This is a genomic window from Pseudomonas sp. 910_21 (assembly GCF_052850735.1).
Genome location: NZ_VXCY01000003.1, coordinates 503,360 through 561,030, shown reverse-complemented (window position 1 = coordinate 561,030; position 57,671 = coordinate 503,360). Strand labels below are relative to the sequence as shown.

The following is a 57,671-nucleotide window of genomic DNA, read 5'->3' as shown; positions in this document are numbered from 1 at the left end:
TTCTATCACGGCCTGCTGGACAACCCGCAGTGGCTGTTCCCGCTGTATGCCCTGACCGGCCTGTTCGTCGGCACCATCGGCGCGGTGCCTTATGTGATGGTCAAGGCGTTCCCGGCAGCGGTGCGCTTCAGCGGCCTGTCGTTTTCCTACAACCTGGCCTACGCGATCTTCGGTGGCCTGACGCCGATGGTGGTGACCTGGCTGCTCAAGGAGAGCCCGATGGGCCCGGCCTACTATGTGGCAATCATTTGCGGCATCGGCCTGCTGGTGGGGCTGTACCTGTGGAAGAAGGGCCGCTGACAGGCTTGATGCCCATTTAGATGGGTTCGCCGGCCAGCCGGCTCCTACCGACACAATAAGCAAAGGCCAGCTTCCGTTGAGGAATGCTGGCCTTTCATCTAATTGTCATATTCCGGACATAGAGTGTTCACACGGCCTACAGATACTTGGCCCCGACTTAACACACCCTATCTGCTAGGAGTAAGGCATGAAACTGAAGCGTTTGATGGCGGCAATGACCTTTGTCGCCGCTGGCGTTGCGACTGCCCACGCGGTTGCCGCTGTTGACCCTGCTATCCCGAGCTACACCAAGACCACTGGTGTGTCGGGCAACCTGTCCAGCGTCGGTTCCGATACCTTGGCGAACCTGATGACCCTGTGGGCCGAGAACTACAAAAAAGAATACCCGAACGTCAACATTCAGATTCAGGCCGCCGGCTCCGCCACCGCGCCACCCGCGCTGACCGAAGGCACCTCCAACCTGGGCCCTATGAGCCGCAAGATGAAGGACACGGAACTCGCGGCCTTCGAGCAGAAGTACGGCTACAAGCCAACCGCTATCCCGGTGGCCGTGGACGCCCTGGCGGTGTTCGTGCACAAGGACAACCCGATCCAGCACCTGACCATGGAACAGGTCGACGCGATCTTCTCCTCGACTCGTCTGTGCGGCGCTAAAGAAGAAGTGAAGACCTGGGGCGACCTGGGCGTGAAGGGCGACCTGGCCAACAAGCCGGTTCAGCTGTTCGGTCGCAACTCGGTATCCGGCACCTACGGCTACTTCAAGGAAGAAGCCCTGTGCAAAGGCGACTACAAGCCTAACGTCAACGAGCAACCCGGTTCGGCGTCGGTGGTGCAGTCCATCAGCTCCTCGCTGAACGGCATCGGCTACTCGGGCATCGGCTACAAGACCGCCAGCGTGAAGACCGTGGCCCTGGCCAAGAAAGGCAGCAGCGACTTCATCGAAGACACCGAAGAAAACGCCCTGAACGGCAAGTACCCGCTGTCGCGCTTCCTCTACGTCTACGTCAACAAGGCCCCGAACAAGCCTCTGGCCCCGCTGGAAGCCGAGTTCGTGAAACTGGTCCTGTCCAAACAGGGTCAGGAAGTGGTCGTGAAAGACGGCTACATCCCACTGCCAGCCAAGGTGGCCGCCAAGGCCCTGGCTGACCTGGGTCTGAAAGAAGGCGCATAAGCCGCCGCAGAAGGTCCGGGCTCCCCGGACCTTCTGGTTTTCGTAGGAGCTGGCCGGGCGGCGTTCCGCTTGCCAGCGAAAGCGCCCTTCAGGGCGACTAGCGCTCAAGGCTCTGTTCGCCGGTGAGTCGGCTCCTGCAACCTCATTTTTCTGTCCGCTGCAGGCTCTGCCACGCGGCGGATTTGTTGCGTCACTGCATTGTCATCTTTCTGTCATACAGGATCGCTAGGGTGTGCGCATGAATGATCTGGCCAACTCCCCCATGACTACGACTTCTCCCCCCAAGCGCATTGACTTCAATACGCCTGAACTGCAACGCAAGCGCCGCATCCGCGCGCTCAAAGATCGTCTGACTCGCTGGTACGTCCTTGTCGGCGGCCTGGCGGTGCTGGGTGCGATCACCCTGATCTTCTTCTTCCTCGCCTACGTTGTCGCGCCGCTGTTCCAAGGGGCCGAGCTGACCGCCAAGGACCCTCTGACGCCTGCCTGGATGCAGGACGCCGGCAAGCCGCTGATGTTCTCTCTGGAAGAGCAGAATCAGGTCGGCATGCGCGTTTCCGACAAGGGCCAGGCGCTGTTTTTCGACATCGACAGCGGTGCCGAGCTACGCAAGGTCGACCTGCCGATCCCGGCGGGCGCCAGCGTCACCTCCATCGGCAAGGACCAGCCCGGCAATCCGCTGGTGGTGGTCGGCCTGTCCAACGGCCAGGCCCTGGTGTTCCGTCACACCTACAAGGTCAGCTACCCGGACGGCAAGAAGACCATCTCGCCGGCCATCGAGTACCCCTACGGCGACACCCCGATCACCCTGAACGAGCAGGGCGGCGCGCTGGAACACGTCAACCTCAACGCCACCGACTCGTCGCTGATCATCGCCGGTTCCACCGGTTCGCAACTGCATGTGCTGAAGCTGACCCGCGAAGAAAACATGATGACCGGCGAAGTCACCAGCGAGCAGAGCCGCATCGAGCTGCCGCAGATGACCGAGGCGGTGAAGGCGATGTACATCGATCCGCGCCAGCAATGGCTGTATGTGATCAATGGACGGGCCCAGGCCGACGTGTTCAGCCTGCGCGACAAGAGTCTCAACGGTCGCTACAAGCTGCTGGAAGATGCCAACACCGAAGTCACGGCCAGCACCCAGCTGGTGGGCGGCATCTCGCTGATCATCGGCACCTCCAAGGGCGGCCTGGCTCAGTGGTTCATGGCCCGCGACCCGGATGGCGAACTGCGCCTGAAACAGATCCGCACCTTCCAGATGGGCACCGCGCCTATCCTTGAAATCACCGCCGAAGAGCGTCGCAAGGGCTTCGTTGCCCTGGACGCCGCCGGCAAGCTCGGGGTGTTCCACAGCACTGCCCACCGCACCCTGCTGGTGGATCAGGTGGTGGACGGCCAGGGCCTGTTCGGCCTGTCGCCACGGGCCAACCGGGTGATCGTCGAGGCCGGCGGCAAGCTGCAACCGCTGCTGCTGGACAACCCGCACCCGGAAGTGTCCTGGAGCGCGCTGTGGAGCAAGGTCTGGTACGAGAACTACGACGAGCCTAAATACGTCTGGCAATCCACCGCGGCCAACACCGATTTCGAACCCAAGCTGAGCCTCTCGCCCCTGACCTTCGGCACCCTGAAGGCGGCGTTCTACGCCATGTTGCTGGCGGCTCCGCTGGCGGTGGCTGCGGCGATCTACACCGCCTACTTCATGGCCCCGGGCATGCGCCGCAAGGTCAAGCCGGTGATCGAACTGATGGAAGCGATGCCGACGGTGATCCTCGGCTTCTTCGCCGGGCTGTTCCTCGCGCCTTATGTCGAGGGCCACTTGCCGGGCATCTTCAGCCTGCTGCTCCTGCTGCCGATCGGCATCCTGGTGGCGGGTTTCGCCTGGAGCCGTTTGCCCGAATCCCTGCGCCTGAAAGTGCCGGAAGGCTGGGAAAGCGCGATTCTGATCCCGGTGATCATCTTCGTCGGCTTCCTCTCGCTGTACATGAGCCCGTTCATGGAGAACTGGTTCTTCGGCGGCGACATGCGCATGTGGATCTCCCATGACTTAGGCATTACCTACGACCAGCGCAACGCCCTGGTCGTCGGTCTGGCCATGGGTTTCGCGGTGATTCCGAACATCTACTCCATCGCCGAAGACGCCGTGTTCAGCGTACCCCGCGGCCTGACCCTGGGCTCCCTGGCCCTGGGTGCCACGCCGTGGCAGACCATGACTCGCGTGGTGATCCTCACCGCCAGCCCGGGGATTTTCTCGGCGCTGATGATCGGCATGGGCCGCGCCGTGGGCGAGACCATGATCGTGCTGATGGCCACCGGCAACACCCCGGTCATGGAAATGAACCTGTTCGAAGGCCTGCGCACCCTGGCCGCCAACGTCGCGGTGGAAATGCCCGAATCGGAAGTCGGCGGCAGCCACTACCGCGTGCTGTTCCTCTCGGCGCTGGTGCTGCTGTTGTTCACCTTCGTCATGAACACCCTCGCAGAACTGATTCGTCAGCGTCTGCGCAAGAAATACTCGTCGCTTTAAGAAAGGTAGAAGTCTGTGAAACAGAACTCCCTAAAAGACTGGTTCAAGAGCGGCGCCCCGGGCGTCTGGATCAGCGGTGGCGCGGTGTCCATCGCGGTCATCATGACCATCGGTTTGCTGGCGGTGATCGCCGTGCGCGGCCTCGGCCACTTCTGGCCGGCGGACCTGGTGCACGCTCACTACGACGTGCCGGGCCAGGCCAACCATCTGGTCATCGGTGAAGTGGTACAGAAGGAAGAAGTGCCCCGGGCGCGCCTCAAGAGTGCCGGCCTGCCGGTGCCCGACCAGGGCCCGGAGTTCATGACCCGCGAGCTGATCAAGGTCGGCAACCGTGACCTGAACGGCAACGACTTCACCTGGATCGTCGGCGAGTGGCTGACCAACCAGAGCTATCCGAAAGAGCTGATGGCCATCGAGCGCCGTGAGTGGGGCAACTTCTACGGCTATCTGGTCAACGTCAAGGAAAGCGGCAAGGTGATTGCCGAAGGCGAAGCCGCCTGGCCCGAGCTGCAAGCGCGGATCGACCGGGTGAACAAGCTGGCGGCCCAGCTCAAGAGTCTGGAGAAATCCGATATCGGCGCGATCAACGCCGGTCTGGAGCGCATCCGCCTGCACGGTCGCAAGCTGGAGCTGGATGGCCAGATGAGCGCCGCGGCCCAGGCCGACATGGACGCCGAGCGTGCCGAACTCAATGCCCGTTACCAGGACATCGAGGCGCGCCTGAGTGACCTGCACGCCCAGTTCAACCGCGACAGCCTGACCGCTCGTGATGCCAACGGTAAGGAAGTCGAGATCGGCCTGGGCAAGGTGGTACACGCCTACCAGCCGAACGCCATGGGCACTTTCACCAAGATCGGCTTCTACTTCAGCAAGGTCTGGGAATTCCTCAGCGACGACCCGCGTGAAGCCAACACTGAAGGCGGCATCTTCCCGGCGATTTTCGGCACGGTGATGATGACCCTGATCATGGCCATGATCGTCACCCCGTTCGGCGTGCTGGCGGCGGTGTACCTGCGCGAATACGCCAAGCAGAACGCCCTGACCCGGGTGATCCGCATCGCGGTGAACAACCTGGCGGGGGTTCCGGCCATCGTCTACGGCGTGTTCGGCCTGGGGTTCTTCGTCTACGTGCTGGGCGGTTCGGTTGACCGTCTGTTCTTCCCGGAAGCCCTGCCGGCGCCGACCTTCGGCACCCCGGGCCTGCTCTGGGCCTCCCTGACCCTGGCGCTGCTGGCGGTGCCGGTGGTGATCGTGGCCACCGAGGAAGGCCTGGCGCGGATTCCCCGTACCGTGCGTGAAGGTTCTCTGGCCCTGGGCGCGACCAAGGCCGAGACCTTGTGGAAGATCGTGCTGCCCATGGCCAGCCCGGCGATGATGACCGGCATGATCCTCGCGGTGGCCCGCGCCGCCGGTGAAGTGGCGCCGCTGATGCTGGTGGGCGTGGTGAAACTGGCGCCGTCGCTGCCGCTGGACGGCAACTACCCGTACCTGCACCTGGACCAGAAGATCATGCACCTGGGCTTCCACATCTATGACGTCGGCTTCCAGAGCCCCAACGTCGAGGCGGCGCGGCCGCTGGTGTACGCCACCGCGCTGCTGCTGGTGCTGGTGATCGCCACGCTCAACCTGTCGGCCGTATGGATTCGTAACCACCTGCGGGAAAAATACAAGGCACTGGACAGCTGATCGGCTGGCTTGCGTAGGAGCTGGCTTGCCAGCGAAGGCGTCCGCAAGGACGACACAAGGCCTGCAGGCCTCTTCGCCGGCAAGCCGGCGCCTACAAACAGAATGATGTCACCGCAGGCCTGATGCCTGCGGTTCACGACAAACGAATTGGTAGCACAGGGAGCATCCCATGCAACACGAAGCACACACTCATGGCATCAACATGTCCGCCCTGGGCCGCGACAAGCAGAGCCTGAGCCTGGAACAGGAAACCGTGGCCATCGAAGTGCCCGGCCTGAGCCTGTTCTACGGCGAGAAACAAGCGCTGTTCGACGTCAGCATGAACATTCCCAAGCAGCGCGTGACCGCGTTCATCGGCCCGTCCGGTTGCGGCAAGTCGACCCTGCTGCGGACCTTCAACCGTATGAACGACCTGGTGGACGGCTGCCGTGTAGAGGGTGCGATCAACCTTTACGGCAACAACATCTATCGCAAGGGCGAGGACGTGGCCGAGCTGCGTCGTCGGGTCGGGATGGTGTTCCAGAAGCCCAACCCGTTCCCCAAGACCATCTACGAAAACGTGGTTTACGGCCTGCGCATCCAGGGCATCAACAAGAAGCGCGTGCTCGACGAAGCCGTGGAGTGGGCGCTCAAGGGCGCGGCGCTGTGGGATGAGGTCAAGGACCGCCTGCACGACTCGGCCCTGGGCCTGTCCGGCGGTCAGCAACAGCGTCTGGTGATTGCCCGGACCATTGCCGTGGAACCGGAAGTGCTGCTGCTGGACGAACCCTGCTCGGCCCTGGACCCGATCTCGACCCTGAAAGTCGAAGAGCTGATCTACGAGCTGAAATCCAAGTTCACCATCGTCATCGTGACCCACAACATGCAGCAGGCGGCGCGGGTTTCCGATTACACCGCGTTCATGTACATGGGCAAACTGGTGGAATTCGGCGATACCGATACCCTGTTCACCAACCCGGCGAAGAAGCAGACCGAAGACTACATCACCGGGCGTTACGGCTAGCCGTCAAGCCGCATGCTTCAAGCGGCAGGTAACAGCAGTTCAACGCGACGAAACCTATCAACTGGCAGCTTGTAGCTTGTAGCTTGCGGCTTACAGCTTTTGTGGAGCAGAACCATGATTTCGAAGGAAGGCCTCACCCACCACATCTCCGCGCAGTTCAATGCCGAGCTGGAAGAGGTGCGCAGCCACCTGCTGGCCATGGGCGGGCTGGTGGAGAAGCAAGTCAATGACGCGGTCACCGCGCTGATCGAAGCCGACTCCGGGTTGGCCCAGCAGGTGCGCGAGATTGACGATCAGATCAATCAGATGGAGCGCAATATCGACGAGGAATGCCTGCGCATCCTCGCCCGTCGCCAGCCGGCGGCTTCCGACTTGCGGTTGATCATCAGCATCTCCAAGTCGGTGATCGACCTGGAACGCATCGGCGACGAAGCCACCAAGATCGCCCGTCGGGCCATCCAGCTGTGCGAAGAGGGCGAAGCCCCGCGTGGCTACGTGGAAGTACGGCATATCGGCGATCAGGTGCGCAACATGGTCCGCGACGCCTTGGACGCTTTTGCCCGCTTCGATGCCGATCTGGCACTTTCCGTGGCTCAGTACGACAAGATCATCGACCGCGAATACAAGACCGCGCTGCGCGAGCTGGCCACCTACATGATGGAAGACCCGCGCTCTATCTCGCGGGTTCTGAGCATTATCTGGGTGCTGCGTTCGCTGGAGCGGATCGGCGATCACGCGCGCAACATTTCCGAGCTGGTGATTTATCTGGTGCGTGGCACCGACGTGCGCCATCTGGGGCTCAAGCGTATGAAGGAAGAAGTTGAAGGCACAAGTGGCGAATCCGCTAATGTTCCGGATCAAGCTGACGATAAGTAAGAGTGCCCGAGAAGAGCGCCCGGCCCTTTGGCCGGGCGTTTTTGTTTGTGCTCCTCGAATTTGAAAAGCAGCACCCGCGAACGAAAAGTCCCGGCGTGACTGAAGAGTTTTGGCAAAGTGCCATCAGCCAGCGTTATGCTTGCCGGGATTTTTAAAGGGGTGGTCGATGAGTAAGGTAAGTGTGTTGGTGGTGGATGACGCTTCGTTCATTCGTGACCTGGTGAAGAAGTGCCTGCGCAACTACTTCCCTGGCATCAAGATCGAAGACGCGATCAATGGCAAGAAGGCCCAGGCGATGCTCGCCCGCGAAGCCTTCGACCTGGTCCTGTGCGATTGGGAAATGCCGGAAATGTCCGGCCTTGAGCTGCTGACCTGGTGCCGTGAGCAAGAGGCACTGAAAACCATGCCGTTCGTCATGGTCACCAGCCGTGGCGACAAGGAAAACGTGGTGCAGGCGATCCAGGCCGGGGTATCCGGCTATGTGAGCAAGCCTTTCACCAACGAACAGCTGCTGACCAAGGTCAAGCAGGCGCTGAACAAGGTCGGCAAGCTCGACACCTTGATGAACAGCGCGCCGACCAAGATGAACTCGGCCTTCGGCAATGATTCCCTGAGCGCCCTGACTGGCGGCAAGCCGGCGGTGGTGGGGGCAGCTTCGGCCCCGGTCAATCCGTTTGCCAAACCGGCAGCGGCTCCTGCACCGGCCCCTGGCGCAGCGGCTCCGGCTCGTGGCCTGCTCAACAGCCCACCGGTCAAGGCGCCGACTCCTGCTGCCGCGGCCAGTGCCGGGCGTGGCCAGGGCCAACTGCGCTTGTCCAGCGGCAACCAGCAGTGCGTGATCAAGGCCTTGAGCATCAAGGAAGCGTTGCTGGTGGTGAAGCGCGGCGAGAACCTGCCCCAGGTGCTGGAAAGCGCGGTGCTGGACCTGGAGCAAGGTGACAACGCCGAAGTGGCGCGGCTCAATGGCTACCTGCATGCGGTCGTGGCCTTTGAACCCAAGCCGGACAGCGAGTGGCTGCAACTGACCTTCCGGTTCGTGGACCAGGATGCCCAGAAGCTCGACTACATCTCCCGTCTGATCGCCCGCGGCACCGCGCAGAAGCATTTCGTTCCCGGCGCCTGATCCGCGCAGTCCGCTTTGTAGGAGCTGGCTTGCCAGCGAAAGCGTCCACAAGGGCAACACAAGGCTTGCGGGCCTCTTCGCCGGCAAGCCGGCTCCTACGGTGGAAGGTGCTGAGTCCCCGACAATCCGTCTTGCTGTGTAGGAGCTGGCTTGCCAGCGAAGGCGTCTGCAAGGACGACGCAAGGCTTGCGGGCCTCTTCGCCGGCAAGCCGGCTCCTACGGTGATGGGGGCCGCGGAAATCTGCTGAAAACACTTTTGCGCTGCAGTTTTTTGCCTGCCACCGAGGCGGGCTGCAATGTGCCCCCTCGATCCTGGCAATAACCCGTCACACAGGCCGTAACCCCCAAGCCACAAGGCCTTCGCCGTACCCCTCGGTATTTTCTGCCGTACGTCCGATTGATTTTTTTGCTCTTGATTTATATCTGTTTGGATATAGATTGCAGGAAGCGCTCCACGTCATTCGATGCTTGTGGCCATGCCTTGCAACAACCCGGCACGGCCGGCCTCGGCAGTCTTGATTAGCCTTGCTCCTGGTCAGTAACAGGAGAAGTTCGATGCCCAGGCACAAGGATGTGGTGTTTGTCGGGAGTGCGCTCAGGGAGCTCAGGGCTTTCCCTGAAGATGCCCGTCGGGCCGCCGGTTACCAGCTGGATCTGCTGCAGCAGGGGGAACAGCCCTACGATTGCAGGTCAGTGAAAACCATCGGTCCGGGCGTTTTCGAAATCAGGATCCATGAGGATTCAGGGGCGTTTCGGGTGTTCTATGTGGTCAGGCGGCCCGCAGCCATCTATGTGCTGCATGCGGTGCGCAAGACCACCCGCAAGACCCAAACGCGGGATATCGAGCTGGCTCGTGCCAGATATCAAGAAGCAGGTTCACGCCATGACTGACCAACCAATCAACCAGCGCTTTGCCAGCGTCTGGGATGCCCTGGAAGCCACGCCCCAGGAGGCCGCCAACATGCGCCTACGGGCCAAGCTGATGCTTGAACTGGGCAAGACCGTGCAAGCCTGGGGGGTATCGCAGAAGGAGGCGGCCAAGCGCCTCAACATCTCCCAGCCACGCCTCAATGACGTGCTCAGCGGCAAGATCAACAAGTTCTCCCTCGATGCCCTGGTCAACCTGTCCGAGGCCGCGCAACTGGGTGTGGATATCCATTTCGACGCGTCGGGCACGCACCCTTTGGCCCCGGCCTGATTCACACAAGCTCCATATCCGGCTGTTAGCGTGGCTGCATAACCTGCCAAGAAGCTGCCCAATGTTTGTGCGCCTGCTGTTGTTGTGCGGATTGTCCATGCTTGCCACGTCGCTGGCAGCGATGACGGTCTACAAGTCCATCGATGCCGATGGCGTGGTGTCCTACAGCGACCGGCCTTCGCCGGGAGCCCAGGCGTTCGTGTTTCGCGACCGCATGGAAGAACACCTGGAGCGCCAGGTGCGCCTGGATATCCAGAAGCACAAGGGCGGGGATGCGGTGTATGTGCGCAACGACCTCTACGCGCCGGTGGAGATCGAGTTGGGCTTTGCCGGCTTGCACAACGTCAGCGGAGCGCCCGGGCGGCCGATCCGCCAGGTGCTGCCGGCCCGCAGCAGGCAGCGCCTGGCGCTGCTCACGGCGACTCGCGCCGACCAGCCCCTGAGCTATGTCCCCAGGTTCCGTTATTCCCTGGGGGACCCGGCAGGGGCCGCCCAGGCCTATCGTTACCCGCTGCCCTGGCGTGGCGGGCCGTTTCGCCTGACTCAGGGGGCCAATGGTCAATACAGCCATTTCGGTCCCAGGAGCCGTTATGCCATGGACATCGCCATGCCCGTGGGCACACCGATCATCGCCGCCAGGGGCGGGGTGGTGGTGAAGACCGAGAATGCCCAGAACGGCCGGGGCAACAACCCGGCGGGCAACTTTGTCCGGGTGCTGCACGACGACGGCACCATGGGCGTGTACCTGCACCTCAAGCAAGGTTCGGTGAGTGTGCGGGAAGGGCAGCGGGTGGCGGTTGGCAGCCCGTTGGGGTTGTCGGGCAATACCGGCAACAGCAGCGGGCCACACCTGCATTTCGTGGTGCAGCGCAATACCGGGCTGGGGCTGGTGTCGATTCCCTATCAGTTCAACCAGCCCCTGGGGGATCTGCCGAACTTTGCCCTGGGCAACCCCTAAAGGAGGCCAGGGCCGAGGGTGCTTGTCGTGGCGAGGGCGCTTGCTCCCGCTGGGCCGCGAAGCGGCCCTACCCCAGAACCCGGCTTCCCGATTGCCCGGTAGTGCCTCAAGGCCGGACGGACACGGGCCAGGCCCTATCGGTCCGCTCAGTCGAGCATCAGCACCTTGGCCAGGATGATCTTCGGTCCCTTCATCTTCTTGATGATGATGCGCAGGCCTTCGACTTCCAGCACTTCTTCCTCTTCCGGCACCCGTTTCAGGGTTTCGTACACCAGGCCGGCGAGGGTTTCGGCTTCGATATGGTCCAGGTCGATGCCCAGCAGGCGCTCGACCTTGAACAGCGGCGTGTCACCACGCACCAGCAGCTTGCCTGGCTGATAGGCGAGGATGCCGCGCTCGGTCTTGCGGTGTTCGTCCTGGATGTCGCCCACCAGCACTTCCAGTACGTCTTCCATGGTCAAGTAGCCAATGACCTTGCCATCGGCTTCTTCCACCAGGGCGAAGTGCGAACCGCCCTTGCGGAACTGCTCCAGCAGCTGCGACAGCGGCATGTGCCGCGACACGCGCTCCAGCGGGCGGGTCAGCTCGGCCAGGTTGAACGACTCGGGGATATGGTCCAGGGCCGCCAGTTCCAGCAGCAGGTCCTTGATGTGCAGCAGACCGACGAATTCGTTGCGCTCGCTGTCGTAGACCGGGTAGCGGCTGAACTTGTGACGGCGGAACAGGGCGAGGATTTCCTTGAGCGGCGCATTGAATTCGACGCTGACCAGATCTTCCCGGGAGTTGGCCCAGTCCACCACTTCCAGTTCGCCCATTTCCACGGCCGAGGCCAGTACGCGCATGCCCTGGTCGCTAGGGTCCTGGCCGCGGCTGGAGTGCAGGATCAGCTTGAGCTCTTCACGGCTGTAGTGGTGCTCGTGGTGCGGGCCGGGCTCACCCTGGCCGGCGATGCGCAGGATGGTGTTGGCGCTGGCGTTGAGCAGGTAGATGGCCGGGTACATCAGCCAGTAGAACAGGTACAGCGGCACGGCGGTCCACAGCGACAGCAGCTCGGGCTTGCGGATCGCCCAGGATTTGGGTGCCAGCTCGCCAACCACGATGTGCAGGTAGGAAATGATGAAGAACGCGGTGAAGAACGACACGCCGCGGATCACTTCCGGGGAGTTCACGCCTACGGCGCCCAACAGCGGCTCCAGCAGGTGGGCGAACGCCGGCTCGCCGACCCAGCCCAGGCCCAGGGAGGCCAGGGTGATGCCCAGCTGGCAGGCCGAGAGGTAGGCGTCCAGCTGGCTGTGCACGGTGCGCAGGATCTGCCCGCGCCAGCCGTTCTTATGGGCGATGGCTTCGACTCGGGTCGAGCGCAGTTTGACCATGGCGAACTCTGCGGCAACGAAAAAACCGTTGAGCAGGACCAGGATCAGAGCAAAAAGAATCATGCCGAAGTCGGCGAACAGAGACGCGAGGGTAAAACCAGGGGAAGGGTCCATGATGGAGTTTTGCGGGTTCCGTGTATTCGAAAAAGAAGGAAAGGCGGTGCCTGAAAGGCAGGCATAAGCTACGCAATGTAGCGGCTGACAGGGCGATTGCCTAGGGGCAAGCCACGGTCAGCGCTGTTCGGTAAGGCTGCCTGCTGCGGTTTTTTTAACCTGGGCCGGGGCGAAATGGCAGGTAAAGGTACTGCCGTGGCCCAGTACGCTGCTGATTTCCAGGCGTGCGCGGTGGCGCAGCAGCACGTGCTTGACGATGGCCAGGCCCAGGCCAGTGCCGCCGGTATTGGAGTTGCGGCTCGAATCCACGCGGTAGAAGCGTTCGGTGAGGCGCGGCAGGTGCTTGTTGTCGATGCCGATCCCGGAGTCTTGCACGCTCAGGTGCGCGCCCTGTTCGTCGCCCCACCAGCGGATGCGGATATTGCCTTCGGCCGGGGTGTATTTCACCGCATTGAACACCAGGTTGGAGAAGGCGCTGCGCAGTTCCGCCTCGCTGCCCTTGAGCTGTATCGAGGCGTCGGCTTCCAGGGTGATGCGCTGGTTGCGCTCCCCGGACAGGGCCTGGGCATCGCTCTTGATCGACTGCAGCAGCCCATCGATGGGCACCGGCTGATTGTCCGAGGGGTAGTCGGTGGCTTCCAGCTTGGCCAGCAAGAGCAGGTCGTTGAGCAGGGTCTGCATGCGTCCGCCTTGCTGCTGCATCTGCTGCAGGGCACGGCTCCAGCGCGGATTCACTTCCTCGACGTTGTCCAGCAGGGTCTCCAGGTAGCCGCAGATCACGGTCAGCGGGGTGCGCAGCTCGTGGGACACGTTGGCGATGAAGTCCTTGCGCATCTGTTCCAGCTGGTGGATGCGGGTTACGTCGCGCACCAGCATCAGGTGCTCATTGTTGCCGTAGCGGGTGATGTACAGCTGGATGCGTACCCGGTCGTTGGCCGGGGAGGGGATCTCCAGCGGTTCGGCGTAGCTGTCTTGCTCGAAGTATTCCTTGAAGCGCGGATGGCGCACCAGGTTGGTCACCGGCTGGCCGCTGTCCTGGGGCGTCTTGAGGCCCAGCAGGGTCTCGGCGGCGCGGTTCCACCATTCCAGGTTGCCGTCGCTGTCGAGCATGATCACCGCGTCTTTCAGGGCCGCGGTGGACTCCTGGACCCGGTCGATCACCGCTTGCAGGCGGCCGCGCACCCGTTGGTCGCGGCGTTGCAGGTGATAGATGCTGTCGAACACCTCGCCCCACAGGCCGTAGCCATCGGGCGGTGCTTCGTCGGGTTGATGCAGGCGCAGCCATTCGTGCAGACGCAGCAGCTGCTTGAGGGTCCAGGCCAGGTAGAGCCCTAAGCCGGCGGCCAGGCTCCAGCCGTAGTAACCACTGATCAGGCCCACCAGCAGGCAGCCGGTGATCAACAGCAGCAGGTGGCGAATCAGGGTGCCATGCCAGTTTTGATTCACTTGAAACACGTCCGTGGGGGTGAAGCAGCTCCGAGCTGCAAGTGTTGAAGCGGTCGCCTGTCAGCTGGCCGCTTGTCGCTTGCCTTCGGCATCAGGCCTTGGTGGAAAAACGATAGCCGGTGCCGCGCACGGTTTGTACCAGATTCTCGTAGGCGTCACCCAGGGCTTTGCGCAACCGGCGGATGTGCACGTCCACGGTGCGTTCCTCGACGTACACATTGCCGCCCCAAACCTGATCCAGCAGCTGGCCGCGGGTGTAGGCACGCTCCTGGTGGGTCATGAAGAACTGCAGCAGGCGGTATTCGGTGGGGCCCATTTCCGCCGGCTTGCCGTCGATGGTCACTCGGTGGCTGATGGGGTCCAGCAGCAGGCCGCCGACTTCGATCGGTGCTTCGCCGTCGGTAGGGCCGGCGCGGCGCAGCACGGCCTTGAGGCGGGCGACCAGCTCACGGGGCGAAAACGGCTTGGTGATGTAGTCGTCGGCGCCGACTTCCAGGCCCTGGATCTTGTTGTCCTCTTCACCCTTGGCGGTGAGCATGATGATCGGGATGTCCCCGGTCAGCTCGTCGCGCTTGAGGCGTCGGGCCAGCTCGATGCCGGAGGTGCCGGGGAGCATCCAGTCCAGCAGGATCAGGTCCGGCTTGCGGTCGACGATGATGGCATGGGCCTGCTGAGAGTTCTCTGCCTCCATGCAGTCATAGCCGGCCATTTCCAACGCAACGGCGATCATTTCGCGAATAGGCGCTTCGTCGTCAACGATCAGAATGCTTCTGCCAACCATGCTTGAACCTCTTGTCATTTAACTGTCTTGCGCCGCATTAGATAACGGAATTATTGCAGTCGTGTGACAGTATTTCAGGTCGCGGGGCGTGGTGCAGCTTCGTCGACTAAGCTTTGGGTCCGATTCCTGACAACCACAAAAGAAGGTTTCCATGACTCTGTTCAAGCAATCGTTGAAAGTCCTGTTGGTAGGCGCTGTCCTGGCCCTGCCGACATTCGCCATGGCCGCCGACCCGGCGACGAGCAAGGATGGCGTGCTGGTCAATCTCCAGGGCATGACCCTCTACACCTTTGCCAAGGATGCAGGCGGAAAATCCATGTGCAACGACAAATGCGCCGCCAACTGGCCGCCTCTGATGGCCGAGGGCAGCGACAAGGACATGGGCAAGTGGACGGTGGTCAAGCGTGATGACGGCAAGGCGCAGTGGGCCTATGACGGCAAGCCGTTGTACAGCTTCGTGATGGACAAGAAGCCCGGCGACATGACCGGTGAAGGCAAGATGGACGGCGCCTGGAAGGTCGCCAAGTCCGATTAGCCAGCAGCGCGTAGCCGCTACATGGGTAGCGGCTACGGCTTTATAGATAGGGATTTCAGCGCAACGCGTAATCCAGGACCACGCCGATAAAGATCGCCATGCCCGCCCAGTGGTTGTGCAGGAAGGCCTTGAAGCATTTCATCCGGTCGCGATCCCGGGTGTACCAGAACTCCCAGGCAAAACACGCCGCCGCCGCCACCAGCCCCAGGTGGAACCAGCCCCCCAGATGGAAGCGCGCGCCAGCCAGCAGCAGGCAGCCCAATGACAAGCCCTGCAGGGTGAGAATGATCACCCGGTCGGCATCGCCGAACAGGATCGCCGTGGACTTGACCCCGATCTTCAGGTCATCGTCGCGGTCGGTCATGGCGTAGTAGGTGTCGTAGCCCACGGTCCACAGCAGATTGGCGATGTACAGCAGCCACGCGCTGGCCGGCAGTTCGCCGTTCTGCGCGGTGAAGGTCATCAGAATGCCCCAGGAATAGGCCGCTCCCAGTACCACTTGCGGGTAATAGGTGTAGCGCTTCATGAAGGGGTAGCAGGCCGCCAGGGCCAGGGCGCCGAACGACAGCCAGACCGTGGTGGCGTTGGTGCACAGCACCAGCAGGAAGGCTGCGCCCATGAGGATCGCGAACAGTGCCAGGGCTTCCTTGGCGCTGACCTTGCCGGTGGCCAGGGGCCGCTGGTCGGTGCGCTTGACCTGACCGTCGACCTTGCGGTCGGCGAAGTCGTTGATGGCGCAGCCGCCGGCCCGGGTCAGGACCACGCCGAAGGTGAAAATCAGCACATGGCTGAGGGACGGCGTGCCCTCGGCGGCGATCCACAGGGCAACCAGGGTCGGCCACAGCAGCAGGTAGATGCCGATAGGCTTGTCCATGCGGGTCAGTTGCAGGAAGTCCCAGGCCCGTGGATGCAGGCGGTTGAGGGATTTGAGCAGGCTCAGGTACATCAGCAGGCCTCCGGTCGGGCTTCGATGGCGCGCCACAGACTGGGCAGGAAGACCTCGGCGACCAGCAGGCTCAGGGGCCCGCGATCGAAGCGCGAACGGCGGCCCCAGAGCTCCTCGGTGGCCACCGCAGTGGGCAGCCAGGCCTGAGGATAGCGGCAGACTTCAATGGGCCGGCGGGCAAAGGCTTCGTCGCAGAACAGCAGTTCTCCGAGGGAGCGGCTGCCCAGTTCGTCGATGTTCAACCCGCCCTCCTGCAAGGCGCTGCGGGCGGCCACACTGCGGGCGAACACCCAGGCTTCGCCGTGGCCCCGCAGGTACACCTCGCGAACCCAGCCCTGGCTGTGTTCGGGCAGGTCCAGGGCGGCGCATTCGTCGTTGCGCAGGGTTTGCCATTCTTCCACCAGCGGCGTGACGCTGAAGCCGTTGTGGGAGAGTCGGGTCAGGCGTCGGGTCAGCGACCCTTCATCGAACAGCCAGTTGGCAACGGCTGCGCCGGGGAAGGGGGACAGACGGCTTTGCACCACCCAGGTCGGGGTCGGTGCGGGGGACATTGAGTGCGGCACAGTGGGTCAGTGTTGGCAGCAAATGAGGCGGCGAGCTTAGCATGGCAACCGCCGGTTTTGATTGATCCAGGACGCCTGGCAGCACGAACGTGCTTGCATCTGCCGGTAGTGATCAGTAAAAAACCCCAGTGCCGGACGCTGATCAGCGTGGCCTTTAGAGTCGATCCATCGACCGAGCCTGAACTCCCGAGGAAATGCATCAATGAAAAAGTGGCAATGTGTGGTCTGCGGCCTGATTTATAACGAAGCGGAAGGCTGGCCGGACGACGGTATTTTGCCGGGTACCCGTTGGGAAGATGTGCCCGAAGACTGGCTCTGCCCAGACTGCGGCGTGGGCAAGATGGATTTCGAAATGATCGAGATCGCTTGATCGAATTCTGTGGATTGAACGACCAATAACAAGGAGCAGGGAATGAGCGCACCGGTGGTGATCGTGGGAACAGGTCTGGCGGGTTATAACCTGGCCCGGGAATTTCGCAAGCTCGATGGCCAAACGCCGTTGTTGCTGATCACTGCCGATGACGGCCGTTCCTACTCCAAGCCGATGCTGTCCACCGGCTTTGGCAAGAACAAGGACGCCGACGGCCTGAGCATGGCCGAGCCTGGCGCCATGGCCGAGCAGCTCAAGGCCGAGGTTCGCACCCACACCCGTATCAGCGGTATCGATCCTGGCCACAAGCGCCTGTGGATCGGTGAAGAGGCGGTGGCCTATCGCGACCTGATCCTGGCCTGGGGCGCGGAAACCGTGCGGGTGCCGGTGCAGGGCGATGCATCCGAACTGATTTTCCCCATCAACGACCTGGAAGACTACGCACGCTTTCGTAGCGCCGCGGCAGGCAAGCGTCGGGTGCTGTTGCTGGGGGCCGGGCTGATTGGCTGCGAGTTTGCCAACGACCTGATCCTCGGCGGCTACAGCGTGGACCTGGTGGCCCCGTGCGAACAGGTGATGCCGACCCTGCTGCACCCGGCTGCTGCGGCGGCGGTCCAGGCCGGACTGGAAAGCCTGGGCGCGCGTTTCCACCTGGGGCCGGTGCTCAACCGCCTGCAACGCAGCGCCGACGGCCTGGAAGCCCATCTGTCCGATGGCCAGGTGATCGCCTGCGATCTGGTGGTCTCGGCCATTGGCCTGCGTCCGCGTATCGACCTGGCCGCCGCCGCCGGGCTGGTGGTCAATCGCGGCGTGGTGGTGGACCGTGAACTGAAAACCTCCCACGCCAATATCTACGCCCTGGGCGATTGCGCCGAGGTCGATGGCCTCAACCTGCTGTACGTGATGCCGTTGATGAGCTGCGCCCGGGCCCTGGCGCAAACCCTGGCCGGCAAGCCCACCGCGGTCAGCTATGGGCCGATGCCGATCACGGTGAAGACGCCGGTCTGCCCCCTGGTGGTGTCGCCACCGCCACGGGGTGCCGAAGGTGTCTGGACCGCCGAAGGGCAGGGCGCCGACATCAAGGTGCTGTGCCGTGACGCCAGCGGCCAGTTGCTGGGTTACGCCCTGACCGGGGCGGCGGTGATGGAAAAACTGGCCCTGAACAAGGAACTCCCGGCCCTGCTGGCTTAAATACCGGTCGTTCTGTCGGAATAACCGGGTTTATGCCCTCACAAAGGTCGTGGCAAGACTGGCGCCACTCTCAAGCGCGTGCCATCCTCACACCCGTCTGCCGCAGCGTAGAGCCTGCGGCGCCTTGGGCGCTGTTCCCGTGAACAGCACGGACATAACAACAAAAAACCGTCAAAGAGGCTTCACACTATGCGTAAACCAGAACTCGCCGCAGCCATTGCTGAAAAAGCGGACCTGACCAAAGAGCAGGCCAATCGCGTGCTCAACGCCATTCTTGAAGAAATCACCGGGGCTCTGCACCGCAAAGACAGCGTCACCCTGGTCGGTTTTGGTACTTTCCTGCAACGTCACCGTGGCGCCCGCACCGGCAAGAACCCGCAAACCGGCGAGCCGGTGAAGATCAAGGCCAGCAACACCGTGGCATTCAAACCGGGCAAGTCGCTGAAAGACAGCGTCAACCCATAAGCATTGAGCGAGCTCCCGGCAGCGGGAGCTTGCAGGGGAAAATAGGCACGCCGAACGCATCGGGTGCCTATTTTTTTTGCCCGCAGATTGCTCGCCGATCAGCTTGCGAAGCCGCAGTGGCGTGGCTAGGATGCGCGATTGTCCGATTCGTGATCTAAGGCCAAGGATGACCCGCACCACTGACAACCGCCCGGCATGGGTGGCCACGTTGCGCTACCTGGGGCGCCCCGATGTTGCCGCCATGCTACTGGGCTGCATCCTCTCCCTTGGCCTGTCATCGGCCTCGGCCGGCAGCGATTCGCGACTGGGCCAGATCGGCTATCGCGAGGCCCTCAGCTGGTTCCACAGTCAGAAATACGACAGCACCGGCTCCTGGCTCTGCGGCTACTCCCTGGCCCGCGAGGACTACAGCGTGGCACCCAAGGCGCCGCGCTTGCTGGTGGAAGTGGATGAGCGCTTTCTCTACCTCAAGACTGGCGGGCAACTGGTGGAACTCACCGGCGCCGCTCAGGGCCCCGAGCGCAGCGAGTACCAGAATGCCGGCGCCCATATCCGCGTCACCCTGAACATCCTCAAGCGCAACAACTTCAGCGAGTACCAGGAATCCCACGACCGCCAGGTGCTGGCGCAGATCGAGATGAACGATCAGGTCGAAACCCTGACCCTCAAGGGGCAATCATGCGGTACTTGATCCGGGCGGGCCTGAGCCTGCTGATCACTGCCTTCACCCTGCCGGCCCTGGCCGATGAGGCCAACCCGGGTCAAGGCTGCTACGGCTACCTCACCGAAATGGTCAGGAGCAGTGACTTTCCCTACCGCGACTTCACCACCCCGCAGCGGCTCAAGCTGCTGATCGACCGCGATGATGGCGATGAACTGAGCCTGCAGCTGTTCTACGAAACCTCCGGCAGCGGGATCATCGGCTGGGTTCGCTATGACGTGCCGCAACAAGCGCTGTGGAATGTCAGCATCGATCCCGAAGAGCCCCAGGCCCTCAAGTTCGACCGACGTTTTGCCCAGGCTTACGCCGCCTGTCTGGAAGCACGCTGAGCCTGATCCAGGTGCTTTTGCCGGGCAGGATTGGTTTGTTCAAAGTTGCCGACGGGTTCCTTGATTGTTGCCGTTCATTGCTTGAAAATCCGCCGCTGTCCGACCCCCTCAGCATGGAACGCGAACCTCTTGTCCTCTTACCGCATTCAAGAAGCCGACCTCGACATCCCCGATGCCTGGCAGGACCAGAGCATCAATATCTTCAAGCTGCCGGCAGTGGGCGGCGCCCAGGAAGCCAGCTTCGTCATCAGCCGCGACCCGAGCCAGGGCGACGCTTCATTCGCCGATTACGTGGCCCGGCAACTGAGCGGCGCCGAGCAGCAACTGCCGGGCTTCACCCTGATCAAGCGCTGGGACTTCGACATGCACGGCCACGCCTCGGTCCTGCTGGACTACAGCTGGAAACGCGAAGGTCGCGAGCTGATGCTGCGCCAGGTGTTCATCGAGCGTAAGCCGGCGGTGCTGATCACCACCCTGACCACCACGGTCAATGATCTGGTGCACCACGAACCCGCCTGGAAACAGGCCATGCAAAGCCTCAAGCCCCAGCCAGCGGTGGTCTGATCCTCCAGGCCGAGTAACGAACCATGGATATGTTGGCAGCAGCGCGCCTGGGGGATGAGATCGCCCACGGTTTTGGCGTGGCGGCGATGGTCGCAGGGGCCGTTGTCGGTGCCCTGATTGGCGCCGCAGTAGTGGCGGCGACGGTGGCCACCGGTGGGGTGGCGATCGCCATCATCGCGGGCTCGGTCGCGGCGGGCGGCTTGTCGATGTTCCAGATCGCCAAGGGCTTGAGCACCATTTTCAACCTGCCTGAACCCAGCACGGGGGTGCTGGTGGAGGGCAGCTTCAATGTCCGCATCAACCTGCGCAACGCCATGCGCGCGGGCCAGGATCACTCGTCCTCGTGCAGCGGCTTGCCGCTGAACCACCCGATCTGGCCGTTCCCGGTACTGATCGCCGAGGGCAGCGCCAAGGTCACCATCAACGGCAAGCCGGCGGCGCGCCTGCAAAGCAAGATGGTCTGCGGCGCCCATATCAAGACCGGCAGTGAAAACACCTTCATCGGCGGGCCCACGGTGCAGGTGGCGTTCGTCCTGGATATCGAAGGCTGGATGCACACCGGGCTGGAAGCACTGGGGCTGGCGGCGCTCGGCGCCGGGCTGGTGGTGGCGGCCATGGCGGGAGTGGCGGCATTGGCCGGCGCCCTGGCAGTGGGCGCCGCGGTGTATGGCGGCATGGCCCTGCTGGGGGACCTGGGCGACCGCCTGGGGCCGGGCTATCGCGATCTGCTGCAAGGGGTGGCCGGCATGGCCCTGCTGGGCTTGGGGCCGAAACTGGCGGCGCGCAAACCGGCGACCGCGGTACCCGAGTTGACCTCGCGGCGTGCCTACCTGAATCAGAAGTTCGGCCGCTCCGGTGACCTGCATGGCGACATCAATTACCGTGGCAACCGTGAAGTGGCGGCGAACTTCTTCCAGTCCCAGGGCTATTCCAAGGTCGACGCACAGTCCTACATGAACGGCCTGGATTTCAATCATCCGGTGCGCGTCGAGACCTTGGCCCCCGGCAAGAACCTGTGGCAATACCAGTCCCCCGGGGCGCCCCAAGGCAACTGGTATACTCTCAGCCCGCGAGTGCAGCCGACCGAGCTGGGGATCAACCCCATGGGCACCAACCGCGCCGCCAACACCATTGAACCCAAGGTTCTCAATTCCTATGGAACAACCCGCAAGGTGCAAGTCCTGCGCAGCACGGCTGCGCCGACCAACGACTTCTGGTCGGTCAAGGGGCAGTCCTATCCCGCCAAGGGCGGGGCGCAGCAGTTGTTCTCCAATGACAAAGGCGCCTTCGGCGCGCTCTCTCCTGGTGGACCATGAAACCAATCGACTACATTGATCGCGCACTGGCGCTGGTGGCCAAGCGAGCCCTGGTCCTGCCGGGTTACGAGGTCTTCGACGTCCTGCAAAAACAGCTGCAGTACGTTCGCGCGGTTCTGCTGGACCGCAGCCTGGACCGCTCCGCGCTGCACCAGATCAGCATTGGCGCCATTGCCGTGAAGGAGTTCGACGAAACCGACCCTGAGCTGGCCCGAGCGCTGAAAGACGCGCACTACGTGGCGGTGCAGACCGGGCGTGGCTTGAAGGTCGATCTGCCCTGAGGCGCGCCATGCTGTTCAAGGATCTGTTGGTCAACCGCGAGGAAATGTTCTCGATGGGCATCGAGGAGTCCACCGCACAGTACTACGTCTCCTTTCCGGTCAGCCTCGGCGTGGTGGACTACGAGGAGTACTACGCCATCGATCGCGCGACCTTTGAGCGGTTCGAACAGGACCTGCAAGCCGCGCTGGCGTTCGTCACCCGCGCCAGGCGGCGCGAGCTGGATTGGTTGCTGATCATCAAGCCGGGCAGCAATCGCGGCTCGGCGATCTGACCCGGGCTCTTTCAGGCCTCAGGCATTGTTGCGATAAGGCACGAAACGCCGTTCGGCGCTGTACAGCCCCAGCCCCTTGTCACCCTTGAAGCCGGCGTCGATCAAGCGATCGGCCAGCGTCGCGGTGATCAACAGATCCCCGGATTCCGGCTCCCGGGCGATCTGGCCCATGCCCGGGGCGCTCTCAAGAAACCAGGTCTTGTTGAAGTAGAGCAGGGTGCCGTCATCGTCGCGCTCCGCTTCGGAACGCGCGTGGTCGATGGCCTTGACGGCCTGGATGGCGTTGACGATGTAGTACGGCTGGCTGACGTCCTGGTGGTCGGCCACCAGGCGCAAGGGCTGGATCAGCTCGACGTCGGCCGGCGCCTGCTGGCGGAGAAAGTCCGCCAGGCGCGCCGAGACCAGGGGAATGCCCCCCAGCAGCCACAGGCAATCGTGCTCCAGCAGCTTCTTCGCCTTGCACGGGAAGAACACCGGCGGCGTGTCCATCGCCTTTGGATACGGCTGCCCGGCGAGCAGGGCCAGGTAGTCGAAACTGGAGCCCGGGGTTTCATAGGCACCGCTCTCGACGTCGTAGGAACCGATCAGCTTCGGGTTGTATTGGATCGGGGGTTTCCAGCTCAAGATCATCATCTGTTCCTAATCGTAATAGGCTCCCGGCCGAGCATTCTTGTTCAGTTGCCGCTGGCCTGAGCGCAGCAACTGGCGCTCATCGGAGACAATTTTGTCCAGGGCCTTGCGGTATTGGGCCTGGTTCCAGTTATTGCGTTTGCCGACCTGCTCCACCTGGGTCATCTTCGCCGCCAGGTTGTCGCTGACCCGGCCGGCGTGGCGGCCTTCGTGGATCGAACGGCGCGGGTCCTTCATCGCGGTCTTCTTGTTGGGCAGGAAGATTTTATTCCTTCGGCTTTGCAGATCGTAGCCGGCCAGCTTGAGCAACGGATGATTCTTGGTCGCCGGGTGCTTGTCGCTGAGGATGTGGTGGTCCTGATAGCCCTGTTTCTTCAGGCTCTTGATCCGGCGGTTGATCGACGAGGCACAGCTCCAGCCCAGGGGGTCGATCCAGCCAAACGGATTGGGGGCGTAGAGGTAGAGGTTCAGGCCCCCGGCCAGGCTGATCGGGTCCGGCGTGGTGAAGCGTCCCACATCCGGGTCATAGAAGCGGAAGGTGTTGTAGTGCAGGCCGGTTTCCCGATCCAGGTACTGGCCCTGGAACCGCAGGTTCTGCTCTTCGATGTAATAGGGTTCACGCACCTCTTCCAGGGTGTTGCCCCAGACCCGATAGCGCGCCTGCCAGACGCAGTGGCCGTCGGCCTCGGTCAATTGCTCCGGCAGCCCGCTCAAGTCGTTGTGGTAGTAGCGCACCTTCTGCCGGGCCCCCAGGCCATCGACCCGCGCCAGGGGCTCATCGCTGTCCGGGGCATAGAGGTACAGGCTGTCCTGGTGGCGGTTGTGCTCCTGCAGCAGTTGCATGCCATCCCAGGTGAAGCGGGTCTCATCCAGGGGCTGGCCCTGGCTGTCGCAGAGGCTCTTGGCGATCCGCCGGCCGAACGGGTCGTAGCGCATGCGCACCAGGGTGTCACCCGCGGCGCTCAGGTTGCGCACCTCGATCAGGCGATGCTCGGCGTCATAGCTGAAATGCTGTACGCCGCGGCTAGCGCTGCGTTTCTCGATCAGCCGGCCGAAGCCATCGTAGCGGTAGCGTTTGTCCTGGAGGCTCAGCAGCTGGTTGTGCCGGACCTGCCCGCCTGCCACCTGGGCCCCGTCCAGCAGGTTGGCTGCGGCATCGTAGCTGAAGGTTTCGTTGTGCCCCGCCAGGCGCCCCTGGCTGGCGATGATGCGACCGCTGGCGTCGTAGTGCAGCAGTTGCTGGTCCTGCCCCTGAGGCTGTCGGGTCATGCGCCCGATCAGGTTATCGCCGGGATCGAATTCGAAGTGCTTCTGCCGCTCCAGCGTCGGGTTGCCCGGCATCGCTGTCGAGCACCGCAGACGGGCACGCAGGCGGCCACCGCGGTCGTATTCGCTGTGGCAGCTGATCTGGCCCTGGGTGCGCAGCACTTCGCGGTGCAGCCGGTCGCGCTCGAAGTCGCTGATGAGCTGGCCGTCGAGGTTGATCTGGTGCAGGTGGCCACTGCCGTAATACAGGCGGTTGAGCCAGCGGCCATCCGGCAGGCGGGTGCGGGTCGGATTGCCCAGCTCGTCGTACTCGTACTGCAGGCTGGCGTCGGGGGTCTGCTCCGAGAGCAACTGGCCGAGGGCATCGTAGGTGAAGCTCAGGTCCTGCTGCTGGCCGGCGTGGTCGGTAAAGTGCACCGCCGTCAGTTGATCCAGCGGGTCGTAGTCGTACCGGGTGTGCCCGTCGTCGGTGGTCTTACCGATCAGGCGGCCCACGGCGTCGCGCTGCAACTGGTGGACGATGGGCGCTACGGCCGGCGCTCCCGGGGCCGCGGGCGCGGGGACGTACTCCAGGCGGGTGACCTGGTCCAGACCGTCGTAGGCAAAGCGCCGGGCGCTGCCGTCGAGGTCCTGCTGCTGCACCAGGCGATCGCCCACGTCCCAGGTGAAACGGTAGCTTTCGCCGTTTTCATTGGTCAGCGTCTGCAGACGGCCAAAGGCGTCGTAGCCGAACTGCACTTGCCGGCCATGGGGATCGGTGCGCAGGCGCACCTGGCCCCGGCGATCGTATTGATAGCCGGTGCTGTGGCCCGCCGGGTCGATGTAGCCGGTCAGCAGGCCGCTGGCGTCGCGCTGGTAGTGTTCGCTGCGGCCATCGGGCAAGTGGCTCTGCAGCAAGCGCCCCTGGGCGTTGTAGTGAAAGGTCTGACGCTCGCCCAGGGCGTTGGTAATGGTCTGCAGGTAGCCCTGGCGGTCATAGCTGAAACGGGTGGGGTAGCCCGAGCAGTCGACCTGCTGCACCAACTGCCCCTGGTCGTTCCATTCCAGGGTCTGGCGCTTGCCGCTGGCGTCGATGACTTCCCGCACCAGGCCGCGGGCGTCATAGCGGTAGCGGGTGCTGTGGCCCAGCGGATCGGTTTCGCGGATGCAGTTGCCCCGGGCGTCGTACTGGTAGGTCCAGCTATTGCCGGCGGCGTCGATTTGCGTCAGTGGCAGCGACCAGTGTTCCAGCCACAGGGTCGACTCGCAGCGTCCCAGGGGGTCGACGCTGCGGCACAGGTTGCCGGTGTCGTCGTAATGGAACTGGTACTGGCCGCCCAGAGGGTCGATGGCCCCGAGCAGTTGGCGCTCTTCGTTCCATTGGAACTGCCAGGTCTGCCCCAGGTTGTCGGTGTATTCGGTGATCTGCCGTTGGCTGTTCCAACGCCGCAGGCTCTGGCGCTGCAGGCTGTCGGTGATGCGGGTGGTGCCCTCCTGCAGGTCGTAGTCGTAGCGGTATTCGTCGCCTTCATCGGTGTAATGACGAACCACCCGCCATTCGCGCTCGTCGATCCAGGCCCATTCATAGAAGCAGCGCAACCCGGTGGGTAGCCAGTGCTCGACCATGCGCCGGGCACTGTCGTAGGCAAAGTGGCGTTGCAATTGCTGGCTGGCGTCGCGCACTTCGGCCAGGTCGCCCTGGTTGTCATAGGCGTAGCTGGCCAGCACTTCACGCTGCTGGTCGGGGTACAGGCGCTCGATCTGCGCCACCCGGCCGGGCCATTGCGGGCTGTAGATCAGTTCGACCTGGACCTGATCGAAGGTATCGCGCAGGCGGCCGAGGCGCCCGCCGCTGTCGTAGTCCAGGTGAATGCGGTTGTCGTTGCGGTCCCCCAGCTGGCTCAGGCGCAGATGGGCCGGACGCTCCGGGCTGGGCTCGAACAGCCGGTACAGGCCGTCCTCGCTCTCGATCAGCAGCCGGCCGTCGTGATTGCGCCGCACGCTCAGGCCTTCGCCGTCACTGAACACCGCGCCACCGAGGGGAATCGACCCCATGTCGATGCGCCGCCCCTGTTCATCGGTGTAGATCAGGCGTTCACCACCCTCGGGGTGGGCGTCGAGCGCCACAAAGCTCTCGTAGAGCACGCTCCAGCCGGCGCCGAACAGCCCGTCCCGGCGCTCGTCGAGGCTGTTGTAGACCCGCTGCCAATCGATGGGCAACACCCCGGGCAAGGCGAAATCCAGGTCCTCGTCGTACCCCAGCACCTTGGCCCCGGTGGCGGCGTGCACCGGATTGGGCGAGCCGGCGATAGCCTGGGTCAGGGCATTGGTCGCCTGGCTGACGACAAAGGAGTTGACTCCGGCCATCAGCATGCACGGCAGGTTGCTGAGGAACTTGCCCTTGCCGCCCTTGAGCATCATCAGCACAGTCACCGCCAGGCCTACCCCCGGGGTCTTGCCGCTGCGGATCTCGCGCACCACCACCGAGCCGCCACCGATGGTCACGTCGGGAGAAATCGGCCCGGCCGCCACCACCTTGGCGTCGCAGGTGCTGCGGTCGCCGCTGCGCACCGCCGGCTGGCCGTCGATGCTGACCTTCTCCGAGCCTTCGGCCAGGTACTGCACGGGCATCGGCGGGTGCTTGGTGCAGGTCACCAGGTCCAGTTCCTTGGTCTGGGAGCCGGGGGCCGGGGAGGCCACGGTGGGCCGCCACATCTGCGAGAAGAATTCCTTGGCCATGTCGAGGAAGCCCGGGCCTTCCTCCGGGGTGGCCGAAGGGGTGTCGGTGGCTTCGCCTTCCTCGGCGCCGTCGCCGCTGATATGCGACGGCGGGGCGATGCCCGCCGCGCGGGCCGCCGGTTTGTTGTTGGTCAACACCTTTTGCGAACCGCTGGCGATGGTGGCCTGGATCGAGGGGGGGAACAGGGCGTTGGCGAAGCCCTCGCATAAATTGCTCAGGCCCTTGTCGGCTCCGGTCTTGCTCATGACCACGCCCACCACCACGCCGACCACCAGCCCCAGCACGCAAGCGCCGAGGCCGCCGGTGGCCACGGTGATGCCCGCCGCCGCGGCCACCGCCATGGTTGCCAGGGCGCCGATGGCGACGTTGGCCGCCACCTCCAGCACGCCGCCGAGGATGTCGGCCATCATCGAAGTGTGTTCCAGCCCGTCGCCCAGTCGGGCGGCCCACAGCGCGTCAGACATGGGCCCGCCTCAGCTCAGCACCAAGGTGTTCTTGATCTGCGCCCAATGGGCGGCTTCCCCATCCCCGAGTTTCTGTGCCTTGACGTAGCTCATGGCGAGCATCTGCCGGGTGCCGGGCAGCACCAGGGCCAGCTGGAACTGGAACACCTGCTCGCTGCCCTTGCTGAACTGGCTGCGCAGCTCCAGGCCCGGAATGTCCTGGGCCGGACCCAGCAGCACCGGTTGCGGGGTCTGGTAGCGCAGTTCCTGGACCTGTTGCTCCAGCCGTTGCAGCTGGCTTGTCAGGTTGCTTTCCAGGGTTTCACCGTCGCCCAGCAAGCTGCGGCTGACAATCAGCGACGTACCCAGCTGCGGGAACTTGAGGATGTTGATCGAGGCGTCCTGCAGCTCGCCGGCGGGCGCTTGGAACTGCAGTTCATTGAGGCGATAGGTCATGGTGCAAGCATCCGTTTACTGGCCCTTGGGCGTGGGGAAGGCGGCTTTCACCAGGGCGCTGATGGCGCCGTGGACTCCCTGGCCCTCGGTGGTGGTGTCCGGGCCGCCGCCGTTGTTCAGGTGCAGCACGCCGCCGGTGTTGATCTGCGCGTCACTGCTGGCGTGGACACTGATGTTGACCCCGCACAGGTTGATCTGGCCGCTGGCGTTGAGCTCCAGGATGCTGGCCCCGCACACCAGGCGCAGACGCTCGCCGACCTCGATCACGTAGCTCTGGCCGACGCTGTCGATTTTTTTCTCGCCGACCCGCAGCTCGTCCACGTGCTGGACGATGCGCGTGCGCTTGTTGCCAACGGTCACGTACTCATCGTGGCCAATGCTCTTGTTGCGGTCATTGCCCACCGAGTGGCTTTCGTTGACCTCGACCACGATGTCCTGGTTGCGCTCGGCATGGATGTACAGCTGCTCCGCGCCCTTTTTGTCTTCCATGCGGATTTCGTTGAAGTTGGCCGGGCTGCCGCCCTTGCTCGAACGGCTCTTCATCCCGCTCTGGGTGGCGTTGGCCGGCAGGTCGTAGGGCACGGTCTGCTCGGCGTTGTACACCCGGCCGGTGATGATCGGGCGGTCGGGGTCGCCTTCGAGGAAGCTGACGATCACCTCCTGGCCGATCCGCGGGATCTGCATCGAACCCCAGTTCTTGCCGGCCCAGGCCTGGGACACGCGGATCCAGCAGGAGCTGTTCTCGTTGGACTGGTCGTGGCGGTCCCAATGGAAGTGCACCTTGACCCGGCCATATTGGTCGGTCCAGATCTCTTCCCCGGCCGGGCCCACCACCCGCGCGGTCTGCGGGCCCTGGACGATAGGCCGCTGGGTCTTGGCCAGGGGGCGGAAACTCTGCTGGGCGTCGATGCAGGTCAGGTGGCTTTCGAACTGTGCCGAGCCGCCGCTGCCGCCGGTCTCCAGACTCTCCTGGACCACGTAGTAGTGGATGCCGACGATCAGGTATTCGCGGTTCTGGTCCTGGCGGCTGAAGCCGGTGAGGTTGAACAGGTTGCCCACCCCCAGGCCACGGGCATTGCCGCTGAGTTCGATGCGCTCGTGCAGGCTTTGCAGGGCTTCGATGCGGGTCTGCGCGTAGTGCTCGCCGTCGCTGCTCTGCACGTAGGTGCCGGGGTAGTCGTAGAGCGGGTAGTCGCCGGCACTGTGGGGACGCGGCATGGCCGAGCGCACGTCGATCCGTGCGCTGGGGCGCTGGAAGTCGTAGTCGTTGAGTTCGAGGGACCCGGGCTGGACTTCCTGGGCCAGGTGCCAGTCGAAGATATGGTCGCGTTCGCGCTGTTGCTCGTCTCGCGGGTAGTAGGGCACCGAGGCGTAGCCGGGCACGCTGCTGTGGGCACCGTAGGCGTCGGCCAGCACCAGTACGTGGCGGTCCTTCTCGTGACGGAAGAAATAGTAGATGCCTTCCTGTTCCATCAGCCGGCTGACGAAGTCGAAGCTGTTTTCCCGGTACTGCACGCAGTATTCCCACTCCCGATAGGGACGGCTCAGGGCGTCTTCGAAATCGGAAAAGCCCAGGTCGCGGAACACCTGCTTGATGATCTGCGGGATGCTCAGGTTCTGGAAAATCCGGCAGTCGGAGGTGCGGCTCAGCAGCCACAGCCAGGGGCGCAGGGTCACCTGATAACTGGCGAACTGGCCGCTGTCGACGTTCTGGCTGCAGCGGGCCACGATGCCGTGGAAATAGCGCTGGCTACCGTCGTCCAACTGCACGCTGAGGCCCATGGGCTTGCCCAGCAGCTGGTTGAGGTCGATGTTGGCGTCGCTGGAGGTCAGCTGCATCTGGTAGTCGAACAAGCGCCCCAGCTCTTCGCCGCCGCCCATGCTGTTGAGCAGCAGGACGTCCGGTCCCAGAGGGCAATTGACCTGAGCCAGTCGTGTGGATTGCTGAAATTGCATCGTCAGTCTCGTTGAATGCGTGGTGTGCCTGGCGTCACCCCCGCAGGAGCGAGCTTGTTCGCGAAGGCGCCAGGTTCATCACCGTGGCGCGCGCTTCGCTGGCAAGCCAGCTCCTACGGAAGCAGGGGCGCGGGGTCAGGCCGGCTCGCTGAAGTCGTAGTGCAGTTCGTTGTCCCGCTGGCGGATGCGCACTCCGGCCAGGGCGCGGCCTTCGAGCATGCGGGTGAGGAACTCGCGGCTCATGTCCGGCAGCAGGCTGTTGGTCAGGATGGCGTCGATCATGCGGCCGCCACTCTCGGTCTCGGTGCAGCGGGAAACGATCAGGTCGATGACGTCGTCGTCGAAATCGAAATCCACCTTGTGGGTGCTTTCCACGCGTTTCTTGATCCGTCCCAGTTGCAGGCGGGTGATCGCTTTGAGCATGTCGTCGCTCAGCGGGTAGTAAGGGATGGTCACCAGGCGGCCCAGCAGCGCCGGCGGGAAGATCTCCAGCAATGGCTGACGCAGGGCCTTGGCGATCTCTTCCGGCTCGGGCATGGTCTGCGGGTTCTTGCAGACGTTGGCGATCAGCTCGGTGCCGGCGTTGGTGGTGAGCAGGATCAGGGTGTTCTTGAAGTCGATCATGCGGCCTTCGCCGTCTTCCATGACGCCCTTGTCGAACACCTGGAAGAAGATCTCGTGCACGTCCGGGTGGGCCTTTTCCACTTCGTCCAGCAGCACCACGCTGTAGGGCTTGCGCCGCACCGCTTCGGTGAGCACGCCGCCTTCGCCATAGCCGACGTAGCCTGGCGGGGCACCCTTGAGGGTGGACACGGTGTGGGCTTCCTGGAACTCGCTCATGTTGATGGTGATGACGTTCTGCTCACCGCCATACATGGCTTCGGCCAGGGCCAGGGCGGTCTCGGTCTTGCCCACCCCGGAGGTGCCCGCCAGCATGAACACGCCAATCGGCTTGTTCGGGTTGTCGAGGCCGGCGCGCGAGGTCTGGATGCGCTTGGCGATCATCTGCAGGGCGTGGTCCTGGCCGATGATGCGTTTCTTCAGGTGCTGGTCGAGGTTGAGCACGGTTTCCAGCTCGTTGCGGGCCATGCGGCCCACGGGAATCCCGGTCCAGTCGGCCACCACCGAGGCTACCGCCTGGTAATCCACGGTCGGCAGGATCAAAGGGGTTTCACCTTGCAGGGTCGTCAGACGCTGTTGCAGGTCCAGCAGTTTTTCCCGCAGGCCGTGGTTTTCGTCGCCGACGTCACTGTCCACCAGGCCGACGTTTTCCCGCAGTTGGGCGCGGGTCGCCAGCAGCTCGTCCACCAGCGTCTTCTCTTGCGCCCAGCGGCTTTCCAGCTCGGCCAGGCGCTCGCGCTCGGCGGCCAGGAGGTTCTCGCTGTTGACCTGGCGGTTGCCGATGGCCACGCCGATCGCCTGTTCCCGGGCGATGATCTGCAGCTCGGTTTCCAGGGCTTCGATCCGGCGGCGGCTGTCATCCACTTCCGCCGGCACCGCGTGCAGGCTGATGGCTACACGGGCGCAGGCAGTGTCCAGCAGGCTGACGGATTTATCGGGCAACTGGCGCGCCGGGATGTAGCGGTGCGAGAGCTTGACCGAGGCTTCCAGGGCTTCGTCGAGGATCTGCACCTGATGGTGCTGTTCCATGGTCGAGGCCACGCCGCGCATCATCAGCAGCGCCTTGTCTTCCGAAGGCTCGGCCACTTGCACCACCTGGAAGCGGCGGGTCAGGGCCGGGTCTTTCTCGATGTGCTTCTTGTACTCGGCCCAGGTAGTGGCGGCCACGGTACGCAAGGTGCCGCGGGCCAGGGCCGGCTTGAGCAGGTTGGCCGCATCGCCGGTGCCGGCGGCGCCACCGGCACCCACCAGGGTGTGGGCTTCGTCGATGAACAGAATGATCGGCTTGGGCGAGGCCTGGACGTCTTCGATGACTTGGCGCAGGCGTTGTTCGAACTCGCCCTTCATGCTGGCGCCGGCCTGCAGCAGACCGACATCGAGGCTGCGCAGCTCGACGTCCTTGAGCGCCGGCGGCACGTCGCCGGCGACGATGCGCAGGGCGAAACCTTCCACCACCGCGGTCTTGCCGACCCCGGCTTCGCCGGTGAGGATCGGGTTGTTCTGCCGGCGACGCATGAGGATGTCCACCAGTTGGCGGATCTCTTCGTCACGGCCGACGATGGGGTCGAGCTTGCCGCTGCGGGCCTGCTCGGTGAGGTCGACGGTGAAGCGCTTGAGGGCTTCCTGCTTGCCCAGGGCGCTGGGGGCCATGGCGCCGCTGGCTTCGCCCGGGACCGCACCGGCATTGAAACCGTCGCTGGCGTTCAGGGCGTTTTCCGGCGAGTCGCCGATGTACTCGTCAAAGCGCTCGCACAGGGCCTCGATCTTGATCTTGTCGAACTCCCGGGACAGCCCCAGCAGTGCATGGCGCAGGCTCGGCGTCTTGAGGATGCCGATCACCAGATAGCCGGTGCGCACCTGGCTTTCGCCGAACATCAGGCTGCCGTAGACCCAACCGCGTTCCACCGCTTCCTCGACGTGGGACGACAGGTCGGTGATCGAGGTCGAGCCCCGGGGCAGGCGGTCCAGGGCCTCGGTCAGGTCCTTGGCCAGGCGCGCCGGTTCCAGGTTGAACTGGCGGATGATGCGGTGCAGGTCCGAGTCCTGCAGTTGCAGCAACTGGTGCAGCCAGTGGGCCAGTTCCACATAGGGATTGCCCCGCAGTTTGCAGAAGACCGTGGCGGCTTCGATGGCTTTGTAGGCAACGCTGTTGAGTTTGCCGAACAGCGCCGCGCGACTGATTTCACCCATGCTCTGTGCTCCTTGGTGTACGTGAGGTAGTGGCCAGGTCGGCGTAGTGCCGGGCCAGTATTAGATCCTTGGCATCACTGCCGGGTTGACCGAGCCAGGTGTTGAAACCCAGGCGCTGGCGGCCGTTGAGTTGCAGCTTGGGCACTTCGTCCTTGAGCAGGACCAGGTTCAGGTCCCAGTCCAGCTCGAAGCCCAGGTATTCGGCGACCCAGGCCACCAGCTCCTTGAACTGCTGGCCGTCGGGCAGCATCCCCTGGTACTCGTCCAGCTTCAGCGGACCCAGGCGAATGCGGAATTTGTGCTGGCGATCCCAGACGTGGCTGCCCAGGCAGAAGTCCACTCCCAGTTGATGGGACTGCACTCCGACCCGGCTGCGCTCCGGCAGCTCCAGCCACTGGCCGACGTACTCTTCGATCGCCACCGGCAGGCCGAAATACTCGCCGATGATGGCGCGCAGGCCGTCCGGGTAGCGGGTCTGGGCCGCCAGGTGGCCGCTGTAGTGCAGCTTGGCGGTGTCGGGAATCAGCCCCTGCTTGAGCAGGCTGGGCATGCCCCGGCCACTCAGGGCCGCCAGCCGCGCGGACCAGTAGTCGTCGTCCGGGCGGTCGTGGCTCACCGTGGGCCGGGCTTCGGCCCAGGCCCGGTAGAACAGGCTCAGCAGACGATGGTGGAACACATCGAGAAAGCGCTTGCTGGTGCTGTCGGCGTTGTTGCGCTGGCGTTCGCGCACGTACTCGGTGATGTGCAGCGGCAGGGGGCCGTTGGGGCCGCCGAGGCCGAAGAAGAACTGCTCCAGGCGGGTGGCCGCGCCCTCGCTGCCGGGGGTGACCGAAGCCAGGGTCGAGGGGGCGAAAGTGCAGTCGGCCTGCTGGCCCAGGCGCAGCGGATCGTCCGCCAGGCGCAGGGAGTGACCGAAGCGCGGCAGTTGCGGCGACAGGCATTCGATACGCCGCAGGGCCTGGAAGAAGTCGTACTCCCAGGGCTCGGCGTGCATCGCCGTCAGCGTATTCAAAGAGTCGGACGACGTCCGGGCTTGGCTTTCCATCGCATGATCTCGCCGCGTTCGGTGGTACGGATCACCGTCTCGGTAAAACTGTTGATCGACACGTAACGTGCCAGGAAGCGCTCGAAGACTGCACCGAGCAGGAACACCCCGGTGCCGCGAAACGCGTTTTCGTCGAATTGCAGGGTGATCTCCAGGCCCCGGCCGAAGACGATCGGCCCAGGCATCGGCAGGCGCCGGGTCACCGCCTTGCTGCTGACTTCCCGCAGGCCTTCGATCTGCAGTTGCAGGGCCGCGTCGTTGCTGTCGCCATACAGCCGCAGCAGCTCGCGCAGGGCCGCCGCGCCCTGACCCTGTTCGCTCAGGGACAGGTAATTCAGCGACAGCTGGCTGATCAGGCGCCAGGCCTTGCCGTCGTGGGCGTGGCTGGGCCGCGGGCGGCTGGGGCCTGCCAGGCAGCGGATGGCCTGCACCGGGGCACTGTCGGCCAGGGTGAAATCGGTCTTGCCGTTGCCGGTGTTCATGAACAGCGGCAGGTCGCGGTTGGTGCACAGGGCGCTGACCCCGAGCTGGCGCAGGTCATGGCGATAGGGCGCCTGCTGGCTGTCCACCAGGCTGACGAAGGACTCGCTGCCGATGTAGGTCGAGCGCGGGCCGTTGCGGCGCTGGTCGCTGGACAGCACCCGTGGCTCGCGGCGGACGATGTAGTAAGCCTGGTCACGGCCGTAGCGGGACGGGTCGCGTACCGCGTAGAACGGCAGGAACGGCTGCTCCGGCCCGGTGCCGTGGCCACTGAGGGTGCTCAGCGAGTGCACTTCGAAATCCATGGGTCGGGTACGGTCGGCGATCACATGGTGCTCGTTGACCCGGTCGGACAGGTGGATACGGTCCAGGCGCTTGGGAAACAGGTTGATCGCCGGGGTGCAGAAGGGCACGAACTGGGCACTGCCGACGCTGCCTTCCAGGCTCTGGTCGAAGCGCTCGAAGAGTACGATCAGCTCCAGCTCCTGGCCGGTGCAGCGTTGTACCGCAGGGCCCAGTTTGGCGAATTCGACGAACAGGAAGCGGTTGGGCAGGGCGAAGTATTCCTGCAACAGGCGATAGCCCTGAAAGGCCTGGGGCACCACCGGCAGGGCCGCATCGCGGTCGTCGAAGCCCCGGGAACGCAGGGCGTCCTGGGGCAGGCGCTCGACCCAGTCGCTGCCGGGGGCCCGGGCGAACACTGCGCAGGCGTTGCCCAGCAACTGTTCGTAGAGGCGGAACGGCAGCTCGTCGTTGCCGTTCAGGTACAGCGGCAACTGGTCCAGGGCCAGGCTGTTGAACGGCAGCTCGGCGCCGGTGCGCAGGGTCAGGCGCAGCCCGGCCTTGGCCTTGGGCTCGCTGGCGGCCAGGCGTCCGAGTACCGCTGCCGGGTTGCCGAAGTACTCGGCCTGGCTGACTTGCAGCGGCCACAGCGTCACCGCGTGGGCGGTGCGGTACTCGCAGCAGGTCTGGGTATCGCGACCCAGGGCGGCGCGCAGGCTGGTGTCGCGCTCCAGGGTGAAGCCGCTGCTCAGAGAGCCCTCATCGGGATCGGCCTGCAACTGCACCACGGTCATCGACGGGGTCGGTGCCAGGTAGTGCGGGTAGGCGATCTCCAGCAGGTTGTGGGTGAAGGTCGGGTACTCGGCATCGAGCTTCAACTGCACCCGGGCCGTCAGATAGGCGAAGCCTTCCAGCAGGCGCTCGACATAGGGGTCGGCGCAGTCCATGCCCGACAGGGTCAGGCGGCTGGCGATCTTCGGGTATTCCTTGGCGAACTCCGCAGCGCTTTCGCGCACGTGTTGCAGTTCCTGGTTGTACAGTTCCAAGAGGCGCGGGTTCATGAGCGCCTCCGGGAATCGGCATGCACCACCCGGACGTGACCGGATTCCAGGTCCATGTCGGTTTGCAGCAGCAGGCGCAGGGGCATGGGCTGGGCCCACAGGTCGCCCTCGATCTCGAAGCTCAGGGCGTTGTGGTTCATCTCGCCGGGGGCGGTGCGCGCGCGAACCCGCAAGGTGCTGCGCAGAATCCGTGGTTCAAAGGTGGCGATGGCCTGGTGGATCAGCGCCTCCAGGGCCGGAATATCGATGCTCGACGCGCTGTACCCGGCCAGGGCCGGCAGGCCGTAGTTGACCACCGAAGTACCGGCGGGGGTGTGCAGGGTGGCATCGGCTTCCAGCAGCGAAGTGGTGTTGAGCAGCCATGCCAGGTCGCGCAGTACCGAGGCCTTGAGCTGGCTCAGGGACAGCACGCGTTTGTCCGGGCTTTCTTTCAGGTTGCCGGGTTCATCGTCGGTCAGACGATCCAGCAAAGAGGGTTGCAAGCGATCGCGGGCGGCGATGTCGGTTACCAAAGGGTTCGCTCCAGGATCGGATTGCGCAGGCATGACGTCACGAAAAGGGGCATAACCAAAGACTCACGAGGACGCGGTCTTGGCCAACCGTCCCCGCGTTGTGCCAGGCACAACGCGAGGGCCGGGTCGGTCGCCGCCTTGGGGCGGCGACCGCAGCGGATCAGCGCTTGGTGTTGGAGCGGATGTTCCAGCCGTACTTGATCGGGCCGCCGTCCTTGGTGCCGTCGGCTTTCTGCGGCTGGTACTCGACCATCACCTGAGCGAAGTTCAGGGTGATGTTTTCGGTCAGGCGGTCATCGCTGCCCGAGCCGCCGGTGCTCAGGGAAGTGATCAGCACTTCTTCCAGGTCGATGATCATGTACTCGACCTGGCTTTCGCCGCCGGCCTTGCGCACGGTCAGGCGCACCTTGTCGATGTGCTTGCCGCTGGAGCAATGCATCATCAGGTTCGGCGATGCCTTGTCGACGTACTTGGTCAGCGACAGGTCCTGGATGTTCACCTTGCCCGCACCGCCGCCGCCACCTACATGCATGTTGCCGGACTGGGACATGCCCCAGCTCCAGTTCAGCACGTCGATTTCGTCCTTGTGGGCTTTGTCCATGGACTCGCCCTTGATGTCACCGATCTTGATGAAAATATCAACAGCCATGTTTTCTCCCTGTGTGGCACTTGCCACGATGTTGATTCAGCGTCTGTAGCCGCTGCGCCAGCGGCTACAGGTTTGAGTCGGTTATGGGTCAGGCGCCCTTGGCGGACGGCAGTTTGGATACCAGGCGCAGCGACACGGTCAGCCCTTCGAGCTGGTAGTGCGGGCGCAGGAAGAACTTCGAGTTGTAGTAGCCCGGGTTGCCTTCGACTTCCTCGACCACCACTTCCGCCGCGGCCAGTGGGTGCTGGGCCTTGGTGGTTTCGGTGGAGTGCGCCGGATCACCGTCGACGTAGTTGAGGATCCAGTCCTGCAACCAGCGCTGCATCTCGTCCTTCTCTTTGAAGGAGCCGATCTTGTCGCGCACGATGCACTTCAGGTAATGGGCGAAGCGGCAGGTGGCGAACAGGTACGGCAGGCGCGCGGCCAGGTTGGCGTTGGCGGTGGCGTCCGGATCGTCGTACTCGGCAGGCTTCTGCAGCGACTGGGCGCCGATGAAGGCAGCGAAGTCGGTGTTCTTCTTGTGCAGCAGCGGCATGAAACCGTTCTTCGCCAGTTCCGCTTCACGGCGGTCGGAGATGGCGATCTCGGTCGGGCACTTCATGTCCACGCCACCGTCGTCGGTGGGGAAGGTGTGGGCCGGGAGGTTTTCCACCTCGCCACCGGACTCCACGCCGCGAATCCGCGAGCACCAGCCGAAATGCTTGAACGAACGGTTGATGTTCACCGCCATCGCGTAGGCCGCGTTGGCCCAGGTGTACTTGGTGCTGTCGGCGCCGTCGGTGTTTTCTTCGAAGGCGAAGGCTTCCACCGGATCGGTCTTGGCGCCGTACGGCAGACGCGCCAGGAAGCGCGGCATGGTCAGGCCGATATAGCGCGAGTCTTCCGATTCACGCAGGGAGCGCCAGCCGGCGTATTCCGGGGTGGTGAAGATCTTGGTCAGGTCGCGCGGGTTGGACAGTTCCTGCCACGAACCCATGCCCATCACCGTCGGCGACGCCGCAGCGATGAATGGCGAGTGCATGGCCGCACAGACCTTGGACAGCTCGCCCAGCAGCTCCACGTCCGGTGGCGACTGATCGAAGTAGTAGTCGCCCACCAGGCAGCCGTAAGGCTCGCCGCCGAACTGGCCGTATTCCTCTTCGTACATCTTCTTGAACAGCGGGCTCTGGTCCCAGGCCGTGCCCTTGAATTTCTTCAGGGTCTTGTGCAGTTCCGGCTTGGAGATGTTGAGCACGCGAATCTTCAGCTGCTCGTCGCTTTCGGTGTTGTTGACCAGGTAGTGCAGGCCACGCCAGGCGCTTTCCAGTTTCTGGAATTCCGGGTGATGGATCACCTGGTTGACCTGGGCGGTGAGCTTGGCGTCGATGGCGGCGATGATCGATTCGATCGACTTGATGGCGTCGTTGGACACCAGGTCGGTCTGCGCCAGAGCCTGTTCGGCCAGAGTCCGCACCGCGGTTTCCACGGCTTCGCGAGCACGCTCGGTCTTGGGTTTGAATTCCTGTAGCAGCAGCGAAGCGAATTCGCTGGCCTGCTCGGTGGCGCCGGGTTGGGCCTGATTGTCACGCAGCAATTCGGTCATGATCGTTGGTCCTGATTAAGCGTTCGGCTCGGAGTCCACAGGCTTTGGCGCACTCGCCAGGGCCTGGAGCAACGCCGGATCCTTGATGGCTTTCATGATGATTTCTTCAGCGCCGGTCTTGCCGTCCATGTAGGTCAGCAGGTTGGCCAGTTGTGTACGGGCCTCCAGCAGCTGGTTCAGGGAGTCGACCTTGCGCGCGACGGCGGCAGGGCTGAAGTCGTCCATGCTCTCGAAGGTGATGTCCAGGCTCAGGTTGCCTTCGCCGGTCAGCTCGTTGGGTACGTGGAACGCGACCCGTGGCTGCATGGCCTTGAGGCGCGAGTCGAAGTTGTCGACGTCGATTTCCAGGAACTTGCGATCGGCCACCGCGGCCAGGGGCTCGACAGGCTTGCCGGCCAGGTCAGCCATCACGCCCATGACGAAGGGCAGCTGGACCTTTTTCTCGGCGCCGTAGAGTTCGACGTCGTACTCGATCTGCACCCGGGGCGCGCGGTTGCGCGCGATGAACTTTTGAGAACTTTGCTTCGCCACGTTGTGCTCCTGGTCGCTGCTGCGACGGTGTTGGCGTCGGTCGGTGATTGCCGCTGACGATACTGTTCGGCCGTACCGGGGTTAGTCGGATTCGGGGCCGCGCAGGTTTTCAAATTGGGACATGCCATCGGGGATCAGATTGCGCACGATGGCCGCGAAATCGGCGTTGACCAGGTTCTTGGCCCGGTTGAGCAGCACCGGCAGCGGGCTCGAAGGCTCGTGACGGCTGTAGTAGGCCAACAGCCGGTCGAGGCTGCGCAGCACGTCTTCGCGGCTGTTGATCTCACCGCCAACCCGTGCCGGCGCCGGCGCCAAAGGCGCACTGGAACCTTCGCTCGCGGGTGCATCGGCGTGCTGTTCGACGGGGCTGTCGACGCTTTGCGGGGCCTGTTGGCCAAGCACCTGCAGTGCCAGGCGCAGGGGCTGCTTGAGGGCGCTGAGGTCCACGCCGGCGGCGGAACCTACCTGTTCGCTGACCTGCTTCTCGATGGCTTCGGCCGCCGAGCGAGCGCTGCTCAAGGCGTGGCGAATGGCTTCAAGGTGCTGAGGATCGCTGTCTTGCAGGGCCCCGGCCAAGTGATCGGAGCCCAGGCTCTCGCCCGAGAAATGCTGCAGGCCGGCGGCGTTCAGTGCCGCACGCACGCTCACCGGGCCAAAGGTCCGGGAACGGGTGAGGATGGCTTCGCGCAGCAGGCCGATGGTGGAATCGGCTGCCAGGCCGGCCAGGGCATTGATCCGCACCGTGGGATCGTTGTCGTCGTCGGCGTCCAGGCGCGGGTGCAGCTCGGCCCAGTAATCACGGAGCAAACCGTTGATCAGGTCGAGGCTGGTGGCCAGGCCCGGCAGGCCTTCAAGGGCCAGGGTGCTTTGCAGGAGGAAATGGGTGATGCGCAGGTCTTTGCTGCGGGCCAGCAAGTCCAGGCTCTGTTGCTGGACGCTGCGCCAGTCCGGCGGCTCGGCCGGCAGGATCGAGTCGCCCATGCTGCGCTCGGGCTGGCCTTGTGCGGCCCGCTCCAAGTGCAAGAAATCCGCGTCATACTCCAGATCTTCGCCACAAGGCGAAGTTGCTGAAATGGCGGCGAGCAACATCGGTACATCCACCTGGTTCGATCTCCCTATCAGCCTGCAGGACAGTCAGGCAATTAATGCACTAGTTGTTTGTGAACTCGCGCACATTTCTTGGTTAACATGGACTCATTGATACTAGTGAGCCATCATCCGTGTTCAAGAAGTTGTGCATTTTTGGTGTAGTAGTTGTGGCTTGTCAAGGTAAGCTATTCGCCCCGCATGACAGTGTTATGTCGACTTATTAGTTCCTTGACCGGCGAGTCAGATTGAGGCGGGGCGAAAGGCTTTTGTCATCTGTGTAGTTTAAGTTGAGCGATCATGCTGTGAACGGCGCTGTTTAAAGGATTTTTTGCGGGCTTTTCATTTTTTTACGGAACTTTTTTCCCGACGCCGGTTCGCACGCGGAAGTACAGCAAGGAGGCGCAATGTCGCTGTGTTTGACTATCACTAGTTATCACAAGATTACCCCTGGCCAATGCCCTGAGAAACTAATGGATCAGGGAATGATGGCAATTGGCCGTAGTTCCGATAATGACTGGGTACTTCCTGATCCCGAGCGCTTAGTTTCCGCGCGACATTGTGTCATCCAATACAAGGATGGCCGTTATTATTTGACCGATAACAGTACTAATGGTGTGGAGTTAGTCCGCGCCGGTATTCGCATGCGCCGGGGTAGCAGTGAGCCATTGGAAGATGGCGAGGTTATTCGTATTGGCGATTATGAAATCAGTGCGCGTATCGATTTCAGTCTGAATCGTGTCCAGGCTGAGGCCTTTTCCGGGGACAGCTCCAACAGTTTCGAAGCACTGATGGGCCGCCAGTCGTCGCCGCCCACGCCCATCGAGCCGATTGCCATGGCGCCGGTGGCGCATTTTCAGGGCGCTTCGGCCCAGGATACTTTTCCCGACCTGTTCGATTTCCTCGCTCCGAGCGCGACTCCGCCGGCGACCCAGCCTGATCACGTGCCCGCCGAACAGCACGATTTTCGCCCGCCGACCCCCACCGCGGTGCCTCAGCCCCTCGCTCAGCCCCAACCGGCGGCGCCCCAGAGCGGGGCGTTGATTCCGGATGACTGGGACCTGTTCGGTGAAACCCCGGCCCGCCCGGCTCCAGTGTTGAGCGTGGCACCGATGGCAGCTCCACCTGTCGTCGCGGAACCCTTTGCCAGCGTCGCTGAATTTGGTGCAGTACCGCCGCAGCCGCAGCCGCAGCCGGTCGAGGTCGAGGTCGCCGCCGTTGTCCCTATTGTCCCTGTCGCTCCTGCGACTCCCGTCGCTCCCGTCGTGCCAGCGCCGGCGGTCGAGTCGGGGCCACAAACCGACCTGTTGCAAGCCTTCCTGCGGGGCGCCGGGCTGGAGCAGTTGCGCATCGACCCGCAGCAGGCCCAGGCGCAGATGGAAAGCCTGGGGCGCAGCTACCGCTTGATGGTGGAAGGCCTGATCGATGTGTTGCGTGCCCGCAGCAGTCTCAAGGGCGAGTTCCGCATGCAGCAGACGATGATCCGCCCGGTGGAAAACAACCCGCTGAAATTCGCCCCCAATGTCGACGAAGCCATGCTCCTGCTGCTGCGCCACAGCAACCAGGCTTTCATGGCTCCGGATCAGGCGGTGCAGGACAGCTTCGACGACCTGCGGGCTCACCAACTGGCCGTCATGGCCGGCGTGGAAGCCGCGATCAAGCACCTCCTGGGGCGCTTCGAGCCCGGTGAGCTGGAAGCCCGCATGGCCCGCCCCGGTGGCCTGGGCAACCTGTTCAGCGGTTCGCGGCAGGCGCAGAACTGGCAGCAGTTCACAGCGCTCTACAAGCAGATTTCCCAAGAGGCCCAGGACGATTTCCAGGACCTTTTCGGGCGCGAATTCAGTCGCGCCTACGAAGAACATACCCACCGGCTGCGCCGTTCCTGAGCGCGCCTGGAACCCCCTAAACACACGGATACACGGACAGCTGACACGTCATTGAGGACGCAGGATGATTCAACGATTGCTGACATTGGTCGCCATGCTGGTACTGGCGGCCTGTGCCAAGGACGCACCAACCCCCGCCGAGCCGGTCAAGGAAGAACCTGGCGCCACCACCGTGGAGCTGCGTTTCCAGGCCGTGGCCGGGCTCAACCCGGGTCCTGATGGCCTGAGCACCCCGGTACGGGTACGGATCTTCGAGCTGAAGAACCCGGCCACCTTCATGCGCGCCGACTACTTCGCCCTGGCAGAGCGGGCCCCGGCCACCCTGGGCCCGGACCTCATCGACCAGGATGAAGTGCTGGTCAAGCCCGGCGATCAGTTCACCCTCAAGCGCACCCTGGACCCGGCCACCCGTCAGGTCGGCCTGCTGGTGGGGTATCGCGAAGTGGACCAGGCCCTGTGGCGAGTCGGGGTCAACACGGCGCAGCGCCTGAACAATCAGTATCAGATCGTCCTCGATGTCCGCGCGATCAGCGCCGAGCTCGTGGCCCCCCCATCCAGCCCTGCCCAATAGGCAATCGGAGCAACCATGTCCTGGAACAATCGCGTGGTCTGGTCGGAAGGCATGTTCATTGGAACCCAGCACTTCCAGCAGCATGACCGTTACCTGGAAAACCTCATCGACGCCCGCAGCCGTCCGCTGTCGGCGGGGGCCTGGGGATTCTCCGAGCTGCGTGTCGATCAGGGCCTGCTGGCCCAGGGCAAGCTGGCCATTGTCAGCGCCCGCGGCCTGTTGCCCGACGGCACCCCGTTCAACATTCCCCACGACGACCTGGCGCCGACCCCGCTGAGCATTGACGACAGCCTGCGCGATGGCCTGGTGTACCTGGCGCTGCCCCTCAAGCGCGCCGGCGCCCGGGACACCGTGGACGAAGGCGAGGCGCTGGGTGGCGCCCGCTACCTGAGCCAGGTGCGTGAGGTGCGTGACGATAACGCGCCTTTTGAGAACCGTGCGCCGGTGGCGGTGGGCTCCCGGGCCTTGCGCCTGCTCACCGCTGCGGACGGCCTCAGCGACTACGCCGCCATCGGCGTGGTGCGGGTCAAGGAGAAGCGCGCCGACCGCGCCCTGGTGCTCGATGACAGCTACATCCCGCCGCTGCTGGATGTGGCCGCGTCCAAGCCCTTGAGTGCCTTTCGCAGCGAACTGCTGGGTCTGCTGCATCAGCGCGGCGAAGCCCTGGCCGGACGGGTGGTGGCTTCGGGGGCCGGTGGCGCTTCGGAAATTGCCGACTTCATGCTCCTGCAACTGGTGAACCGCGCCCAGCCGCTGGTGAACCACCTGAACCAGATCAGCCCGCTGCACCCCGAGCGCTTGTACAGCGAGCTGGTGAGCCTGGCCGGCGAATTCTCGACCTTCTCCAACAGCGCTCGACGCCCGGTGGAGTACCCGCAGTACCAGCACGATGAACTGGCCCTGAGCTTCGCTCCGGTGATGCAGGCCCTGCGCGAGGCCCTGTCGATGCTGATCGACAGCAAGGCGACGCCGATTCCGATCGTCGAGAAAGCCTACGGCGTGCACGTGGCGATGCTGGCGGACCGCACCCTGTTGGAGAACGCCAGCTTCATTCTGGTGGTGCGCGCCGACGTGCCCGGCGAGACCCTGCGCGGGCGTTTTGCCCAGCAGAGCAAGGTGGGCTCGGTGGAGCACATCCGCGATCTGGTCAACCTGCAGTTGCCGGGCATCGGCCTGCTGCCGCTGCCGGTGGCGCCACGGCAGTTGCCGTATCACGCCGGTTCCACCTACTACGAGCTCGACCGTGGCAGCGAGCACTGGAAACAGCTGGTTCACTCCGGAGGCTTCGCGTTCCACGTCGCGGGGGAATTCCCGGGCTTGAACCTGGCCTTCTGGGCCATTCGAGGATAAGTCGCGATGCATCCTTTCGACGATTCGGCAGGGCAGCCGTCCCCGGCCAATGACCGCACCCAATTCATGCCGCGCCCCGGTGGCCGTGCGCCCGAGCCTGGGCGCCCGAGCCCGGGGCCGGCACCGTCCCTGGCCGTGCCGGCGGCGCCACTGCCGGCCGGTCAGGCCCGGGGCCTGAACCCCCTGGAGAGTGCTGCCGGCCCACTGCTGGCCTTGCTCACCCGGCTGCGCAGCACCTTGGCCCACCCGGCGCCGGCCAGCCTGCGAGCGCAGCTGCTGGCTTACCTGCGCCAGTTCGAGGAGCGTGCCGAGGCCGCCGGAGTGCCGCGCAACGACGTGCTGCTGGCCCGCTATGCGCTGTGCACCGCCCTGGATGAAGCGGTGCTCAGCACCCCTTGGGGCAGCACCAGCGACTGGGGCAAGCAAAGCCTGCTGATCACCGTGCACAACGAAGCCTGGGGCGGCGAGAAGGTCTTCCAGTTGCTGGAGCACTGCCTGCAAAGCCCCCGCGAGCGCCTGTACCTGCTGGAGCTGCTGTACCTGTGCATGTGCCTGGGTTTCGAAGGCCGCTACCGAGTGATGATCGACGGTCGCAGCCAGCTTGAAGCCCTGCGCGAGCGCACGGCGGCGACCATCCGCAGTGCCCGTGGCGAGCATGAGCGCGAGCTCTCGCCCCATTGGCGCGGGGTCACCGTGGCCCGTGATCGCCTGGCCCAGTTCATGCCGCCCTGGGTCGGCATCGCTATTGGTGTGGCCTTGCTGCTGGCACTGCTGTTCGGCCTGCGCCTGAAGCTGGCAGCGGACGCCGAGCCGGTGTTCAAGAACATCCATGCCCTGGGCGAGATCCCGGTGCAGACCCTGGACCGCCCGGTGATCCAGCCGAAGATTGTCGAGCGTCCGCGCCTGGCCGGCTTCCTCGCCGAGGACATCAAGGCCGGGCGAGTGGCTGTTGAAGATGCCGTCGACCGTTCGGTGGTGACCATCCGTGGCGATGAACTGTTCGCCTCGGCCAGCGCCAGCATCCTCGACGACTATCAGCCGCTGATGCTGCGCATCGCCGACGCGGTGCGCAAGGTCAAGGGCCAGGTGCGGATTACCGGCCACAGCGACAACCGACCGATCGCCACCTTGCGCTTCCCGTCCAACTGGAAGCTGTCCCAGGCCCGCGCCGAATCGGTGTTGCAGATTCTCGCGGCGAAGACCGGGCAGCCGGAGCGCTTCAGCGCCGAAGGCCGCAGCGACACTGAGCCGTTGGCAACCAATGCCACCGCCGAAGGGCGGGCGCGCAATCGTCGGGTAGAAATCAGCGTATTGGCGGAGGGGGTCGAGTGAAGGCGTTTTTCAGTTTTGTGACGCGCTGGGTGATTCCGCTGCTGGGGCTGATCGCCCTGAGCCTGATCATCTGGTTCATTGGCCCGCTGCTGGAGTTCCTGGTACCGGAAGGACGGCGTTGGGCGCTGATCATTCTCATCTTCGCGGTGTGGATCGGCTACCGGGTGTTTAGCATCATCCAGGCCCGCCGGCATGCGGCCAAGGTCCTGCAGAGCCTGGCCGCCGATACCCCGCCGGACCCGGACAGCGTGGCCACCGCCGAGGAGCTGGCGGCCCTGCGCCAGCGCATGGACGAAGCCCTGGCGCTGTTGAAGAAGGCCAAGCTCGGCGGTGACGAGCGACGCAACCTCTACGAGCTGCCGTGGTACGTGATCATCGGGCCGCCGGGCTCGGGCAAGACCACGGCGCTGGTCAATTCCGGCCTGCATTTTCCCCTGGCCGCTCAGTTGGGCGCCGGTGCGGTGCGTGGTGTCGGTGGCACCCGCAACTGCGACTGGTGGTTCACCGACCAGGCCGTGCTGCTGGACACGGCCGGGCGCTACACCACCCAGGACAGCCATGCCGCGGTGGACAAGGCGGCCTGGCTGGGCTTTCTCGACCTGCTGAAAACCCAGCGCTCGCGGCGGCCCATCGACGGTGCCTTCGTCGCCATCAGCCTCTCCGACCTGCTGCTAAGCAGCGAGGCGGAGCGGGCGGCTCACGCCGCGGCGATTCGCCTGCGCATCCAGGAGCTGTACACCCAGCTGGGCGTACGCTTCCCCATCTACCTGATGCTCACCAAGCTCGATCTGGTGCCGGGCTTCATGGAGTTCTTCGACTCCCTGAGCAAGGAAGAGCGGGCCCAGGTCTGGGGCATGACCTTCGCCCTGGATGACGGCAAGAGTGGCGACAGCCCCCTGGCCCAGTTGCCGGCGGAGCTGGCGGCCCTGGAGCAGCGCCTCAACGAGCGTCTGGTGGAGCGCCTGCAACAGGAGCGCGACCCGGCGCGGCGTGACCTGATCTACGGCTTCCCGCAGCAATTCGCCGCGCTCAAGGAATCCTTGCAGGGCTTCCTTGAAGGCGTGTTCAAACCCAACGCTTTCGAAGAGCGCGTGCTGCTGCGCGGGGTGTATTTCACCAGCGGCACCCAGGAAGGCAGCCCCATCGACCGCCTGATCGGCGCCATGGCCCAGAGCATGAACCTGGATCGCCAGCACCTGGCACGGCAGACCGGCACCGGGCGCAGCTACTTCATCGAGAAACTGTTCAGCGCCGTGGCCTTTGCCGAGCGCGGGCTGGTGGGGGTCAACCCCAAGGTCGAGCGGCGGCGCAAATGGATCGCTCGGGGCGCCCTGGCTGCCACCGTGGCCCTGGTGCTGGTAGTCGGTACCTTGTGGATCGTCAGCTACCGGGCCAACCAGGCCTATATCGCCCAGGTCGACCAGCGGGTCGGCCCGGTGCGCCAGGACGTGCAGAGCCTGAGCCCGGCCCAGCGCGATGTGCTGGCGGTGCTGCCGCTGCTCAACGCCACGCGCAATCTGGCCGGCGATGCGCCGGGCTGGGCCGAAGGCCTGGGCCTGTATCAGGGCGACATGCTCGAAGCCGAGTCCGCCAGTGTCTATCGCAAGCTGCTGGTGGCGGTGTTCGCCCCGCGTTTGATGACCCGCATCGAAGAGCAACTGCACAGCGGCGGCAACTCGGACTACCTCTACGAGGGGCTCAAGGCCTACCTGATGTTGGCGGACAGCGAGCACTACGATCCGGACTTCATCAAGGCCTGGATCACCCTGGACTGGGAGCGGACCCTGGCCCGCGACCTGCCTCCCGAGCAACGCCAGGCCCTGACCGGCCACTTGCAAGCGCTGTTCGAAAAGCATCCGCCCAATGCGCGCCTGGACCAGCGCCTGATCGACGATCTGCGGCGCCAGTTGCAGCAGTTGCCGGTGGCCCAGCGGGTCTATGACCGGGTCAAGCGCGCCAAGCTGCCGGACGGTGTCCCGGACTTCCGCCTCAGCGAAGCCGGTGGCCGCGACGCGGCGCTGGTGTTCACCCGCAAGAGCGGCAAGCCCCTGAGCGAACCCTTGAGCGGGCTGTTCACCGTCAAGGGCTACCGCGAAGGCTTCCTCCTGGCCAGCCTCAACCAGGCCGGCACCCTGGCGGAAGAACAGTGGGTGCTGGGCCGCGACCAGGCCGATCAGCAGAACGTCGCCAGCCTTGCCGCCGATGTGCGCCGCCTGTACTTCCAGGACTACCTGCGCCAGTGGGACGCCTTGCTGGCGGACATCGATTTTGTGCCGATCACCAGCGTGGCCCAGGCCGCGGACGTGCTGCGGATTCTCTCCGGGCCTACGTCGCCGCTGAAGAAGCTGCTGGTGGCCGTGGCCAAGGAAACCGATCTGCAACAGGAAGAACGCCTGTTGGCGGCCCAGGGCCAGAAGGTCGAGGGCGGTGTGGATCAGCTCAAGCAGCGCCTGGGTTCTCTGCTGGGTCAGGAGCAGGCGGGCAACCCGGCGGCCGTGGCCAGCAGCGAAGATCCGGTGAGCGCGCATTTTGCCGATCTCAACAGCCTGGTGAGCAAGGGTGAGGGCGAGCCGGCGGCCATCGACGGCCTGCTGGCGGACATGAATGCCCTGTACGTGCAGGTCAGTGCCATGGTCGGGGCCAGCGGCGATGCCCTGCTGGGCGAGGCCAAGAACCAGGCCAGTGCCGCGGCGGCGCGGGTCAGCCTGACCGCCGAGCGTCAGCCGCCGGTGGTCCAGGGGCTGGTGAAATCGGTGGTGGGCTCCACCACCAACACCATGATGGGCGGGGTGCGCAACCAATTGAACGCGGCCTGGGTCAGCGAGGTGGTGAACGTTTATCGCCAGTCCCTGAGCGGGCGTTATCCGATGTCTCCGGGCAGCTCCCGGGACGCGACCCTGGAGGATTTCGGCCAGTTCTTCGGCACCGGCGGGGTGATGGACAACTACTTCCGCAAGTACTTGCAGCCTTACGTCAACACCTCGACCCCGACCTGGAGCTGGCAGCCGGGCGCGGCGCAGAAGCTGGGCATTTCCCCCGGCGTGCTGCAGACCTTCCAGCGCGCTTCGAACATCCGTGATGCCTTCTTCCGCTCCAGCGGCGGTACCCAGCCGGCGGTGCGTTTCGAACTCAAGCCGGTGGCCATGGACGCCAATATCAGCCAGTTCCTCCTCGACCTGGATGGCCAGCAACTGAGCTACGACCACGGTCCGAGCCGCCCGGTGGCCATGCAGTGGCCGAATCCGGGGAGCATCGGCGTGGTGCGCCTGTCGATCATGCCGCCGTCGGCCACTGGGCGCTCCGGGATCACCCTGGACGGCCCATGGGCCTGGTTCCGCCTGCTGGAGCAGTCGGACCTGACGGCCACCAACTCACCGGACCGCTTCAACCTGCGGCTGCGGGTGGATGGCGCGAGCATTTCCTACGAGCTGCGGGCCAGCAGTGCCTTCAACCCGTTCAAGAGCCGGGTGCTCAGCGGCTTCAGCCTGCCGGAGCGGCTATGACGGTGGTCGGTCTGTACGGCAAGTTGGCCAGTCGCGGCGATTTTGTCAGCCGTGGCTTGCCGCAGAGTTTCATCGGCCCCTGGGACAGCTGGCTGGCGGCGGGTTTGCTGGCCAGCCAGAACGCTCTGGGCGAGCAGTGGCTGAACGCCTATCTGGTCAGCCCGCTGTGGCGGTTCGCCCTGGCCCCCGGAGTCTGCGGGCCCCAGGCGGCGGTGGGCGTGGTGATGCCGAGCATCGATCGGGTCGGGCGTTATTTCCCTCTGACCGTGGCGGCCTTGCTGGAGCCTGAAAGCGATGTGGCTTCCCTGGTGAGTGGCCCGGATCTGTGGTTTGAACAGGTGGAAGAGCTGCTGCTGGCGACCCTGGATCAGGACGCCAGTTTCGAAGCCCTGGAAGAGGGGATGCAGGCCCTGGGAGCGCCGAGCCCGGCGACTCGCGCTGAAGGTAGCCATTTCGCCGGATTGCAGCGGTTTTATGTCAGTGATCCACAGGCCCGTGGCGCGATCCTCGCGACCCAGGGCAGTGAAGGATCGAGTGCCTGGTGGGGCCGGGGTTCGCCGTACATCAGCCCGATGTTGCTGCGTTGCCAGGGCCTGCCGCCGGCCAGCGATTTTGCGCAATTTTTGCTCGGACAAGAAGGTGCCGTCTAAATGGGTTCAGCGCCACAACTGTCCTACCAGTCCGCCAGCTACAGCCATGTCGGCATGGTGCGGAAAATCAATGAAGACGCCTGGCTCGAAGCCCCGGAAGCCGGCCTCTGGCTGGTGGCCGACGGCATGGGCGGACACGCCGCCGGGGATTACGTCAGCAGCCTGATCGTCGATAGCCTGCGCGCGATTGCGGCGGTGGACAGCCTCGATCAATACGTCGCCGCGCTGCGCAATGGCCTGGCGGCGGTGAATGCCGCCGTGCGCGAGGAAACCGCCAATCGCGGGGTGACCATGATGGGCAGCACCGTGGTCCTGCTGGCCGTGCGCGGCGCCCGGGCGGTGTGCCTGTGGGCCGGTGACAGCCGCCTGTACCGGCTGCGGGACGAGCAACTGGAAAGCATTTCCAGGGATCACAGCTACGTCCAGGACCTGCAGGACAGCGGCCTGCTCAGCGAGGCCGAGGCGCGGGTGCACCCACGGGCCAATATTGTCACCCGGGCCATTGGCGTTGAAGCCCAGCTGGAGTTGTCCCAGGTCGATCTGCAGGTGGAGGACGGTGACACCTTCCTGCTGTGCAGCGACGGTTTGAACAAGACCGCCGAAGACTTCGAACTGCGCGACGTGCTCAGCCACAGCGAGCCTAACGACGTGGTGCGCAGCTTGATTCACCTGGGCCTGACCCGGGGCGCGCCGGACAACATCACCGCCATCGTGATCAAGGCCGCAGGACACTGACCATGGACATTCTGATTCCCGGCTTTGACATCCAGGGCGAGATTGGCGAAGGCGCCATGGCCTCCGTGTACCTGGCGACCCAGCGCTCCCTGGAGCGCAAGGTGGCGCTCAAGGTCATGGCCGCGGCGCTGGCCGCCGACCCGAGCTTCTGCGAGCGCTTTTTGCGCGAGGGCAAGACCCTGGCGCGGCTGTCGCACCCGCACACCGTGACCATCCACGACATCGGCAATGTCGGCGAGCTGTACTACATGGCCATGGAGTACCTGCCCAACGGCACCCTGAAAGAGCGCATCGCCGCCGGGCTGACCCCGGAGCAGGGCCTGACCTATATCCGCCAGATCGCCTCGGCCCTGGGTTATGCCCACGCCCAGGGGCTGGTGCACCGTGATGTGAAACCGGCCAACATTCTGTTCCGCGCCGACGGCACGGCGGTGCTTTCGGACTTCGGCATCGCCAAGTCCCTGGATGACCGCACCCAGTTCACCCAGGCCGGTTTTGCCGTGGGCACGCCGAGCTACATGAGTCCGGAGCAGGCCCGGGGCCAGGACCTCGACGGTCGCGCCGACCTGTATGCCCTGGGCGTGGTGCTGTACGAGATTCTCGTCGGCGAGTTGCCGTACAACGGCACCGACGCGCTGTCCACGGCCCTGGCCCACCTTACCGAGCCCTTGCCTGAATTGCCGCTGCACCACGGGCGCTACCAGCACATCCTGCGCAAGCTGCTGGCCAAGGACCCGGCGGAACGCTATCCGGATGCCGCGGCCTTGCTGACGGCCCTGGACAACCTGCCGCCGGAGACTTCCGAGGTCGAGGCGACGCTGATCCAGCCGTTGCCATTGCCGCTGCCGCCTCAGGCCGCGCCCCCGGGCAACGACCTGGCCGGGCTGACTCCGGTGTCCATCGAGATTCCCCGGCAGGCGCCAGCGCCTGCACCGCGCCAGGAGCCGCGTCAGGAGACACCGCCGCCGCGTTCATCCCATCTGCCGCCCGCCGGCAGCCCGGCCTCCGAGCAGCGTCGTGGCCCGGTACTGGCCCTGGCCGGCGTCGCCGTGGCCGTCGCCCTGGCCGTGGCCGGCGCCGGTTACTGGTGGCTGTCCGGTGACAGTCCGGCGCCTGCGCCCAAGACCGCTTCGACTGTCAGCACCACGCCTGCCGTGGTGGCGCCGCCGGTGAATCAGCCGGTGGCCGCCGATGTCGACGGCGGCCAGCGGCCGTTGCTGATGCCGGGCAAGAAGACCCTGTTCCAGCGGGTACTGAGCAAGCCGGGGGCGAGCTTTTCCAGCGAGCCTGGCGCTGCGCCGGGCCAGGCGGTGCCGGCGTTCTCGGTGCTCTATGTGTATCAGCGCAAGAACCTCGACGGCCGCTCCTGGCTGCGCCTGGGCGCCGCCAGTGACGGCCGCAGCGCCGGCTGGTTGCCGGCGGAGCAGGTCAGCGACTGGAAGCAGAGCCTGGTGCTGAAGTTCACCGAGCGCTCCGGTCGTGCACCGGTGATGTTCGTGCGTCAGGCCAGCGAGCTGGAGCGTTTGCTGGCGGACCCTGCGGCGGCCAAGAACCTGCTGCTCAGGGCGCAGAAGAATCCCCAGGACGAGCAGCAGGTGCTGGCCCTGGAACCCAATGCCAGCGCAGTGCCACAGGAGCAGTTCTACCTGCTGCCGATCTTTGACTCCAAGGAGAGCTTCGACGAGAACGGCCAGTCGGTGCAGTTGCTCAATGTCGCCTCGATCGATCCGGGCAACAGCCCGCAGAGCATCAGCGACAGCAGTGGCAAGCGCCTGCCGGCGAGCACCGCGCCGGCAGCCGGCGACGCTTTCCGCACGGCGGTGGTGCTGGTGGTGGACACCTCGGTGTCGATGCAGCCCTACATTGATCAGGTGCGCGATGTGGTCCACGAGCTGCAGGGCAAGATTGCCGCGCGCGGCGAGTTGGACAGTGTCAGCTTCGGTCTGGTGGGTTTTCGCAACAACACCAGCAAGACCCCGGGCCTGGAGTACGTGACCAAGACCCTGGTGACCCTGGACCAGGGCCGCGATCCCCAGCGCTTCCAGGAGTTGGTGAGCCAGGTCAAGGCCACCAGCGTCTCCAGCCACTCGTTCAACGAAGACGCTTTCGCCGGGGTCATGCAGGCGGTGGAAGGCATGGACTGGAAGGGCTACGGCGGACGCCTGATCCTGCTGGTCAGCGATGCCGGCGCCTTGCGCAAGAACGATCCCTACAGCCGCACCCAGATGAACGAGGCGGAAGTGCGCCAGGCGGCTTTGGGCAAGCAGATCAAGATCTACGCCCTGCACCTGCGCACCGACGCCGGCAAGAAGAACCATGCCCAGGCGGAAACCCAGTACCGGGTGTTGACCGCCGACGCCAACCCGAAGATCGGCGACCTGTACATTCCGGTGCCTGGCGGCGATGTGGGCAAGTTCGGCGCGCGGGTCGACGAGATCGGCACGGTGTTCGCCGACCTGGTGCATCAGGTGCGCAGCAACCAGAGCCAGGCAGTGCCGTCATTGGCGGCGGCGCCGAGCATCGCCGAGAAGTCCGCGGCCATCGGCTACGCCATGCACATGGATTTCCTCGGTCGCAAATCCGCCAGTCAGGCGCCGCAACTGGTCAGCGCCTGGACCGCCGACCGCGACCTGACCAACCCGGCGCTGCCGGCGTTCCAGGTCTGCGTGATGCTCACCAAACTGCAGCTCAACGACCTGCAGCAGTCGCTGAAGCTGATTGTCGATGCGGCGCGCAAGACCCAGACCTCGCCCAAGGATTTCTTCCAGGAAATCGCCAGTGCCAGCGCCTACATGAGCCGCGACCCCTCGGCCCTGCGCAAGGGCGGCAACCTGGCCGACGGCGGCGTGCTGGGGGAATACCTGGAAGGGCTGCCGTACCGCAGCAAGTCGCTGAACATGACCCAGGACCTGTGGCTGTCCCTGAGCGTGGCCGAGCAGGAAGACTTCATCGACGAGCTGGATTCGAAGATCCGTCTGTATGAAACCTTCCACAACGACCTGGCCAACTGGGTGCGCTTCGGCGATGCCGAGCCGGGTGATGCCCTGTACCGCGTTCCGTTGTCGACCCTGCCGTGATGCTCAATCTGGCGGAGGTGCGCAAGAGCCGCGGCGAGGGTCGCCAACGCTACAGCCTGGTGATCCCCAGGCTGCAACTGCGCGCGGGCGATCAGCTGGCGGTGGTCGGCCCCAGCGGCTGCGGCAAGAGCACGCTGCTTGATCTGCTGGCGCTGGTGCTGGCTCCGGATTCGGCGGCGCGCTTTGAGTTCGCTCCGGCCAACGCCCCCATCGACATTGCCGGTATCTGGCGCGGCACGGGGCACAGCGCCCTGGCGCAGCTGCGCAGCCGGCACCTGGGGTATGTGCTGCAGACCGGCGGGCTGCTGGGGTTTCTTGATGTGCGCGGCAATATCAGCCTGCCCCGGCAGTTGCTGGGGCTGGCGGACGAGGGCATTCCCCGGCGCCTGGCCGAACGCCTGGAAATCGCCGATCAACTGCACAAGAAGCCCGCCGCCCTGTCGGTGGGCCAGCGTCAGCGGGTCAGTTGTGCCCGGGCCTTGGCCCATGGTCCGCAGGTGCTGCTGGCGGATGAACCGACCGCGGCCCTGGACCCCTTGAACGCTCAGCGAGTGATGCAGCTGCTGGTGCAGCAGGCGCGGGATCAGCGGCTGTGCTGCGTGATCGCCACCCACGATGAGGTGCTGGCCCGGGCCAACGGCTTGCAGGTGCGGCGCATTGCCTGCCAGCGCGATGCCGACGGCGGGGTCACCGCGACGCTGGGGGAGGCTTGCTGATGCGTGCGTCCCTGACCGCGGCGCTGGCCTGGCAGGACTACCGGGCCGATACCTGGTTGTCGGCCTGTTCGGTGCTGGCCCTGGTGGCGGTGATCGCGCCGCTGCTGGTGCTGTTCGGGCTCAAGTTCGGGCTGGTGAGCAGCCTCACCGAGCGCCTGGAAAAGGACCCGGCGGTGCGCGAGATCATTCCTCTGGGCGGCGGCCGGTTCAGCGCCGAGTTCATTGCCGAGCTGGGGCGGCGACCGGAGGTGGCCTTTGCCTTGCCCAGAACCCGGCAGATCGCGGCTACGGCAGATCTGTCCCGGGGCGCGGGGGATATCGGCCTGACCGTGGAAATGCTGCCTACCGCTGTCTCGGACCCGTTGCTCGGGCGTTTGCCGGTGCCTCGGAGCATGAGTGGCGTGCTCCTGAGTCGGACCGCCGCCGAAAAGCTTGGCGTACAGCCTGGAGATTGGCTGCAGGCGGCCTTCGGCCGGCAAGTGGCGGGACGTAGCGAAGTGCAGCGGACCCGAGTCCAGGTGGAGGGCGTATTGCCCCTGGAAGCCTTTGCCCGGGATGCCCTGTTCGCGCCCCTGGCCTTGCTGGAGGCCGCCGAGGATTACCGCGACGGCCGTGCCGTGGCGGCCCTGGGCTGGCTCGGCGAGGCGCAGGCCGCGTCCGGGCAGCGGGTCTATCCAGCCTTTCGCCTGTATGCCCGCAGCCTCGATGACGTCGAATCGTTGCGCCGCTATTTCGCCGAGCGTGGCCTGTTGGTGGCGACCCAGGCCCAGACCATCGCCCAGGTGCAGTCCTTGAGCCGCAACCTGTCCATTGTTTTCTGGGTGATTGCCGGGCTGGCCCTGGCGGGCGCCTTTGCGGCGATCTTTGCCGGTGCCCTGGCGGCGGTGGAGCGTAAGCGCCGGGAGTTGTCGGTGCTGCGCCTGCTGGGATTTTCCACCGGGGCTCTGCTGTTGTTCGTGGTGGCCCAGGCACTGTACAGCGCCGGTTTCGCTGCGCTGTTGAGTGGCGCTCTGTATGGCCTGGCCCAGGCCGGGCTGAATCATTTGTTCATGCAGGTGCCCGGCGAGTACGCCAGTCATTTGCTGCCGGCCCATTACGGGCTGGCCCTGTTGGCGACGCTGGGCGTCAGCACCCTGGCCGCCGCGCTGGGCGGCTGGCGGGTGTCGCGCATTGAAGCCTGTGAAGGAATTCGCGATGTATAAGTTGATCGGCACCGTGTTGGCCATGACCCTGGCCGGCACCGTGTGGGCGCAAGAGCCCGGCAACAAGATGGACAACCCCAAGCCCTTGCCGGACGACGTCAGTCTGCCGCTGCCCTGTGAAGGCGAGATGGTGTTCCGCTATGTCTACGTGCTGGCCCAGGGCACCCTGGACGACCGCGAGGTGAACCTCGGCTATCCCTTCAGCGAAGGTGAAAGCGGCTACCAGCAATCGTTCATCTCCGGTTATCGCCGGGACTACATCAACGGCCAGTTCACCCTCAAGGACCTGCCTGGCGCCTGGAGCAAGACCATTGGCCCGGCCTTGCCGAAAACCGGTGCCGGGGTGCCCCTCAAGCCGATGCTGTATTTCATCGGCAAGTACGAAGTCACCGCTCGCCAGTACGCCCAGGTAATGGCGCAGGCCCAGTCCCTGGCCAGTGGCGAGCCGGCCCCGGCCTGTGAGGCCTCGGAGGGCATGCCGGGGCGCTTGCCCAAGGTCAAGCTGTCGCGCTTCGAGGCCGAGCGTTTTGCCGCGGTCTACAGCGCCTGGCTGATGAAGAATCACCGTGACCTGCTGCCGGTCAGCGGCCGCGGCGGTTCCTCCGAAGACGGCGGCCTGGGTTTCGTGCGCCTGCCCACCGAGGTGGAGTGGGAATACGCTGCCCGTGGCGGTCAGGCGGTGAGTCGCCAGGAGCTGGAAGGGCGGCTGTTTCCACGGCGCCTGGAGGGCAGCGAGAGCGATGGTCCGCTGGCGGACTGGGCCGTGTTCAATCAGGTGGCCGGTGGCACTGGCCAAGCGGCGCGGCTGATGCCGATCGGCACCAAGCTGCCCAACCCCATCGGCATGTTCGACGTGATCGGCAATGCCGCCGAGATGGTCCAGGAGTCGTTCCAGCTGGTGCGCGCCGGACGGCGCCAGGGCACTTACGGCGGCTTCGTGGTCAAGGGCGGCAATTACCTGGAAGGCGAGGGCACGCTGTTTACCGGCATGCGCCGCGAGTACCCGCTGTTTGGCGCCGACGGCACCGAGCAAAGCAACGAAACCACCGGTTTCCGGGTGGCCATCGGCGCCTTGTCGGCCCCGCGTTCGCGCTACAAGGAGCTGTTTGCCCAGTGGCAGAAGGAAGGCCGTCTGGCGTCCCTGACCGACGCCATCGACGACGCCCAGGACCCCACCAAGCGCCTGGACGCCATCATCGCCGCCAGTGTCGACCCGCGTCTGCAGGCGGAGCTGGGGCTGGTCAACGAAGAGCTCAAGCGCAACGTCTCGCTGATCGCCCAGCAGCGCGAGGAGGCGGCGGGCAACCTGATCCAGTCCTCCGCTCTGGTGGCTGAAACCATCAACAACTACAACATTCGCCTGACCAATCTGAAGAAGAGCCAGCAGCAGGCCATCGATGCCAAGGACGAACCCAGCGCCAAGCTGTTCGCCGAAGCCATCGACAACGGCCGCAGCGCACTGGACGGGGCGGTGGCGATCTACATCGACAACCTGGCCACGGGCACCCGTTACACCGACGCGGTGATCCAGGCGCAATTTCAACGGATCAAGGAAGAACTCAATCGCAAGCCGGTGCTCGGCAAGAGCCTGGTGACACGCGCTACGTTATTCGTCCGCCATGTCGGGAATTATCGCCAGCAACGGCGAGCCGACCCGGCGACGATTTTGAAGGAACTGCTCGCATCGACCGGTCAGAAGTCATGACTGGCCGCTGTCTGTCGAGCCTGGAGGAGCTCGGACGATTTCGTGTCGTACCGAGTTGGTCAAACTTAATCGAGATCACCAACATGCTTTTTTCCCGCAACCCATTTGCTTCAACATCCAAGCGTCACCTGCTGTTGGTTGCCGCCGGGTTCAGCACCGTATTGACCGGTTGCGCGACCTCTCCGGTGTCCAAGGTCGCCTCCACCACCAAGGTCGAGTACTACCCGAGCTGCTATGAGCCGGTGCAGCACTTGCGCGCCACTGATTCGGACATGACCAAGTCGGTGGTCACCGGTGCTGCCCTGGGCGCTGCCGGCGGTGCCTTGCTCGGCGCCCTGACCGGCGACGGCGATCACCGTGGTCGCAATGCGGCCATCGGTGCTGCCGGTGGTGCTCTGGCCGGTGGTGCCGCCGGTTACTACACCGAGCGCCAGAAGCAGATCGCCGATGACAATCAGCGCATCGCTTCCTACGCCGCCGACTTTAACAAGAGCGCTGCCGACATCGACCGCAGCACCGCTTACGCCCGTGCTTCGCAGACCTGCTACCAGCGTGCCTTCGACAGCCTGATCAGTGCCCGCAAGGCCAACAGCATCAATGATGTGGAAGGGCGCAAGCGCCTGGCGGAAATCGTCAGCGGCCTGAAAGAGTCCAATGACCTGATCGCCGCGGTGAACGGTCGTGCCAGCGAAGACCTGAGCAAGTACAACCAGGCCTACGAGCAGGACCTGCAGCAAGTGGGCGTGCAGCGTACCGACGTAGTGAAAGTCGCCACCGCCGATACCACCCAGGTGACCACCACCAGCGGTGGCAAGCGCAAGCAGCCGGTGCAGAAGGTCAAGCAGCCGAAGCTTCCGACCGTGCCTCAGGAAGCGGTGAGCACCGAGAGGTCGATCCAGGAGGCCAAGATCAAGCAGGCCGAGAGCAACAAGGTCGCGACCACCGGCCAGACTCAGGTCAACAGCATGTGCAAGAGCCCGGACCTGGGTGACTGGGCACCGGTGCCTTGCCCTAACGTGTGAGTCAGTGATTGTCTGACAAGATGTAGCGATAAGCGTTGAACGCCAGTCGATCTCCGAGTAATCGAACAGATCGGCTGGCGCTCTTCGAGTTACAGGTTAAACTGCGGCGGCCATCCAATAACTCCACTGAGGCGCCGTGCATGAAATTCCGCTTTCTTCTCTGGGTGCTTGGCCTGTTGATGGGCAAAGCCAGCCGCAACAATCCTGCTTTTCAGCAACAGTTGGGTGACAAGGAGCTGGTGTTCCAGCTGCAGACGCTCGACGGCAAGGTTGCTCGACATTTCTTCGTCAAAGACCAGCGCGTGAC

50 protein-coding genes (2 of these 50 running past the window's edge) are annotated in these 57,671 nt (G+C 64.4%); 33 read left to right on the top strand and 17 right to left on the bottom strand.

The window, feature by feature from the left end; genetic code table 11:
• The 10 genes from FW796_RS12595 to FW796_RS12550 all read left to right on the top strand — a co-directional run.
• Positions 1-300: the 3' end of an MFS transporter gene (locus tag FW796_RS12595; RefSeq protein ID WP_015637502.1), read on the top strand. Its footprint begins 999 nt before the window's first position; the window shows 300 of its 1,299 coding nt (coding positions 1,000-1,299); its start codon lies beyond the left edge, outside the window; the stop codon is at positions 298-300.
• 187 nt (positions 301-487) lie between these two features.
• Complete coding sequence (locus tag FW796_RS12590) at positions 488-1,471, top strand: phosphate ABC transporter substrate-binding protein PstS (protein WP_016964962.1); 984 nt, start codon at positions 488-490, stop codon at positions 1,469-1,471.
• Positions 1,472-1,961: 490 nt separating this feature from the next.
• On the top strand, positions 1,962-3,995 hold the full coding sequence (locus FW796_RS12585) for an ABC transporter permease subunit (protein WP_404940122.1): 2,034 nt from the start codon (positions 1,962-1,964) through the stop codon (positions 3,993-3,995).
• A 15-nt stretch (positions 3,996-4,010) separates the two neighbouring features.
• Complete coding sequence (pstA, locus tag FW796_RS12580) at positions 4,011-5,681, top strand: phosphate ABC transporter permease PstA (RefSeq protein ID WP_346634780.1); 1,671 nt, start codon at positions 4,011-4,013, stop codon at positions 5,679-5,681.
• Between the two features lie 169 nt (positions 5,682-5,850).
• A complete protein-coding gene (gene pstB, locus FW796_RS12575; protein WP_092317750.1) occupies positions 5,851-6,684 on the top strand; it encodes a phosphate ABC transporter ATP-binding protein PstB in 834 nt (277 codons plus the stop codon).
• Positions 6,685-6,798: 114 nt separating this feature from the next.
• Positions 6,799-7,560: a phosphate signaling complex protein PhoU gene (gene phoU, locus FW796_RS12570; protein ID WP_025130765.1), complete on the top strand. Its 762-nt coding sequence runs from the start codon at positions 6,799-6,801 to the stop codon at positions 7,558-7,560.
• A 166-nt stretch (positions 7,561-7,726) separates the two neighbouring features.
• On the top strand, positions 7,727-8,683 hold the full coding sequence (locus FW796_RS12565; protein ID WP_346634781.1) for a response regulator: 957 nt from the start codon (positions 7,727-7,729) through the stop codon (positions 8,681-8,683).
• A gap of 555 nt (positions 8,684-9,238) precedes the next feature.
• Positions 9,239-9,574, top strand: coding sequence for a type II toxin-antitoxin system RelE/ParE family toxin (locus tag FW796_RS12560; protein WP_446439402.1), 336 nt, complete (start codon positions 9,239-9,241; stop codon positions 9,572-9,574).
• Entirely contained in the window at positions 9,567-9,881 is a 315-nt protein-coding gene (locus tag FW796_RS12555) for a helix-turn-helix domain-containing protein (protein WP_346634783.1), read from the top strand. Before FW796_RS12560 ends, FW796_RS12555 begins: the two co-directional genes overlap by 8 nt.
• Positions 9,882-9,942: 61 nt before the next feature.
• Positions 9,943-10,839 (top strand): peptidoglycan DD-metalloendopeptidase family protein, encoded by an 897-nt coding sequence (locus tag FW796_RS12550; protein ID WP_346634784.1) that lies wholly within the window; start codon positions 9,943-9,945, stop codon positions 10,837-10,839.
• A 146-nt stretch (positions 10,840-10,985) separates the two neighbouring features.
• Here the strand turns inward: FW796_RS12550 and FW796_RS12545 are convergent, their stop codons facing one another.
• The 3 genes from FW796_RS12545 to phoB all read right to left on the bottom strand — a co-directional run bounded on the left by FW796_RS12545 (position 10,986) and on the right by phoB (position 14,553).
• Positions 10,986-12,326, bottom strand: a complete 1,341-nt coding sequence (locus FW796_RS12545; protein ID WP_102862311.1) for a hemolysin family protein — start codon at positions 12,324-12,326, stop codon at positions 10,986-10,988.
• A 117-nt stretch (positions 12,327-12,443) separates the two neighbouring features.
• Positions 12,444-13,772, bottom strand: a complete 1,329-nt coding sequence (gene phoR / locus FW796_RS12540; RefSeq protein WP_346634785.1) for a phosphate regulon sensor histidine kinase PhoR — start codon at positions 13,770-13,772, stop codon at positions 12,444-12,446.
• 91 nt (positions 13,773-13,863) lie between these two features.
• The gene (gene phoB / locus FW796_RS12535; RefSeq protein WP_003177195.1) at positions 13,864-14,553 is read right to left on the bottom strand and encodes a phosphate regulon transcriptional regulator PhoB; all 690 of its coding nucleotides are present in this window, start codon (positions 14,551-14,553) and stop codon (positions 13,864-13,866) included.
• Positions 14,554-14,704: 151 nt separating this feature from the next.
• On the opposite strand from phoB, the gene FW796_RS12530 reads away from it, so the two are divergent.
• Positions 14,705-15,088 carry a COG4315 family predicted lipoprotein gene (locus FW796_RS12530; protein ID WP_123728036.1) on the top strand — a complete coding sequence of 128 codons (384 nt, stop codon included), beginning with the start codon at positions 14,705-14,707 and terminating at the stop codon, positions 15,086-15,088.
• A 55-nt stretch (positions 15,089-15,143) separates the two neighbouring features.
• On the opposite strand, the gene ubiA is transcribed toward FW796_RS12530, so the two are convergent.
• Together ubiA and FW796_RS12520 are read right to left on the bottom strand one after the other, a co-directional pair.
• A complete protein-coding gene (gene ubiA / locus FW796_RS12525) occupies positions 15,144-16,034 on the bottom strand; it encodes a 4-hydroxybenzoate octaprenyltransferase (protein ID WP_446439401.1) in 891 nt (296 codons plus the stop codon).
• Positions 16,034-16,597 carry a chorismate--pyruvate lyase family protein gene (locus FW796_RS12520; RefSeq protein WP_446439400.1) on the bottom strand — a complete coding sequence of 188 codons (564 nt, stop codon included), beginning with the start codon at positions 16,595-16,597 and terminating at the stop codon, positions 16,034-16,036. The genes ubiA and FW796_RS12520 overlap by 1 nt, the downstream gene beginning before the upstream one ends.
• 202 nt (positions 16,598-16,799) lie before the next feature.
• Between FW796_RS12520 and FW796_RS12515 the strand changes: the two genes are divergently transcribed.
• The 9 genes from FW796_RS12515 to FW796_RS12475 all read left to right on the top strand — a co-directional run bounded on the left by FW796_RS12515 (position 16,800) and on the right by FW796_RS12475 (position 22,106).
• Positions 16,800-16,967: a rubredoxin gene (locus tag FW796_RS12515; RefSeq protein ID WP_025130776.1), complete on the top strand. Its 168-nt coding sequence runs from the start codon at positions 16,800-16,802 to the stop codon at positions 16,965-16,967.
• A gap of 42 nt (positions 16,968-17,009) precedes the next feature.
• Positions 17,010-18,158, top strand: a complete 1,149-nt coding sequence (locus FW796_RS12510; RefSeq protein ID WP_346634788.1) for an NAD(P)/FAD-dependent oxidoreductase — start codon at positions 17,010-17,012, stop codon at positions 18,156-18,158.
• A 189-nt stretch (positions 18,159-18,347) separates the two neighbouring features.
• Complete coding sequence (locus tag FW796_RS12505) at positions 18,348-18,623, top strand: HU family DNA-binding protein (RefSeq protein WP_011064269.1); 276 nt, start codon at positions 18,348-18,350, stop codon at positions 18,621-18,623.
• Between the two features lie 166 nt (positions 18,624-18,789).
• A complete protein-coding gene (locus FW796_RS12500) occupies positions 18,790-19,314 on the top strand; it encodes a hypothetical protein (RefSeq protein WP_346634789.1) in 525 nt (174 codons plus the stop codon).
• Positions 19,302-19,673: a hypothetical protein gene (locus FW796_RS12495; protein WP_346634790.1), complete on the top strand. Its 372-nt coding sequence runs from the start codon at positions 19,302-19,304 to the stop codon at positions 19,671-19,673. The genes FW796_RS12500 and FW796_RS12495 overlap by 13 nt, the downstream gene beginning before the upstream one ends.
• 129 nt (positions 19,674-19,802) lie before the next feature.
• Entirely contained in the window at positions 19,803-20,237 is a 435-nt protein-coding gene (locus FW796_RS12490; RefSeq protein ID WP_123728030.1) for a DcrB-related protein, read from the top strand.
• A gap of 23 nt (positions 20,238-20,260) precedes the next feature.
• Positions 20,261-21,553 (top strand): polymorphic toxin type 46 domain-containing protein, encoded by a 1,293-nt coding sequence (locus FW796_RS12485; protein ID WP_446439399.1) that lies wholly within the window; start codon positions 20,261-20,263, stop codon positions 21,551-21,553.
• Entirely contained in the window at positions 21,550-21,834 is a 285-nt protein-coding gene (locus FW796_RS12480) for an immunity protein Tsi6 family protein (protein WP_123728028.1), read from the top strand. The genes FW796_RS12485 and FW796_RS12480 overlap by 4 nt, the downstream gene beginning before the upstream one ends.
• 8 nt (positions 21,835-21,842) lie before the next feature.
• Positions 21,843-22,106 (top strand): hypothetical protein, encoded by a 264-nt coding sequence (locus FW796_RS12475; RefSeq protein ID WP_404937916.1) that lies wholly within the window; start codon positions 21,843-21,845, stop codon positions 22,104-22,106.
• An 18-nt stretch (positions 22,107-22,124) separates the two neighbouring features.
• Here the strand turns inward: FW796_RS12475 and FW796_RS12470 are convergent, their stop codons facing one another.
• The 12 genes from FW796_RS12470 to tssA all read right to left on the bottom strand — a co-directional run bounded on the left by FW796_RS12470 (position 22,125) and on the right by tssA (position 39,630).
• Entirely contained in the window at positions 22,125-22,730 is a 606-nt protein-coding gene (locus tag FW796_RS12470; RefSeq protein WP_148059794.1) for an imm11 family protein, read from the bottom strand.
• A 15-nt stretch (positions 22,731-22,745) separates the two neighbouring features.
• Positions 22,746-27,185, bottom strand: coding sequence for an RHS repeat-associated core domain-containing protein (locus FW796_RS12465; RefSeq protein ID WP_446439398.1), 4,440 nt, complete (start codon positions 27,183-27,185; stop codon positions 22,746-22,748).
• A 9-nt stretch (positions 27,186-27,194) separates the two neighbouring features.
• Positions 27,195-27,620, bottom strand: a complete 426-nt coding sequence (locus tag FW796_RS12460; RefSeq protein ID WP_123728024.1) for a DcrB-related protein — start codon at positions 27,618-27,620, stop codon at positions 27,195-27,197.
• Positions 27,621-27,635: 15 nt separating this feature from the next.
• Positions 27,636-29,576: a type VI secretion system Vgr family protein gene (locus tag FW796_RS12455; protein WP_346634793.1), complete on the bottom strand. Its 1,941-nt coding sequence runs from the start codon at positions 29,574-29,576 to the stop codon at positions 27,636-27,638.
• Positions 29,577-29,711: 135 nt separating this feature from the next.
• Entirely contained in the window at positions 29,712-32,387 is a 2,676-nt protein-coding gene (gene tssH / locus FW796_RS12450) for a type VI secretion system ATPase TssH (protein ID WP_404937914.1), read from the bottom strand.
• A complete protein-coding gene (gene tssG / locus FW796_RS12445) occupies positions 32,380-33,432 on the bottom strand; it encodes a type VI secretion system baseplate subunit TssG (protein WP_123728021.1) in 1,053 nt (350 codons plus the stop codon). Before tssG ends, tssH begins: the two co-directional genes overlap by 8 nt.
• Positions 33,396-35,255 carry a type VI secretion system baseplate subunit TssF gene (gene tssF, locus FW796_RS12440; protein ID WP_346634795.1) on the bottom strand — a complete coding sequence of 620 codons (1,860 nt, stop codon included), beginning with the start codon at positions 35,253-35,255 and terminating at the stop codon, positions 33,396-33,398. The genes tssG and tssF overlap by 37 nt, the downstream gene beginning before the upstream one ends.
• Positions 35,252-35,767: a type VI secretion system baseplate subunit TssE gene (gene tssE, locus FW796_RS12435; RefSeq protein WP_011064258.1), complete on the bottom strand. Its 516-nt coding sequence runs from the start codon at positions 35,765-35,767 to the stop codon at positions 35,252-35,254. Before tssE ends, tssF begins: the two co-directional genes overlap by 4 nt.
• A gap of 160 nt (positions 35,768-35,927) precedes the next feature.
• The gene (locus FW796_RS12430) at positions 35,928-36,416 is read right to left on the bottom strand and encodes an Hcp family type VI secretion system effector (protein ID WP_011064257.1); all 489 of its coding nucleotides are present in this window, start codon (positions 36,414-36,416) and stop codon (positions 35,928-35,930) included.
• 88 nt (positions 36,417-36,504) lie between these two features.
• A complete protein-coding gene (tssC, locus tag FW796_RS12425) occupies positions 36,505-37,998 on the bottom strand; it encodes a type VI secretion system contractile sheath large subunit (protein WP_123728018.1) in 1,494 nt (497 codons plus the stop codon).
• 15 nt (positions 37,999-38,013) lie between these two features.
• Complete coding sequence (gene tssB, locus FW796_RS12420; RefSeq protein ID WP_102881305.1) at positions 38,014-38,529, bottom strand: type VI secretion system contractile sheath small subunit; 516 nt, start codon at positions 38,527-38,529, stop codon at positions 38,014-38,016.
• An 81-nt stretch (positions 38,530-38,610) separates the two neighbouring features.
• A complete protein-coding gene (gene tssA, locus FW796_RS12415) occupies positions 38,611-39,630 on the bottom strand; it encodes a type VI secretion system protein TssA (RefSeq protein WP_346634796.1) in 1,020 nt (339 codons plus the stop codon).
• A gap of 392 nt (positions 39,631-40,022) precedes the next feature.
• Between tssA and tagH the strand changes: the two genes are divergently transcribed.
• From tagH to FW796_RS12350, 13 genes are all read left to right on the top strand, one after another.
• Positions 40,023-41,501 carry a type VI secretion system-associated FHA domain protein TagH gene (gene tagH, locus FW796_RS12410; RefSeq protein WP_446439397.1) on the top strand — a complete coding sequence of 493 codons (1,479 nt, stop codon included), beginning with the start codon at positions 40,023-40,025 and terminating at the stop codon, positions 41,499-41,501.
• A 64-nt stretch (positions 41,502-41,565) separates the two neighbouring features.
• Positions 41,566-42,072 (top strand): type VI secretion system lipoprotein TssJ, encoded by a 507-nt coding sequence (gene tssJ / locus FW796_RS12405; RefSeq protein ID WP_346634798.1) that lies wholly within the window; start codon positions 41,566-41,568, stop codon positions 42,070-42,072.
• 15 nt (positions 42,073-42,087) lie between these two features.
• Positions 42,088-43,422 (top strand): type VI secretion system baseplate subunit TssK, encoded by a 1,335-nt coding sequence (gene tssK, locus FW796_RS12400; RefSeq protein WP_346634799.1) that lies wholly within the window; start codon positions 42,088-42,090, stop codon positions 43,420-43,422.
• Between the two features lie 6 nt (positions 43,423-43,428).
• Complete coding sequence (locus tag FW796_RS12395) at positions 43,429-44,754, top strand: DotU family type VI secretion system protein (protein ID WP_346634800.1); 1,326 nt, start codon at positions 43,429-43,431, stop codon at positions 44,752-44,754.
• Entirely contained in the window at positions 44,751-48,257 is a 3,507-nt protein-coding gene (tssM, locus tag FW796_RS12390) for a type VI secretion system membrane subunit TssM (protein ID WP_446439396.1), read from the top strand. The genes FW796_RS12395 and tssM overlap by 4 nt, the downstream gene beginning before the upstream one ends.
• Complete coding sequence (gene tagF / locus FW796_RS12385) at positions 48,254-48,907, top strand: type VI secretion system-associated protein TagF (RefSeq protein WP_041120396.1); 654 nt, start codon at positions 48,254-48,256, stop codon at positions 48,905-48,907. The genes tssM and tagF overlap by 4 nt, the downstream gene beginning before the upstream one ends.
• Positions 48,908-49,642, top strand: a complete 735-nt coding sequence (locus tag FW796_RS12380) for a PP2C family protein-serine/threonine phosphatase (RefSeq protein WP_041120394.1) — start codon at positions 48,908-48,910, stop codon at positions 49,640-49,642. It begins immediately after the preceding gene.
• 2 nt (positions 49,643-49,644) lie between these two features.
• The gene (locus FW796_RS12375; RefSeq protein WP_446439395.1) at positions 49,645-52,719 is read left to right on the top strand and encodes a protein kinase domain-containing protein; all 3,075 of its coding nucleotides are present in this window, start codon (positions 49,645-49,647) and stop codon (positions 52,717-52,719) included.
• Positions 52,719-53,435, top strand: coding sequence for an ABC transporter ATP-binding protein (locus tag FW796_RS12370; protein ID WP_346634812.1), 717 nt, complete (start codon positions 52,719-52,721; stop codon positions 53,433-53,435). Before FW796_RS12375 ends, FW796_RS12370 begins: the two co-directional genes overlap by 1 nt.
• Positions 53,435-54,637, top strand: coding sequence for an ABC transporter permease (locus FW796_RS12365; protein WP_346634803.1), 1,203 nt, complete (start codon positions 53,435-53,437; stop codon positions 54,635-54,637). Before FW796_RS12370 ends, FW796_RS12365 begins: the two co-directional genes overlap by 1 nt.
• 22 nt (positions 54,638-54,659) lie before the next feature.
• Positions 54,660-56,342: a formylglycine-generating enzyme family protein gene (locus FW796_RS12360; RefSeq protein ID WP_446439466.1), complete on the top strand. Its 1,683-nt coding sequence runs from the start codon at positions 54,660-54,662 to the stop codon at positions 56,340-56,342.
• 83 nt (positions 56,343-56,425) lie between these two features.
• Positions 56,426-57,364 (top strand): type VI secretion system-associated lipoprotein TagQ, encoded by a 939-nt coding sequence (gene tagQ / locus FW796_RS12355; RefSeq protein ID WP_346634804.1) that lies wholly within the window; start codon positions 56,426-56,428, stop codon positions 57,362-57,364.
• Positions 57,365-57,504: 140 nt separating this feature from the next.
• Positions 57,505-57,671, top strand: partial view of a helicase gene (locus FW796_RS12350; RefSeq protein WP_102862277.1) — the 5' portion only. 217 nt of this gene lie beyond the right edge of the window; only the first 167 of its 384 coding nucleotides appear in the window; it begins with the start codon at positions 57,505-57,507; the stop codon falls past the right edge of the window.

Excerpts from the sequence above, each read along its gene's own strand:
- FW796_RS12590 (WP_016964962.1), top strand. The coding sequence starts at position 488 with ATGAAACTGAAGCGTTTGATGGCGGCAATGACCTTTGTCGCCGCTGGC.
- FW796_RS12585 (WP_404940122.1), top strand. The coding sequence starts at position 1,962 with ATGCAGGACGCCGGCAAGCCGCTGATGTTCTCTCTGGAAGAGCAGAAT.
- pstB (WP_092317750.1), top strand. The coding sequence starts at position 5,851 with ATGCAACACGAAGCACACACTCATGGCATCAACATGTCCGCCCTGGGC.
- phoU (WP_025130765.1), top strand. The coding sequence starts at position 6,799 with ATGATTTCGAAGGAAGGCCTCACCCACCACATCTCCGCGCAGTTCAAT.
- FW796_RS12565 (WP_346634781.1), top strand. The coding sequence starts at position 7,727 with ATGAGTAAGGTAAGTGTGTTGGTGGTGGATGACGCTTCGTTCATTCGT.
- FW796_RS12560 (WP_446439402.1), top strand. The coding sequence starts at position 9,239 with ATGCCCAGGCACAAGGATGTGGTGTTTGTCGGGAGTGCGCTCAGGGAG.
- FW796_RS12555 (WP_346634783.1), top strand. The coding sequence starts at position 9,567 with ATGACTGACCAACCAATCAACCAGCGCTTTGCCAGCGTCTGGGATGCC.
- FW796_RS12550 (WP_346634784.1), top strand. The coding sequence starts at position 9,943 with ATGTTTGTGCGCCTGCTGTTGTTGTGCGGATTGTCCATGCTTGCCACG.
- FW796_RS12545 (WP_102862311.1), bottom strand. The coding sequence starts at position 12,326 with ATGGACCCTTCCCCTGGTTTTACCCTCGCGTCTCTGTTCGCCGACTTC.
- phoB (WP_003177195.1), bottom strand. The coding sequence starts at position 14,553 with ATGGTTGGCAGAAGCATTCTGATCGTTGACGACGAAGCGCCTATTCGC.
- FW796_RS12530 (WP_123728036.1), top strand. The coding sequence starts at position 14,705 with ATGACTCTGTTCAAGCAATCGTTGAAAGTCCTGTTGGTAGGCGCTGTC.
- ubiA (WP_446439401.1), bottom strand. The coding sequence starts at position 16,034 with ATGTACCTGAGCCTGCTCAAATCCCTCAACCGCCTGCATCCACGGGCC.
- FW796_RS12515 (WP_025130776.1), top strand. The coding sequence starts at position 16,800 with ATGAAAAAGTGGCAATGTGTGGTCTGCGGCCTGATTTATAACGAAGCG.
- FW796_RS12510 (WP_346634788.1), top strand. The coding sequence starts at position 17,010 with ATGAGCGCACCGGTGGTGATCGTGGGAACAGGTCTGGCGGGTTATAAC.
- FW796_RS12505 (WP_011064269.1), top strand. The coding sequence starts at position 18,348 with ATGCGTAAACCAGAACTCGCCGCAGCCATTGCTGAAAAAGCGGACCTG.
- FW796_RS12500 (WP_346634789.1), top strand. The coding sequence starts at position 18,790 with ATGACCCGCACCACTGACAACCGCCCGGCATGGGTGGCCACGTTGCGC.
- FW796_RS12495 (WP_346634790.1), top strand. The coding sequence starts at position 19,302 with ATGCGGTACTTGATCCGGGCGGGCCTGAGCCTGCTGATCACTGCCTTC.
- FW796_RS12485 (WP_446439399.1), top strand. The coding sequence starts at position 20,261 with ATGGATATGTTGGCAGCAGCGCGCCTGGGGGATGAGATCGCCCACGGT.
- FW796_RS12480 (WP_123728028.1), top strand. The coding sequence starts at position 21,550 with ATGAAACCAATCGACTACATTGATCGCGCACTGGCGCTGGTGGCCAAG.
- FW796_RS12475 (WP_404937916.1), top strand. The coding sequence starts at position 21,843 with ATGCTGTTCAAGGATCTGTTGGTCAACCGCGAGGAAATGTTCTCGATG.
- FW796_RS12465 (WP_446439398.1), bottom strand. The coding sequence starts at position 27,185 with ATGTCTGACGCGCTGTGGGCCGCCCGACTGGGCGACGGGCTGGAACAC.
- FW796_RS12460 (WP_123728024.1), bottom strand. The coding sequence starts at position 27,620 with ATGACCTATCGCCTCAATGAACTGCAGTTCCAAGCGCCCGCCGGCGAG.
- FW796_RS12455 (WP_346634793.1), bottom strand. The coding sequence starts at position 29,576 with ATGCAATTTCAGCAATCCACACGACTGGCTCAGGTCAATTGCCCTCTG.
- tssH (WP_404937914.1), bottom strand. The coding sequence starts at position 32,387 with ATGGGTGAAATCAGTCGCGCGGCGCTGTTCGGCAAACTCAACAGCGTT.
- tssG (WP_123728021.1), bottom strand. The coding sequence starts at position 33,432 with ATGGAAAGCCAAGCCCGGACGTCGTCCGACTCTTTGAATACGCTGACG.
- tssF (WP_346634795.1), bottom strand. The coding sequence starts at position 35,255 with ATGAACCCGCGCCTCTTGGAACTGTACAACCAGGAACTGCAACACGTG.
- FW796_RS12430 (WP_011064257.1), bottom strand. The coding sequence starts at position 36,416 with ATGGCTGTTGATATTTTCATCAAGATCGGTGACATCAAGGGCGAGTCC.
- tssC (WP_123728018.1), bottom strand. The coding sequence starts at position 37,998 with ATGACCGAATTGCTGCGTGACAATCAGGCCCAACCCGGCGCCACCGAG.
- tagH (WP_446439397.1), top strand. The coding sequence starts at position 40,023 with ATGTCGCTGTGTTTGACTATCACTAGTTATCACAAGATTACCCCTGGC.
- tssJ (WP_346634798.1), top strand. The coding sequence starts at position 41,566 with ATGATTCAACGATTGCTGACATTGGTCGCCATGCTGGTACTGGCGGCC.
- tssK (WP_346634799.1), top strand. The coding sequence starts at position 42,088 with ATGTCCTGGAACAATCGCGTGGTCTGGTCGGAAGGCATGTTCATTGGA.
- FW796_RS12395 (WP_346634800.1), top strand. The coding sequence starts at position 43,429 with ATGCATCCTTTCGACGATTCGGCAGGGCAGCCGTCCCCGGCCAATGAC.
- tagF (WP_041120396.1), top strand. The coding sequence starts at position 48,254 with ATGACGGTGGTCGGTCTGTACGGCAAGTTGGCCAGTCGCGGCGATTTT.
- FW796_RS12380 (WP_041120394.1), top strand. The coding sequence starts at position 48,908 with ATGGGTTCAGCGCCACAACTGTCCTACCAGTCCGCCAGCTACAGCCAT.
- FW796_RS12375 (WP_446439395.1), top strand. The coding sequence starts at position 49,645 with ATGGACATTCTGATTCCCGGCTTTGACATCCAGGGCGAGATTGGCGAA.
- FW796_RS12370 (WP_346634812.1), top strand. The coding sequence starts at position 52,719 with ATGCTCAATCTGGCGGAGGTGCGCAAGAGCCGCGGCGAGGGTCGCCAA.
- FW796_RS12365 (WP_346634803.1), top strand. The coding sequence starts at position 53,435 with ATGCGTGCGTCCCTGACCGCGGCGCTGGCCTGGCAGGACTACCGGGCC.
- FW796_RS12360 (WP_446439466.1), top strand. The coding sequence starts at position 54,660 with ATGACCCTGGCCGGCACCGTGTGGGCGCAAGAGCCCGGCAACAAGATG.
- tagQ (WP_346634804.1), top strand. The coding sequence starts at position 56,426 with ATGCTTTTTTCCCGCAACCCATTTGCTTCAACATCCAAGCGTCACCTG.